Genomic DNA, 57,671 nt, shown 5'->3' with positions numbered 1-57,671 from the left:
TAGAACAAGCGGCGAACATTTGTAGCTCAATGATGGGCGAAACGGTGGAAAACGTCGCGACCAATATTGATGGTTACTCTTACATTCAACCGCTTGGTGTTTGTGCTGGTATCACACCCTTTAACTTCCCAGCGATGATTCCATTGTGGATGTTCCCAATGGCGATCGCTTGCGGCAACACCTTTATTTTGAAGCCGTCGGAACAAGTTCCGCTGACTGCAATGAAATTGGCGGAGCTGTTTGAACAGGCAGGCGCACCAAAAGGCGTGTTACAAATTGTCCACGGCACCAAAGAGCAAGTCGACCGTATTCTGACTGATCCAGTCGTTCGTGCGATCTCTTTTGTCGGCTCAGTGCCAGTTGGTGAGTACATCTACAAAACGGGTACGGACAACCTAAAGCGCGTGCAGTCATTTGCGGGTGCGAAGAACCACATGGTCATCATGCCAGATGCAAACAAGCAGCAAGTCATCAATAACCTAGTTGGCGCGTCAGTCGGTGCCGCAGGCCAACGCTGTATGGCGATTTCGGTGGCAGTATTTGTCGGCGAAACCAAAGAGTGGATTCCAGAGCTTAAAGAGGCGTTAGCTCAAGTTCAGCCAGGGGCGTGGGACGATGAAACCGCAGGTTATGGCCCACTGATTAGCCCGCAAGCGAAGCAGCGCGTGGTGAATCTGATTAATGAAGGTAAAGCGTCTGGCGCGAACTGTGTTCTGGATGGGACAGATTGCCAAGTACCTGGCTTCCCGAACGGTAACTGGGTGGGGCCAACACTGTTTACCAACGTGACCACAGACATGTCGATTTATCAGGAAGAAATTTTCGGGCCTGTACTGTTAACTATGGAAGTGGATGACCTAGATGAAGCGATTGAACTGATCAATGCAAACCGCTTTGGTAATGGTACGTCTATTTTCACGGCGAACGGCGCTGCCGCGAGAAAGTATCAACACAATATCGAAGTAGGTAACGTAGGCATCAACGTGCCGATTCCGGTGCCATTGCCGTTCTTCTCATTTACGGGGTGGAAAGGCAGCTTCTACGGCGACCTGCATGCTTACGGTAAACAAGCGGTTCGCTTCTACACCGAGACGAAAACTGTCACTGCGCGTTGGTTTGAAGATGACATTCCAAGCGGTCCAAACATGACCATTCAATTGAGCTAGTCACAGAAGTAGCGATACCTCTAGCCAAGCCTTTCAAACCTTTAGATGGCTTGGCTTCAAGTGCAACGAATTAGACCTTAGGACTTCAAGATGGATTTTGAATTAAACGAAGATCAACTCGCGTTTGCCGAAGTAGCAAAGCAGTTTGCAGACCAAATGTTAGCGCCGCACGCGGCCGAGTGGGATGAAAACCATCACTTCCCTAAAGATGTACTGCGTCAAGCAGGTGAACTTGGCTTTTTGAGCATCTATACGCCGCCAGAGCATGGTGGTTTGGGATTGTCTCGTTTGGATGCGGCGATCATTTTCGAGCAGTTGGCTATGGGTTGTACCGCGACGACGGCGTTCATGACCATTCACAACATGGCGACGTGGATGATCACCAGCTTTGCCAAAGCGGAAGTGGCGCAGCAATTTAGCGCGGATTTAATTTCGGGTGAAAAGCTCGCTTCCTACTGTTTAACCGAGCCCAATGCAGGCTCTGACGCCGCTTCACTGACGACCAGTGCAGTGCGTGACGGCGATGAGTTTGTCCTCAATGGCGCAAAAGTGTTTATCTCTGGCGCAGGTGATACAGATGTTCTCGTCGTGATGGCGCGTTCGTGCGGCGAAGGTGCGGGAGGCGTTTCTGCGTTCGTCGTTCCTGCTGATTGCGAAGGCATTAGCTACGGTAAGAAAGAAGCCAAAATGGGTTGGAACTGCCAACCAACGCGCATGATCACCTTCGAAAATGTCCGCATTCCGGCTGACTATCTGTTGGGTGAAGAGGGCGAAGGCTTTAAGTTCGCCATGCTTGGTCTGGATGGCGGCCGAATCAACATCGCTACTTGTTCAGTTGGCACTGCGCAACAAGCACTGAATGAAGCCAAACAATACATGACTGAACGCAAACAGTTCGGACGTTCACTGGCGCAATTCCAAGCGTTGCAATTCAAGTTGGCCGATATGGCGACAGAGCTGGTTGCTGCACGTCAAATGGTGCGACTCGCCGCCGCAAAACTGGACGCGAAACACGCAGAAAAAAGCGCCTACTGCGCAATGGCGAAACGCTTTGCAACGGATGTGGGTTTTAAGGTGTGTGATCAGGCGCTGCAAATCCATGGCGGCTATGGCTACATCAAAGAATATCCAGTCGAGCGTCATTTTAGAGACGTTCGTGTTCACCAAATCCTTGAAGGCACCAACGAAATCATGCGTCTGATCGTCGCAAGACGATTACTAACGGAAGGCGTTGAACTGCTTTAGTCAGCGAGACATAGCCTTACCTAAAGGAATAACAAAGGACTGAAAGATTATGACGGCACAAATCAAACTAGAGCGCGAAGCGCATATCGCCAAACTCACGATTAGTAATCCGCCAGCGAACACTTGGACGCTTGAATCCCTAAATCAGCTCAAAGAGTTGGCGATTGAACTCAGTAATGATCGCTCTATTTATGCGTTGGTACTGACGGGCGAAGGTGAGAAATTCTTTTCTGCTGGAGCGGATCTCAACAACTTTGCATCCGGCGATAAATCGCAAGCAGCAGATATGGCGTTCGCTTTTGGTGAAGCCTTTGAAGCGTTGTCTGCGTTCGATGGCGTTTCTATCGCAGCGGTTAATGGCTATGCGATGGGTGGTGGTCTGGAAGTGGCGATGGCGTGTGACATTCGCATCGCAGAAGAACAAGTACAAATGGCACTTCCTGAAGCATCGGTCGGCTTGTTGCCTTGCGCGGGCGGAACGCAAAACCTGACCGCGTTGGTAGGTGAAGGTTGGGCGAAGCGCATGATTCTGTGTGGCGAACGAGTGACGGCCGAGAGAGCGGAAAAAATTGGTTTAGTCGAAGAAGTGGTGGCGAAAGGCCAAGCACTAGAAGCGGCGATAGTACTTGCACAGCGTGTTGCTGGCCAATCGCCGAAATCCGTGTCTGCGTGCAAAACGCTCATTCAAGGTCGACGTAGCCAAACTCATGCGGTTGGATTGGTTTTGGAGCGTGAACTGTTTTTACAGCTGTTCAATACACAAGATCAGACTGAGGGTGTAAACGCCTTCTTGCAAAAGCGTAAGCCACAATGGACAAACAGCTAGCGGAGGCCAAATGACAGGTACAGTAAATGTTTCAAAACTTGAGTGCGCTGATGGTTCTGTTATTGGTGTGCTGGAACTTGATAATCCAGCTGCTCTCAACGCGTTGAGTTACGTGATGATTGAGCAGTTGTACAAACAGCTTAATGAATGGCAAACGGATGACAGCATCGTCGCGGTATTCTTGCATGCTCAAGGTGAAAAAGCGTTTTGTGCTGGTGGTGACATTCAAGCGATTTACCGTGCACTTGAAAACAAAGAGAAAGACTTTGATTCTGCGTTTTCAGCGATGGAAACCTTCTTTGACCTCGAATATCGCTGTGATCATCTTATTCACACTTATCCAAAACCGATCATCGCGTGGGGGCATGGTTATCTGATGGGCGGCGGTGTGGGCTTATTTATGGGCGCAAGTCATCGCGTAGCAGAAACCACCACACGCTTTGCGATGCCAGAGATTAAAATCGGCCTTTACCCAGACGTAGGCGCGACGTACTTCCTAAATCAGTTGCCAAAACACTTGGCACTTTTTCTGAGTTTGACGGCTTGCCAAATCAACGCGACAGACATGAAAGCGTTGGGATTAAGCCAATGGATTGCAAAGCCAGGAAGCAAACAAGCACTGTTGGATCTGCTCGCATCGGTAAGTTGGAAAGGTGAAGTGAACATCAACGAAAAAATCGCCACTACGCTACGTTCGGTACAAGTGGACGAGCCAAGCGAAGGGATGTTGATGCCATATGCGGGATTGATTGAGCAGCTTTGTTCGGGTGATTTAGATTCGATTGTTTACGCAATCAGCAGCGCTGACGTTGACGATAAGTGGTTCGTCAATGCGCAAAAGGCACTGAACTATGGCAGTCCGTTGTCGCTCAGTATCACTTATCAGCAGTTAACGCAGTATCAAAACCTCTCTTTGAAAGCGTGTTTTGATATGGAATTTAACCTAACACTACGTTGTGGCTTAGAAGGTGATTTTAGAGAAGGGGTTCGTGCGCTGATTATTGATAAAACCAATCAACCGACTTGGCAACATCGCACGGTTTCTGACGTAACGCCACAAGTTTTGGAGCGCTTCTTCTCGCCAATTGACTCAGCAGAATACCCACTGACCGCATCGTCGGTTGCTATAGCGGCACTTTAGTACAAGGAAGAAATACGATATGGACAAAATTGCATTTATTGGCCTTGGCAACATGGGCGCGCCTATGGCTAAGAACCTACTCACAGCGGGCTTGAACGTCGAAGTGTTTGATTTGAATCCAAACGCTGTGGCAGAACTTACCGCACTTGGTGCGTCGAGTGCAGATTCGGTAAAACAAGCCGTTCAAGGTGCGAGCGTGGTGGTCACCATGCTACCTGCTAGCCAACACGTTCAAAGTGTTTATCTTGGTCAAGACGGGATCTTAGATAGCGTAGATTCTGGAACGCTGCTAATCGACTCTTCCACCATCGATCCAGCGACCGCTCGTTTGGTTGGCGAAAAGGCGCTGCAGCTTGGCATCAGCTTTGTTGATGCACCGGTATCTGGTGGCGTTGCGGGCGCAGCGGCAGGTACGTTGACTTTCATTGTTGGCGGCTCACAAGAGAACTTTGTTCAAGCCAAGGTGGTGCTTAGCCGCATGGGCAAAAACATTTTCCATGCAGGTGATGCCGGAGCCGGTCAGGTGGCGAAGATCTGCAATAACATGATGTTGGGCATTTTGATGAGCGGCACTTGTGAAGCACTCAATTTAGGCATGGAAAACGGACTCGATCCCAAAGTGCTGTCTGACATCATGCTGCAAAGTTCAGGCCGTAACTGGGCGCTAGAGCTTTACAACCCGTGCCCAGGTGTGATGGAAAACACGCCTGCAAGCAATGGTTATCAGGGCGGCTTTATGAGTCAGTTAATGGCGAAAGATCTCGGTCTTGCGATGGAAGCGGCGGTTGCCAGTCAAACATCAACGCCAATGGGCAGCTTGGCTCGTAACCTGTTTAATTTTCACAACGGTCAGGGCAACGGACAAAAAGATTTTTCAAGCTTGTTTGAGTTCTACCAAAAGCAAAATCAGGCCTAAGGAGTGCTTATGGATCTAGCAAATAAGGTTATTGCGATCACGGGGGCCGGGCAGGGGCTTGGTAAACAAATGGCGCTGTCGCTAGCGGAAAGCGGTGTTCACCTTGCGCTTATCGACCTCAATTCAGACCAACTGGCTGAAACGAAAGCGGAGTGTGAATCTTTCGGCGTCACCACTCGTTTTTATGTAGCGAACGTGACGGAAGAACAAGAAGTGTGCGCTGCTTTTACGCAAATTGAAGCGGATTTCAAACAGCTCAATGGCGTGATCAATAACGCAGGCATTATGCGCGATGGCATGTTCATCAAAGTTAAAGATGGTCAGGTTAACGCGATGTCGCTGGAACAATTTCAGTCTGTTATGGATGTGAATGTGACAGGTACTTTTCTGTGTGGCCGCGAAGCGAGCAAGGTAATGCTGAACACCGATAGCAAAGGCGTTCTGATCAACATATCTAGCGTCGCGCGTGCGGGGAATATTGGTCAAACTAACTACTCTGCATCCAAAGCGGCGGTAGCCACCATGGCGACGGTGTGGGCGAAAGAGTTAGGGCGTTTCGGAATTCGCTCAGTAGCGATTGCTCCGGGTGTCATCAAGACTGCCATGACGGACCAAATAAAACCTGAAGCGATGGAGCGTTTAGTTAAAATGATTCCTGTCGGACGCTTAGGTCTTGCTGATGAAATTTCTTCGACCATCAAATACGTGTTAACCAATGAGTTCGTGACTGGAAGAGTATTCGAAGTCGATGGCGGAATGCGAATGTAGCCCCTCCTCATATTAAAAAGGGGAGCGAGCTTGATTGTCCGCTTCCTTCCTCCTTTCTTATATTGTTTCTATCGATAATTTTTAATGGATGTTTTAGCAACGGCTGCTGTACCGATTACATTTACAACTCTTTTGTATTTTTGGTATGAATAAGTGCTCTCGTGTTAATTTTTATGTAAATACATTAATTCACAATTAAGACAATTGTTTGTCTCATTGATGAGATTTTGCTTCTTGGGGTATGAAAAACACTCTTATTGATTATATTGTGACCGAAAACCATTTCGACATCTAAAGATGGTGATTTATTATTCAGCGCAAAATACATGGGAATATGAGGCTGGCTGAATAACCTTCAGCTACCTTAATAATAAAATAACCAGAATTCTCTATTACACTGAAGTAACTACCCATTAGGGAAGAGCAATAATGTCACTATTTCATTCGCTTAGGACGATGCCACTACTATTGGGGTGTCTGTGTCTTTCTATTCAGGCATCCGCAGAAAAGGTTGAACAAGAAGGTAAGTTTTTACAGTCGCTAGAAGGCATTGAAAATCAAATTTACGCATTACCTCAGAGCTCTTTGGCTTTGATTGAGGCGTTAGAAGAAGACTCTCTACTACAAAATCAACCAACAGAGCTACTGGTACGTTATTGGCTTGCAAAGTCCACGGTTCTAGAGCTACTTGGGCGCGCGGAAGAGAGCCAAAACGTCGCACAAAAAGGGTTGGAACTTGTGCGTCCACAAAGCCATGAGTATCTCTTATTTAAGTTGATTCAGATGCGAACTATGGTCGGAAAGAGCGATATCGATACCGCGCTTTCTTCGTTGGATAGTTTGTTGGAAACATCGCGTGAAAATGGCGATAAGCAGCTCGAGTCGGAGATCCTGTTGCTAAAAGGACGTTACTACGATGAGCAGGGCGAGTTTAAAAAATCCTATGCCGCAATTATGTCGTCGATGGATGCGGCTGAGTCCTCTGGCGTTCAAGGATTGGTCGAACGGGCGGCGCTAGAGCTTGGTGACGTACTGGTCAAAATTCAGGGCTATGACCGTTCAGAAGCATTGTTGGAACAAGCGTACCGTTATTTTAGGGATAGACGCATGTCGTTCAATGAGCTGCTGAGCGTCTTAACGATAGCAAAGCTTCATAAGGCACAGTTCCAATACGAAGAGGCGATTGTATCGTATCAGAGAGCGCTAAAGCTCGCGCAAATCATTGGTGACGGGCGCTTTAGGTTTCGAGTTAACCTCGAGCTTGCTGCGTTATACCGTGAGACGAACCAAGAAAATAAGATGGTTCGCCACTTAAAGTTGGCGGAGAACTTACAGTATAGAGAAACCTCTAGCGCCTACTTAGCTACATTTAAGCTGTTGCAAGCCGAATATATGCTAGAACAGAAGCAGTTTGAGACACTTCTAGCGATGATCGCGCCTATGTTGCCGGAAATTATCGAGAGCCGATATGTTAAGCAACAGCAAATGGAACTACTAAAAGTGGCTGCCATGGCCTACGCGGGAAGCAATGACTTTAAATTAGCGTATAAAACTTACGGCAACTATCACGATAAATTCATCCAATTTAGCAACCAAAGAGAAGTTGAAAATCTTGAGCGCCAGCAGACGTTATTTGAGTTGGAACGACTTGAATATGAGAACGAAGATCTCAACTGGAACAACGTGTTGCAGCGTATGGAACTGGAAAATAACCGTCGCACCTTTTATCTATTGGGTGAAGCGCTACTAGCACTCATTGGTGTTCTCTTTATGATGGCAGTGGTATTCCTTGTTGTGAATCGATCACGTTTAAGAATGCGCCGCCTAGCAAAGACAGATACGTTGACAGGGTTATTCAATCGCCGTTTTTTAGAAGATTGGTTCACTAAACCCGTTGAGACGAAACGTGAACGCAAAGAAAAGCCGACGCCTCAATCTAAGCAAGAAAAGGTGCAGCATTTTGTGTCTGAGCAAGTCGAGCAAGTTAAGTACGGCTACCTAGCTTTAAACAAATGGGTGGATAGCAAACTCGATAAACAGAAAATGGTGCCAAAGAAGCCGCAGTCGGGGCCGGTAAGTTTAGCGCTAATCGATGTAGATTATTTTAAACAGGTAAATGATACCTATGGACATGTGTTCGGTGATGCCGTACTAACAGGCGTTGCCAAAGTGCTAGAAGAGACGGTGCGTGAAAATGACATTGTTGCACGCTTTGGTGGTGAGGAGTTTGTCGTTGTGATGCCCAATACCGATCATGAAGACTCTCTCATTACCGCTGAACGATTACGTAGCGCTTTATCCTTACATGGGTTCGTCACGGAACAGAATGAAGAAGTGAGAGTGACCTGTAGTTTTGGTGTTGTGACGACTGAAGATAGTGAGATGAATTTTAAATCACTCTGTGATCAGGCGGATAAATTACTTTATCAAGCTAAAGCGGATGGACGTAACTGCGTGAAAGGGCGCAAGCTGACCTAATAAAATCAAGAATGCAGGCTCATCAAACGGTGAGCCTGAACTCATCCTTCCTACTGATTACTCCAAAATCGCTTAAGAGTATCGAATTACATACTCATAGCGTTCAGTATTTTCTACTCGTTTTATCTCCCCCATTTTCAAAGTACTAATGTCACTTGTGTATACGAAGCTATAACACACGAGTATGTCTGTTTTTTATACAAACAAAGCCGATACAGGTGAAATGATTAGTGGTCGATGTAAAATTTTTCTGGTGTGGATTTTTGTGGCACGAAAAAAAATTCTCTGAAAGGTGTATTAAAAATTGATACTTCAATAAGTCATTGGTTTATTTGTGTTTTTATTTGGATTTTTAAACACATCTTTGACTTTCACGACAAGTTATTGCATGGAAATTTTGCGTACACCATCAACTTTCCTTCCTTTGTTAATAACCTTTTTCTTAAAAAATGATTTGAGTTCGAACTAATTTTCAGGCATTTTATATTTAACTAACCGTTCAATTAAAAATAACAAGGACGCAAAATGCCAAAGGTGGGGATGCCTGAAATCAGAAAGCCGCAGCTTGTAAAAGCGACAATGTCAGTGATTGATAGAGTCGGTTTACACGCGGCGAGTATTTCGTTAATCAGCAAAGAAGCCGGAGTATCAACGGGGATTATCAACCACTATTTCGGTGGTAAGCACGGATTGCTGGAGGAAACGATGCGCGAAATCTTGCGTCAGCTTTCGTCCACCATCACGCAGAAGTTGCGTGAGCTGCCAAGCGATGCTCATCATCAGAGAATTAATGCCATCATTGACGGTAACTTTGTCGGCTATCAGGCAGAAAACCAAGTTGCGAAGACTTGGCTGGCGTTTTGGTCGTACTCAATGCATGACGAACAGCTTAAGCGTTTGCAGCGTGTCAATGAACGACGTCTATTGTCCCACCTAAGAAAAGAACTCAAAGCATTATTAAATGCAGAGCAGGCCGAGCTGGTTGCTCATGGTATTGCGTCACTTATCGATGGTATTTGGCTGCGCGGAACGCTCAACCCGCAAGGCATTGATGCAGAAAGAGCGAGAATCATCATCAACGACTATCTCGACAAACAACTTACGTTTTATTCTGAAAAAATATAAAAGTCACAGGTCTTCAAAATGGAAATGAAAGCACACTATATCAATGGTGCGATGTACAACGGGTGTTCAGATGAGCACTTCACCACTTACAATCCGGCGAATGGTGAGCCATTGGCCAACATTAAACAAGCGAACCAAGACGATCTCGAAGCGGCGATTGAGTCGGCAAAGAAAGGTTTTGCTGCATGGTCAGCAATGACTGCGGTCGAGCGTAGCCGTATTTTACACAAAGCCGTTGCCATTTTACGTGAGCGTAATGATGAGCTGGCTGCATTAGAAGTGGCAGATACTGGTAAGCCAATTCAAGAAGCTATCGCGGTTGATATAACGACAGGTGCCGATGTTCTTGAGTACTATGCGGGTCTTGCTCCAAGCTTGCAAGGTGAGCAGCAGCCACTCAGCGAAGACCAGTTTTTCTACACACGTCGCGAGCCATTGGGCATTTGCGCAGGTATTGGCGCTTGGAATTATCCAATTCAAATTGCGATGTGGAAATCGGCGCCAGCACTTGCTGCGGGCAACGCTATGATCTTCAAACCATCAGAAGAAACACCATTAACAGCGCTTAAGCTAGCAGAAATTTATTCAGAAGCGGGCATGCCAGATGGCGTATTTAATGTCGTACAAGGGGATTACCGAGTAGGGCAGATGCTAACGGCGCATCCTGACATCGCAAAAGTATCGTTCACGGGCGAATCAGGCACCGGTAAAGTCGTCATGAGTGACAGCGCCAAGACACTAAAACAAGTAACGATGGAGCTGGGTGGTAAGTCTCCACTGATTATTTTTGATGATGCAAAGTTAAACGATGCCGTTTCTGCGGCCATGGTGGCGAACTTCTATACGCAAGGTGAAGTTTGTACGCACGGTACACGCGTGTTTGTTCATGAAGGTATTTATGATGACTTTATCGCACAACTTAAAGCTCGAACTGAATTGTTAGTTGTCGGCGATCCGCTTGATGAGAACACGCAAATTGGCGCGCTGATCTCTAAAGATCATGAATCGAAAGTACTAGGAGCGATTGAAGCCGCGAAAGCGAGTGGCGCGACGTTACTGACTGGTGGCTACAAAGTAACAGAGAATGGCTTAGCCAATGGTAACTTTGTTGCTCCAACCGTATTTGTCGATTGCGATGATGACATGAGCCACGTTCAGCAAGAAATCTTTGGTCCGGTAATGTCAGTGCTGAAATTCCGTGATGAGTCGGAAGTGATTGCGCGTGCAAATGGCACCGATTATGGCTTGGCTGCAGGCGTATTTACTCAAAACCTATCTCGTGCCCACCGCGTGATTCATCAAATTCAAGCTGGTATTTGTTGGGTGAATACATGGGGCGACTCACCTGCGGAAATGCCAGTTGGTGGCTACAAACAATCAGGTGTTGGCCGTGAAAACGGTGTCGAAACCCTTAAACATTACACGCAAACGAAGAGTGTTCTGGTTCAGCTAAGCGACTTCGAAAGCCCTTACAAATGATACCAATCGTAGTAGATAACTGACCACTTTAGCTTGTTAAAATGCTCGATAACTGCGTTGTCAATTTTGATTGTAGGCTAACTACTTATCGAAAATTTCCGCCTTGTTCTCAAGCATTTTTCCTACGCTAATTTCGTTCACTTATCTACTGTGATTGGTATTAACTCCTAGGAGAATCAAAATGCAACAACACTACGATTATATCATCGTCGGTGCGGGTTCGGCCGGCTGTGTGTTAGCGGATCGCTTAAGTGAAAGTGGTCAATATTCGGTCCTATTACTCGAAGCGGGTGGGTCGGATAAAAGTATTTTTATCCAAATGCCAACGGCGCTTTCTTACCCTATGAACACTGAAAAATACGCGTGGCAGTTTGAGACAGTTGAAGAGCAAGGGTTGGATGGCCGTCAACTTCATTGTCCTCGCGGGAAAGTTCTTGGCGGTAGTTCGTCTATCAACGGCATGGTTTACGTTCGTGGACACGCTTGTGACTTTGACCAGTGGGAAGAGGAAGGCGCGAAAGGCTGGAATTATCAATCGTGTTTGCCTTATTTCCGTAAGGCAGAGTCTTGGATTGGTGGTGCTGATGAATACCGAGGCGATAACGGTCCAGTCGGCACATGTAACGGCAACGATATGAAGCTCAACCCGCTGTATCAAGCTTTTATTGATGCAGGCAAAGAAGCGGGCTACCCAGAAACAAAAGATTACAACGGTTATCAGCAAGAGGGCTTTGGCCCGATGCATATGACCGTTGACAAAGGCGTACGCGCTTCAACCTCTAACGCATACTTAAGCCGTGCCAAAAAACGCAAAAACTTCACCCTAATGAAGCGAGTGACAGTTCATCGCGTATTACTAGAAGAAACAGGCGCAGAAGGCAAGAAAGCGGTTGGTGTTGAATTTGAAAAATCAGGTTCAGTTCAGCAATGTTTTGCGAATCATGAAGTGATTTCGAGTGCTGGTTCGGTTGGCTCAGTTCAGCTGTTGCAGCTTTCAGGCATTGGCCCTAAAGAAGTATTAGAAAAAGCTGGCATTGAGGTGAAACATCCGTTGGAAGGGGTAGGTAAAAACCTGCAAGATCACTTAGAAGTGTACTTCCAATATCACTGTAAGCAACCTATCACGCTCAACAGCAAATTAGGTTTGGTGAGCAAGGGCTTGATTGGCACTGAGTGGATATTAACTCGCAAAGGCCTTGGGGCTACTAACCACTTTGAATCATGTGCGTTTATTCGTTCTCGTGAGGGACTAAAGTGGCCAAATATTCAATATCACTTTTTGCCAGCGGCAATGCGTTATGACGGACAAGCTGCTTTTGACGGTCATGGTTTCCAAGTGCACGTTGGACCTAACAAGCCCGAAAGTCGCGGCTCGGTAGAAGTTGTATCTGCGAATCCGAATGATAAGCCGAAGATTGAGTTTAACTACATTTCCACTGAACAAGATAAGCAGGATTGGCGTGATTGTATTCGCCTTACTCGCGAGATCCTCAATCAGCCAGCCATGGATGAGTTTCGTGGTGATGAGATCCAGCCGGGTCTGAATATCACAACGGATGAACAAATTGATGAATGGGTGAAGCAGAATGTCGAGAGTGCTTACCATCCATCTTGTACCTGCAAAATGGGCGCAGACAATGACCCATTAGCGGTTTTGAATGAGCGATGCCAAGTACGCGGTATTCAAGGCTTGCGTGTGGTGGACTCTTCTATTTTCCCAACCATTCCGAACGGTAATTTAAATGCGCCAACTATTATGGTGGCAGAACGTGCCGCGGACATGATTTTGGATAACGCCCTGGAAACGTCGAACAACGCACCAGTTTGGATTGCACCGAACTGGCAAGAGATGCAACGAATGCATCCGCCAAAAAGAGATCTCGATTCGATCTCATAAAAACGAAAAAAGTCAGTAATCATTACAAGGAATTCAATATGTCTAAGATGACAAAAATCTTCTCAACAATCGCACTAAGTACTTTAGCAACAGGCGCTTATGCCAACCAATGTGAAACGGTACGTTTTGCAGATGTAGGTTGGACCGACATTACGGCGACCACCGCCGTGACATCTGAGCTGCTAAAAGGGTTGGGGTACAAAACGAAGACCGATCTACTATCGGTACCTGTTACTTACTCTTCTATGGCCAATGGCGATATCGACATTTTCCTAGGTAACTGGATGCCAACGATGGAAGGTGACATCGCGAAATACCGTGATGCAGGTACCGTTGAAACCGTACGCGCGAACCTCGTCGGCGCAAAATACACACTCGCGGTTCCAAAGTACGTTTATGACGCAGGCGTGACCAACTTCGCTGATCTAGTAAAACATGCCGACAAATTTAAAGACCGCATTTACGGCATTGAACCAGGTAACGATGGTAACCGCTTAATTCAGTCAATGATTGATAGCAACGCATTCGGCCTAAAAGACTTCAGCCTAGTCGAATCCAGTGAAGCTGGCATGGTGTCTCAAGTATCACGTGCTGCGCGCCGCAACCAATGGATTGTGTACCTAGGTTGGGCCCCGCACCCAATGAACAGCAACGTTGAAATGGAATACCTAGCGGGTGGTGACGACTTCTTCGGCCCTAACTACGGCGGCGCGAATGTCTACACAAACGTACGTAAAAACTACCTTGCTGAGTGTCCAAATGTAGGTCAGCTAGTGAAAAACCTAGAATTCAACCTAGAAATGGAAAACGAATTGATGGAAGCGATTCTCAACCAGAAGCAGAAACCGTCGAAAGCAGCGCAAGCATGGTTGAACGCAAACCAAGAACAAATTGAAGCGTGGCTAGAAGGCGTTAAGACGGTGGATGGTCAAGACGCAGTAACAGCAATTACAAACTATTTAAAAACTAACGCTTAATTAAGCAGTTTTTAAGCGCGTTTTTTTGAAAAAGAAAGTGGGCAGTCATGCCCGCTTCATTAACACAAAGGTTTTATTTTGAATTTTATTACGGACAACAAACTACCGTTGGGCCAATGGATGGAAACTGGCGTCGATTGGTTAACCATCAATGCATCGGGTTTCTTCGATGCAATCTCTATTACACTTGAAACGATCATTCTTTTCGTGGTGGACATTTTTAAATGGATGCCACCTGTAGCGCCAATCATTATGACGGCGGCAATTGCTTGGTTCTTACACCGCAGCATTCCGCTTGTTGTATTCATCGTGTTGGCCTTGCTCGCAATTCTCAACCTTGGTTACTGGCAAGAAATGCTGGAAACCTTTGTCCTTGTGTTTGCAGCGACAACGATTTCCGTATTAATTGGCGTGCCGTTGGGCATTATGGCGGCACACCGTCCTTGGTTATACACCTTGTTGCGACCAATCCTCGATTTGATGCAGACCGTACCGACATTCGTTTACCTAATTCCAACCTTGGTTCTGTTTGGCTTAGGTATTGTCCCTGGCCTAATCTCGACCATCATTTTCGCTATCGCTGCGCCAATTCGATTGACGTACCTCGGTATTATTAAAGTGCCGGAGGAGTTACTTGAAGCGGGCAAAGCATTTGGTGCAAGCCGCATGAAGTTATTGTTTAAGGTGGAATTACCTGCGGCATTACCAAGTATTATGGCCGGTGTTACGCAATGTATTATGTTGTCTCTCTCTATGGTGGTCATTGCGGCACTTGTTGGTGCTGATGGACTTGGTAAGCCAGTCGTACGTGCACTGAATACCGTAAACATCTCGCAAGGTTTTGAAGCGGGTTTAGCGATTGTACTCGTCGCCATCATTCTTGACCGCTTGTGTAAAGCACCAAACCAGAAGGAGGCTTAATCATGGACGCTATTACTATTCAAAATCTTGATGTGGTTTTTGGTCAGCAGCAGTCACAAGCGTTAGCACTACTAGACCAAGGCAAGTCTCGACAAGAAATCATCGACGAAACTGGCCAAGTGGTTGGGGTTGATAATGTTTCGCTGAACGTGAAACAGGGTGAGATCTGTGTTTTGATGGGGCTTTCAGGCTCGGGTAAATCAAGTTTGCTGCGAACAGTTAACGGGTTGAACGAAATTTCTCGTGGCTCTCTGAAAATTAAAGACGGCGACGACATGGTTGAGCTCTCTAACTGTGACGAACAGAAGTTGCGCCACCTTCGTACTCACCGCGTATCCATGGTGTTTCAGAAGTTTGCATTGATGCCATGGTTAACGGTATTAGATAACGTTGCGTTTGGTCTAGAAATGCAAGGCATTGGCAAAGCAGAGCGCCGTAAAAAAGCGCGTGAACAGCTCGAAATGGTCGGTTTGTCTGAGTGGGAAACGAAATTCCCGCACGAGCTCTCTGGTGGTATGCAGCAGCGTGTTGGCCTAGCGCGAGCGTTCGCGATGGACACAGATATCTTGTTAATGGATGAGCCGTTTTCAGCGCTTGACCCATTGATTCGTGCTCAGCTTCAAGATGAATTGATTCTGCTTCAAGAAAAGCTAAACAAAACCATTCTTTTTGTGAGCCACGACTTGGATGAAGCGCTTAAAATCGGTAACAACATCGCCATTATGGAATCAGGAAAGTTGATTCAACACGGCAAGCCAGAACAGATCATTCTTGCTCCAGAAAACGATTATGTGGCTGACTTTGTTGCCCACACTAATCCATTGAACGTACTTAAGGGACGCTCTTTGATGCGTGACGACTTAGTTCGTGAAGATGAGCGTGTTCTGATTTGCCCTGACAAAGATATTTGGGTGACCCAAGAGAGCAAAGGCTTAAGCTTAGCGGATACAGATAAGTCGTTGGTTCAATGGAAGAGCGATTCTTCGAACCTTGATGAGGTAAACGAAAATTCTCTGGTTCAGGTTAGCCCGGAAATCAGTATGCGAGAAGCGATTGAGCTTAAGCAGCGCAGCAATCAGCCTCTGCTTATGGTGGAGGACAACCAGTTAGTTGGTGTGTTAAGCGACAACGAGCTTTACGATGCATTGCTTGGTAACTTTAAGTCTGAGCAAGTGGCATAAAGTTAGAGTAGAGTTGAAGCCAAGCTAAAAAAGAGCCGCATATTAGTGCGGCTCTTTTTGTTTTAAACAATGATATAAATAGTTAAGCTAAGGAAACGGTCGATTATAGCGTAGTAATTACATCATCCATCGCAAGGCGAGCTTTTGGTAGACCATGATTATAATCTTCCCCGTCTTTGTGGTAGCCAATCGCCAGTGCAACTTCACAGACATGGCCTTCTAATTCTTCTTTGAATACTTCTCCAATCAGTGTTGGATCTACGCCTTCCATCGGCGTTGAGTCAATACCCAGACGAGCCAAGGTGTGTAGTAGATTGCCTAGCGCTAAATAGACTTGTGCTTTTGTCCAGTTCCCGTTAAAGCCATTTTCATCCGTATTTGCATCGGCAAAAGCGTAGGCGCCCATAAAGTTGTTGTACATTTCCGCCGGTAGGTGGCCAGACGTTACTTCGGCATCCACACGTTTCGCGAACTTCTCTTTGGTGAAGTTTGGATCGTACGCAAAAAGAATCGTATGTGACGCGGCTTTAGCGTGTGGCTGGTTAAACTGGTGCATATTTGCAAACGTATCGTGGAAACGTTGCTTGGCTTCATCACTTTCAATCACGATGAATTTCCACGGTTGCGAGTTAATCGAAGACGCTGAAAGACGGAGTGCTTCTTTGATGATTGCCATATCTTCTTGAGAAACGCGTTTGGTTTCGTCGTATTTTTTAGCAGTGTAGCGGCTGTTTAGATCAGTAATGATTTGATGAGACACGTTTGTATCCTTTTTATTTTTGTGACAAATGAGGATGCGCTTAGCATCGACAACCATGCGTACCTCGAATATGGATTCATAATACGGGATATTTTTTCATTGATAAGAGGGCGTTTATTTGAATCACTTTTTACTTTTTATTGAAAATTGGCGTGCTTCATAGGGTTAGGCATCATCATTTAGATGCTTTTGATGATTATTAAATTACACTCATATTAAGAGAGTAATGGAGAGCAACATGAACGTGATTCAAGTTTTCAACGATAGTTATGAACGTTGTATCGCGAACCAAGGCTTTTTCGACTTGTTTTACAAGAATTTATGGTCAAAAAGTACAAGCTTTAGACAAAAGTTTGATGGTATCGACATGCACCAACAGGTGCGAATGCTTAGAGGATCTATCGTGTTTTTTATGATGGCCGATACCTCTAACGAGGCGCACAAGATGGTGGAGAAATATGGTAAGAAGCATGCGAGTTCCGATATTGGCATTGAACCACAGGATATTGATGTTTGGTTTGAAAGCCTTATCGAAACGGTTCAAGAGTGTGATTTTGAATACGACGATGATGTCGAAACAGCGTGGAGAGCTTGTTTTAACACAGGTTTGTCGGTAATGAAGCGGGAGTGCTCCAAACACTAAAAGAGAAACTAAATGCTCTTCGAAAACAAGCAAGTTAAAGCAAGGAAGTAACGTGTAAACAGCTTACTTCCTTGAGTATGGCTTTTATTTGTCTTGTGTCTCTTTATTCTTTTTTACCGCTTCGGCGATATCACTGACGGCTTCGACAAGGTTGATCGGCATAGGGAAGATAATAGTCGATGTTTTGTCTGTCGTGATTTCCGTGAGTGTCTGCATGTAACGCAATTGCAGCGCATTCGGCGCTTCGTTGAGCATTTGAGCTGCCTCTTTTAATTTATTAGAAGCTTCTAACTCACCGGTAGCATGAATTATTTTCGCACGACGGTTACGTTCTGCCTCAGCCTGACGCGCTAGCGCTCTGACCATGCTGTCATTTAAATCAACATGTTTGACTTCAACCGTGGCAATCTTGATGCCCCAGTCATCAGTCTGTTGATCGAGGATGGATTGTAAATCCTTATTGAGACGCTCGCGCTCTGATAGTAATTCATCCAGTTCATGTTGACCTAATACTGATCGCAGCGTGGTTTGCGCTAACTGGCTGGTGGCATCGCTGTAACTTTCGATGTTGTTAATTGCCATTTGAGGATCGACTACGCGAAAATAAACAACCGCATTGACGCGCACAGACACGTTATCTTTGGTTATCAAGTCTTGTGTCGGCACATCCAAAACGACAGTACGTAAATCCACCCGTACCATTTGTTGGATAAATGGGATAAGAATGATTAAGCCAGGGCCTTTTACTTCTTGAAAGCGACCAAGAAAGAATACAACCCCACGTTCATACTCTCTCAAAACCTTAAACATTTGGGTCGCAAGTGCGAACAACAGCACCACGATCACCGCAACAGTATAGAGCATCATAAAGCGCCTCCTATTTATTTTGGCGGTCATCAGGCATCACGGTTAAGGTCAGCCCTTTCACATTCACAATGGTGACATGATCACCTTGTTTGAGTTGTTGATGGTCTTTGGTTTTGGCTCGCCATAGCGCACCGTCAAGCTGAACGCGCCCTTCGCCATCGATAAAGTCATCGCTCACGACAGCGATTTTCCCAGGGTAAGTTTCTAAACCTGTTGTCACACGTCGTCGGCGTATTTTGAGCAGCAGGCCGACCGTCAACACGATCAGCGCGACAGAAAAGATGGAGATACCGACAATTAAAGGAAGGGCGATCTGAAATCCTGGTAACTCACTGTCCATGAGGAAGATGGAACCGAGCACAAAGGCGACAACGCCACCTAAGCCCAAAATGCCAAAGCTCGGACTGAATGCTTCTGCGATCATCAGTGCAATTCCGAGTAACAGCAGACCAAGCCCAGCGTAGTTCACAGGCATCATTTGTAATGCATACATGGCGAGGAGCAAACAAATACCACCCAACACGCCGGGTAAGCCAATGCCTGGGTTGTAAAACTCAAGAAGCAAACCGTAGATACCAATGAGCATCAGGATGTAGGCGACGTTTGGGTTTGTGATAACGGCTAGCATTTCTGCTCGCCAATCGGGTGTTCTTTCAATCCATACGGGATTTTTCAGTGACAATGTCACATCACGATTGTTAACTTTAACAGTTTGTCCATCAATGGCTTTGACTAAATCCTCTGGTGAGTTGGCTATATAATCAATAACGTTTAATTCCAATGCCTCTGTGGCGTCCAAACTCGCTGCTTCGCTCACTGCTTTCTCTGCCCACTCTGCATTTCGGCCATGAAGCTTTGCTAAGCCTTTAATATAGGCTCTAGCATCATTAATCACCTTTTTCTCCATTGCGGTTTTCGCGGGAACTTTCTCTGAACCTTCGTTGGTTCCTTCTGACGTTTCTTCCGCGTTTTGATCTTTGCCATCATCCGATGAAGGGGGCTGAGGGGCACCACCTAACGCGACGGGCGTTGCCGCGCCAAGGTTGGTGGCTTCAGCCATGGCAGCAACGTGGCTGGCGAGTAAAATGTATGTCCCTGCGCTAGCCGCTCTAGATCCTGACGGGCCAACCCAAGTCGCAATTGGAGTGGAGGAGGTGGTAATCGCGTGAATAATATCTCTCATTGCGCTGTCTAAGCCGCCAGGAGTGTCCATCTCTAAGATCACTAAACTGACACCGTTGAGTTGCGCTTCTTCTATCTCACGAGACAAATAGTCGCTGGTAGCAGGACCTATAGCGCCTTTGACGGGAACAATCCAGACAGTATTGGCCAGTGCTTGACTAGCAAACAATAGTAAAGGTAAGACCCATATCCATAGTCGTTTCATGCAGTCCTCCTTGTGCGGTCACAGGGACTTTTTGAAAACCTAATTCAAGTATATACGCAGTAATACTAGTGCAAATAAGTAATTGATCACTCGAATTAGTCATATCAGCATTTATCATGGCACATCTGAGACTACGGGCCTTAATATGAATATCGGTAGTCACTAATCGTGGGGCGTCTGGTGTGAAAAGGTTCAACAAAAAGGCAAAGTGACGGTAATCACTTTGCCTTCCTAATGTGTCTTAGAGGAGAGTGACTAACTGTTTACGTAGCGAGAAAATTGAACGAGTGCTTGCTCGGCAGGCATCGGTTTGTGGAAGTAAAACCCTTGCAACTCATCAATATTCCAAACTTTAAGCTTGCGTACTTGGCTCGCGGTTTCAACACCTTCGGCGACAATAGTTAACCCTAGTTCTTGAGACATGTTAGCAATGTTTCTTACCAGTGTTTTTGCTCTGTCATTGGTTTCAATCTCGTCGATATAAGATTTATCCAGCTTCACAATATCCAATGGAAAATTACATACGCTACTGAATGATGCGTATCCAGTACCAAAATCATCCAAAGCGAGTCCAACACCAAGTCGCTTGATGTCTTGAATGCTTTGGATAGATTCTACTTCTCCGCCCATCAACATACTTTCGGTAATTTCAAGCACAAGCTGGCCCGCAGAGAGGTTGTATTGAGCCATCACTTTTTTTAGGTAGGGCATCAGTCCGGAATGATAAAAGTGCTGTGCGCTTAAGTTCACATGCACGCTTAACATCGACAGACCTTGCGCATGACGAACTCCGTTGAGCCGACTGATAAATTCGCACGATTGTTTGAGAATGGACTCTCCCAATTCGACGATAAGTTTTCCTTGTTCTGCCATCGGAATAAAAACTTCTGGTGAAATCATACCTAATGTTGGATGTTGCCAACGAGCAAGTGCTTCGAAGCTAATGACTTCAGTGGTTTTAGCATCCACGATAGGCTGGAAAAACGGTTTAATCGCATCTTGTCTAATGGCATTTTCTAAATCGCGATTGATCACCATAGACGTTTCCGCTTGCTCTGATAGTTCTTCATCAATGACTAATACTTCGTGAGAGTGACGACCCTTAGCGGATTGTGATGAGAAACGTGCTGCAAGCAGTAAATGCTCGACAGACTGGTGAGTAATGTTTAGATCCATCATCACCGCTTTACTGTCTAATGACATCATGATCCCAGAGAGCTGGACCTTATGTGACAAATGATTCAGTAATCGATTGGTAGCATCTATCGCTTTTTGGTGGTGCTCGATATCTGGAATCAAAACGATAAATTCATGCTCACTAATTCGGCCTATTTGGAATGCCCCTAATTGCTCGCGTATTGCGGATGCGATGTATTGAATCACTTCATCAAAAATGAGGTGACCGTATACCCCTGCAATTTGCTTGAGAGTTTTACTGTTAATGTACACAAACGAAAAATGGTTTGGCCGTGTCTCTACGAGCTCGTGCAGTGCATTGAGAATGACAGGACGATTACAGAAACCGGATACCGGATCAAAGTCGGTGAGTTTTTGGATCATTTCTGCTTGCTGTTTTGTCTCTCTCATATCCTGAAGCAACAACATCAGCGCACTTTGACCATGATGTTGAATGAGCGTGGCTTCTATCAAACAGTCGATTTCTTCTGTATTGCTATCGAGCACTTGCGCTTCGAATTGTGTTTTACCGTTTTTCAGCTCTCTGAACATGGCGTCAACTCGACATTCATCGTCCTCCGATGGGCATAAGGTGTCTAGAGGACGATCTATCAATTGCGATTTGCTGTAGCTCAACAGATCTAACGCTCGTTGGTTTACATCGACAATTTTACGATCAATAACAATTAGCATGCCTAGTGAGGAGCTATGGTACAGAGCACCAAACTTTTCCATCGAGTCTTTCAATTGCAGTTGGGTTAACGATGTATTTTCAGAGAGCTTTTGTACCAGTTTTGTCGCTAACTCTAATTCGTCTACTTTTACAGAGTGCAACCCTTCAAGTTGGTATTGAGAGGCGATTTCGCTTATTCCTTCAGCAAAATGATTAAAGCGAGTGGCGACCTTATTTTTAAACGTGATGTAGGTGCCGGCAGCGATGATTGATGCTACAACGCCAACTGTTGCAAACAGATACATGAATAGCGTATTACCTTTCGCATAATGCTCTCGCTGTGTTTTCGTTTTTAGCCATGCGATTGGTTCACCAGATAAATCAGAGAGTGAGGCCCATTTTGTTATTGACCGCGAGGTCTTCTCTATATCCCGCATCTCACTACTGTCTGATCCACTTACCATCTGCGTCTCTAATGAGTTTTCCGCAGTTAAAATGGATTTAAAGTCTCCAGGAAAGCGCAAAGATAGGTTTCTTCCCCAAAGCATCCATCCGTTAGAAGGGCGGTCGCCTTCACTATTTCTAACTGGGCTGAGGCTAAGACCCCAAATAGTATCGTTGATTTTAAACAACCCTGAGATGCTCTCTCTATGGATATCAAGCTTGTGATTCATGGACTTGATGTAATCTTGAAGAGTAGGTTGATTCGCCATTTTAGCGGTGAGTTCTGAAGAAGTGTCGGGGTTATCCTCACGAGTTAAGGAGAGCAGAGTTTGCCCATTAGTCGTGATAAACGCCATCATATCGAGGTTTAACGCATCAATGCTCTCTGTGTAAAGGTTTCGCTCGGTATATTTCGCAATATCACGATCAACAAACAGATCGTACGTTTCGTCCCAGTACGCCCAGTCGTATGAGGCGCTTTCTTGCTGGCTCACCATCATGTCGATGACAGCGAGTGCTTGCTGATTCGCATGGTTAATTTCCATGTCTTCGAGCTCATCTAAGCTATACAGGAAAAAATAACGGCTAATAAAAAGGAAGCTGATGACCATGCCCAGCAGTCCTAATGAAAAGTATAAGGCGGTTTTATAGCGAAGATTCAAGTTAAACAAGCGAAGTGTTTTCATTAAAAAATAGTTATAGATGTTAATTCACTGAAAGTGTACGACATGTTCTAACAGAAATTGTTGATATAGATTCAAATTATAGAGATAAAATGAAGGATTTGCTGAGCTGATATGGTAAGTGAAACGTTTGCTCTAATTACTAGATTTTCGTGTTTGCAATTAAAATGCTCAATAACGTACCGCGCATTCAAATTACGGTTTAATCGTGCAGCTAGTAAAGGTATAAATCTTTTTATAAAACAGTCTATTAGTGTAACTAGTGCTTTTCTTCTGTATCTAAACTTCTTTTGTAATAGTAAACTGCGAAAAAATGATGGGTAATTATGATGTTTATTGTTCAACGCTTGGTCAAACTGGCCATTATCTGTGCCATTTTCTTTACTATCTTCGATCTCATCTCCTATGGTGAGATTACTTGGGTTCAAAGGTTGCTGGCTTCTATAAGCTAAATCTAGAATTCAATATGCACACATAACTCCACGAAGCGAGTCAATTCTTCGTTACTCGCCTTCGTCATTTGCTCCTTATCTGAGCTTTAAATAAAAGTACCTCCACGTGCAGCTCTGGTAACCGTTTTCCATTAATGGAAAAAACCTAAAAATGCAACTAACTTCATACTAATGGCAAGTGTAAGGTATGCAGTTGATGAGGCAATTCAGCATAATCACATTAGTTGTTGTGACACTCATTTTGAGCCAAGCAACAATCGCAAGAAATGCTAAGGTGCTAGGTGATATTTCGTTAGTTCAGCCGATAGAAGGTGACCCTGTCGTAGATATTAAGCTAGCGAGAATTGGCTGGCATCTCTTTCGTGATCCTCAGCTATCTTCAAACGGAAGCATCAGTTGTGCGACGTGCCACAACTTGCAAACCAATGGCGCTGAAAATACCCCCGTCTCTACAGGAGTGAAAGGTGATGGAACTCGAAATTCCATCACAGTGTTTAATGCAGCGTTAAATTATCGTTTTTTATGGGATGGTACCGAAAACACCTTGATGGCTCAGATTGATGGGCCAATCCACAATCCAATAGAAATGGACTCAAACTGGCAAACAATAGAGCAGTACGTGAAAGGAAGCGAACGTTATCAAGCGCTATTTAGTCGTGATGGTGAGCTACCGATTAATATTAACAATATTAAGTCCGCCATTGTGGAGTTTGTCGAAGGGCTCCAAACTCCAGGTGCACCATTCGATGCCTACTTACTGGGTTACACCCATGTCCTCAGTGAGCAGCAAATTAGGGGGTGGAAAACATTTCAGTCTTCAGGTTGCGTACAGTGTCATCAGGGCAAAAATATTGGCGGAGCGATGATACAAAGGTTCGCCTATTTCAAAGATAAGCCAGTAGTAGAGGATTCGGGACGGCACCTGATTACGACGGAAAGTGAAGAACAATTCTATTTTAGAGTCGCCAGTTTACGTAATGTCGCCCTAACAAGCCCTTATTTTCATAACGGACGAGTTGACCAGTTATCTGAGGCGATACAGATTATGGCGAAAACGCAGCTCGGAATTACGATGAGCGATGAAAGTGTCGCTGATATTGAAGCGTTCTTACAGTCCTTGACAGCACCCAGACCCGTGATTTTAGAGGTGTTGGAAAATGAGTAAATTCAAACTGGTTAATCTCTGCTTTTTTATTGCCATGCTGACGTGTTGTGTATTGGCGTATATGTCACATGTGAATTCAAAAAGTGCACAAGAATTCCACGCGGAGTTGACGGATATTGGGCACAAGTTGATTGAAGAGCGCGATGTTATCGTGAATCGATATGCGGTTGAAGATAGGAAGAATTATGAACTGACGACATCTTTAGTAGATATAGAAGTCGCAGCTGAGAACTTGCTAAATTCATCAAGGGAGTCAGTTTGGTTCCCTGTGACGCCCAATCATAAAAAAGTTGAGGATACGCTCAATCTATTCAAAAACCGTGTGCTTGATACAACGCTGAAGCTCGATATGTTGATTGGCGTTCAGGTAGAGAATCAATACGCGTTATTAATGCTATTCAACTTATATCAGCAAGATATTTCTACCGATACCGGAAAGACGTTGAGTGGGCATCACTATTTTGAGTTTCTCAACCAACTGCTTTTGACACAAAACGTAGTTGAGAGTGAAAGTGAAGCCAATTTCTTAGATCGGCTTCAAGCGAGCGATAAAAGGATAGAACTACTCACGAATGAACTGCTTGATCATGGATACTTTGTTTTTATTGAGGATGCTGAGCATCGGCTGCTCAATATTGCCCAAAGTGAAGCGCGTTTTACTTGGTTGTTTGTTTTTATTGCCGTGATGTTGTTAGTCAGTGCATTCTTGTATCAGTCGCAATATCGAATGTACAACTTGAAACAATTAAACCTCGAAATCGAGGAGGCGCGAAATAAAGCCGAGCGAGCAGCAAAAGCCAAATCAAGTTTTCTCGCCGCAATGAGTCACGAATTAAGAACGCCGATGAATGGTGTATTGGGCCTTTCTCAAATGATTGCAGAGGAAACCAAAGAGCCGACGACTAAAGAGTACGTGAAAGTCATTCTTGATTCTGGCCAACACTTGATGACGATTCTCAACGATATTTTGGATTTCTCAAAAGTTGAAGAAAACAAACTGGAATTTGAGCAGGCTAAGTTCAATTTAGATCAAGTCATTTCTCCTGTGTGTAGCGCAATAAAACCGCTCATCGATGAAAAAAATATCGAATTGATCGTGGAAAATGAAGTGCCTGAATACGTTGAATTTACCGGAGACTGCGCACGTTTACGACAGATCTTGTTTAATCTTGCTGGCAACGCGGTGAAGTTTACCAGTGAAGGGCATGTGTTAATCAGAACGGAACTTGATAAGGTAAATCAGTGCTTGGTGATGATTGTGAGTGATACTGGTATTGGTATTGCGCTAGACAAGCAAGAACATGTTTTCAATTCGTTTGAGCAAGCCGATTCTTCAACTACCCGAAAATTTGGAGGCACAGGGCTTGGTTTGGCAATAGTTAAAAAATTAACTGGCTTGATGGATGGCAAGATTACATTGAAAAGTGTGGAGGGTGTCGGAAGTCAATTCATCGTCGAGCTGCCCATTCCTTGGGTTGAATGCGAACTTCCAAAGGCACAAGAACCACCAAAAACGCGCAAGAAAACACACAATTTGCAGATATTGCTTGCTGAAGATAACCGAGTGAACGCCATTGTGGCGAAAGGGTTTTGCGAAAAGTTGGGACATGAAGTGGATGTCGCTGAAAACGGATTGGTGGCGGTTAAAAAGGCGAGAGATAACGAATATGACCTGATTCTGATGGACAATCACATGCCTGAGATGAACGGTGTTGAAGCGACGCGTGTGATTCGACAAGAGTTAGGTATCAAAACATTACTCTTTGCGTATACGGCAGATGTATTTCGTGAGGCGCATGATAGCTTTATTGAAGCCGGAGCGGATCATGTGCTTACAAAACCGCTACAGCAAGAGAGCTTTTCGGACGCTCTTAAACAGTTTGCTGCGAGGCTCGAACCAAAAGAGAATTTACCATTAACGAATGACAACAACGTTCTCCAGTTGCAGCGCAAGCCAATAGAGAAGCTACGGCTGACAGAAGAAGAGTTATCCAGTTCAGAGATGCTCATTTCTTTGCAAGAAGCGCCGGAAGCGATAGATGAGCTACTAAAAAGTATTATTGTCGATTTTGAATCATCGGTTGATGAACTTATTGATTATTTTATGGCTGAAGATTTCGCGTCTCTAGAAGACACGTTGCATAAAACAAAAGGTATGGCATTGAACCTTGGTTTACCGATTTTAGCTGGACAAACAGAGGCGCTAGAAAACACGCTCAAAGCAAAGCAAACTCCTGAAATTGAGCGGTTACAGATGCTAATCAACCGATTACAAGTTAACATCCATCAGGCTAATCGACTTCTGGATGACATACAGAAAAAAAACGTCGATCCTCAACAAATTTTGTAACCTCTCTGAGTTCATACGTTTCTTACCTTGTTTCGTTATGGTTTACTATGATGTGAATGGATGTGTTGATTCGTCAATGAGAAAATCAGGGAGTTAGAATGAGTAAGCATTCCGCTTTAATCGAATGGCATCGCGAAGCTGACGAAGTGTTCAGTGATAACCAGTATAGTCGGGCGCACATTTGGAAGTTTGATGGCGGGTTGCAAGTCCCTGCGTCACCATCTCCACACGTAGTGCCGTTGCCACTATCTGTAGAAGAAAACGTTGATCCGGAAGAAGCATTTGTTGCGGCACTTTCCAGTTGTCACATGCTTGTTTTTCTCTCTATTGCGGCAAAACGACGTTACGTTGTGGATCGCTACCTAGATGAAGCAGTAGGAGAGCTGACAAAAGGTGAAAATGGAAAAGAATGGGTGTCTAAGGTAACACTAAACCCTAAGATAATATTTGCTGGTGATGATAAACCTACACGATCTCAATTAGAAAAAATGCACCACATGGCTCATGAGAATTGTTTTATCGCCAATTCGGTTAAAACTGAAGTGACGACGCTTATTGCGGATTAAATGAAACTCTGTGTCAAAGCGCAGTGTATCACCGAATAGTGTTAAGCCAGCAGTCCGGCTGCTGGCTATTGTGAACTAAACGATGCCTTGCTCGATCATCGCATCAGCGACTCTTCTAAAGCCGGCAATGTTTGCGCCTAAAACTAAATTACCAGGCTGACCAAACTCTCGACTGGTTTCGTTTGCGTTAATAAAGATGTTTTTCATGATGGCCTGCAACTGGCTATCGACTTGCTCAAAGGTCCAGTTTTGCATGCTGGCATTTTGTGCCATTTCAAGCTGACTGGTTGCAACGCCGCCTGCATTGGCTGCTTTCGCTGGCCCATAAGCCATTTCGGAATCCACGATGATATTGGCCGCATCACGAGTGGTTGGCATGTTTGCGCCTTCACTAATCAAAACACACCCATTATCGATAAGAGCAAGAGCATCGTTTGACGTCAGTTCATTTTGGGTCGCGCAAGGAAATGCGGCGTCAGCTTGATATCGCCATACAGCATGCCCTTCATTAGGATAGTCACCCAACGGCGTATACTCTGCTTCAGGGTAAGTATCTAAATACTCTTCTAAACTTGCCCTTTTCACTTCTTTAAGTTGCTTGAGGAGCTGCAGATCAATACCGTGATCATGATAAATCGTGCCTCTAGAATCGCTGCATGTTACTGGGGTTGCTCCCATGTGGTATAGCTTTTCAATTGCATAGATAGCGACGTTACCTGCGCCTGAAACGAGGCAAGTTTTGCCTTTGAGTGAATCATTACGGTCATTGAGCATGCATTCCGCAAAATATACGGTTCCGTATCCCGTTGCTTCTTTTCTAACAAGTGAGCCCCCCCAAAGAAGGCTCTTGCCTGTAAGTACTCCTTCGTAGCGTCCCGTCAATCGCTTATATTGACCAAACATATAACCAATTTCACGCGCACCGACGCCGATATCGCCAGCAGGAACATCGGTAGCAGGGCCAATGTGGCGGTATAACTCGTTCATAAATGATTGGCAAAATCGCATGATTTCACCGTCAGATTTTCCTTTAGGATCGAAATTTGAACCGCCTTTTCCGCCACCAATTGGAAGGCCAGTAAGCGCGTTTTTAAAAATCTGTTCAAAGCCGAGGAACTTTATGATGCTCGCGTTCACTGAATGATGGAACCTCAGTCCGCCTTTGTATGGACCTAACGCGGAGTTAAACTCGACGCGGTAACCTTTGTTTACTTGCACATTCCCAGCGTCATCGACCCAAGGAACTCGAAACATGATTTGACGTTCTGGTTCTACGATTCTTTGGATAATCGCTTGTTCTTTATATTTATTATTGCTTTCTATGACTGGAGCGAGAGAAGTTAATACTTCTTCTACGGCTTGGTAAAACTCTTTTTGAGCCGGGCTACTGTGTTGCAACGCAACAATAGTATCGTGTATGTGTGACATAGATCTCTTCCTTGATATGAATAAGCAATCAGTTTATATGAATTTATTCCCATTAAATAGTGATTTTGACCAATTCTCAATGGCTATAATGGTCTTTCCTGCGGATGAGAACGCTCAATTTCCAACTTCTGGTCGTATTGATGAGGAAGATTAAGTGAGTGACATGATTGGATGGTTGAGTGATCGGTTTCACATATAGCGAGCAGAAGCCAAATTAGTCGATATTGTTGTGCTGTCACGCAAACTGCTTTTGTTAACTCGGTGTTAACATTTGAGCGTGTTGACTCGAAAAAGATAAAAATATGCATGAGCTTAAGACTCTGGACTCGTTTATTCAGCAAGACGGTCTACCAGTGTTTGGCCATCTTGATGGGATTCCCACATCTTTACAGTTAGATAAGTTTACCTACCTTGATGAGATGGATAAGCCAGCGTCTAAGTGGCGCCGTTACTGTGATTATAAGCAGTTTCAGTTCGTTAATTTGGTCACACCTAACTACGTGATTGGGGTTGCGATTGCGGATATTAGGTATTTAGCATCTGGTTTTTGCTATCTGTTTGACATTCAAAATAATGAGTTAGTGGAGCAGCAGTGGTTAAAGCCTTTTAATATTGATTATCAAACTCAGCCTTCCAGTTGGTCTAGTCATGCCCATCTTGCTGACAAAAGTATTCAGTTTTCTATTCAGAATGGTATTTGGCACGTCCACTTTGTGACAAAGTCTGTCAATGCTGATCTCTACTTACGTCCAGAAAGTATGAGTTTGCCATTAATGTTATGTACGCCAACCGGTTATGCGGGTTGGACTTATACGCAGAAGCACAATGCGTTAACGGTAGATGGCAATTTATTCATATTAGGAAAGGAACAAGATCTCTCAGATGTGGCTGCTGGTTACGACTTTTCCGCTGGGTACATGCGACGGGAGACAAGCTGGCGGTGGGCGAGTATTAATTGCTTTGAAAGCGGCAGACGATTGGGGCTGAACTTAGCTGCAGGCGTCAATGAAACGGGCTACTGTGAAAATGTATTCTGGATTAATGGTGAACGGCATTTTTTACAGTCTGTTCAGTTTCAATTTTCACGAAATGATGAAGGACAAAGATGGCATATCACGTCGGAAGATAAACGGATTGACCTAGTGTTCACGCCTTTAAACCGACGTTCAGAAAAGAAGAACTTTTGGTTTCTCAAAAGCAATTTTCGTCAATATATCGGCTATTTCTCTGGCTACATCGTTGATGGGAATGGTATCAAACATCAGTTAGAAGAAGTCATAGGTCTTACTGAAGATCACTATGCAAAATGGTAGAAACACAATGGATTGGACACAGTTGATGGAACGGCCTGAATTACTTCTGATGATTTTGGCGCCTGTTTTCTTTTTATGTATGGTTGCAGAGTACTGGTTTGGACAACGAAGGGGACATTTGCCTGAAAGCGCGACGTATTATATTCCGGAAGTTGTATGTAATTTTGTGCTTGCGGGCTTACACCAAGCGACAGACATACTCACGGGTTTACTGATTGCTCAGTTATATTTGTGGTGGTTTGATTGGCGATTGTTTGATATCGAAATGAGCGTTTCAGCGTTTTTGTTACTTGTCGTTCTGCAAGACTTTTTCTATTACTGGTTTCATCGGGCTAGCCACCGTATTCGTTGGATGTGGGCTGCGCACGTGGTCCATCACAGCTCGGAGAGAATGAATTTCAGCACCGCGTTTCGTCAAAGCTTGATGTATCCGTTAGCGGGAATGTGGATTTTCTGGTTGCCTTTGGTGATTATTGGCTTTGATCCCAAGTGGGTCGTCTTCGTTGTGCTGTTTAATCTGGGCTTACAGTTTTTTGTTCATACTCAATCAATTCGCTCGCTTGGACCGCTAGAGTGGGTATTTAACACGCCATCTCATCATCGTGTTCATCATGGTATAAACCGTCAGTACATCGACAAAAATTACGCGGGAGTGTTGATTATCTGGGATCGGATGTTTGGAACGTTTGAACCAGAAGTGGAAACCGTTAGGTATGGAATTTCTAAACCTGTAAACAGCTTTAATCCCATTCGTGTGACGTTTGCAGAATGGAAAGATATGTTTTATGACGTAACACGACCAAATTTAACGTGGAAACAACGTTGGCGCTGTCTATTTGCTCCGCCATCGGATTCTTTTGAGTAGATTGAGATAAAAGAGATTGGAGCGGGCAGCGGGAATCGAACCCGCATCATCAGCTTGGAAGGCTGAGGTAATAGCCATTATACGATGCCCGCGCATCGATAGGACTCAGTTAATATGCCACACTGAACGAAAAAGAAAAGTCTTTTCTCATCAATTGCTTGTCAGATGCCTAAAAAAGTAGCGTCTTGGTGTTAAAGTGTTCATTGTCTCTGTTTTTCAGGAGGGTCAGCGATTCCGCTTCTAAAATCGATGGCTGCTAATTAGGGGCAAACACACTGTCTACTAGCGTTTAGGCATTGATGATATTCAAGATTGTCAGTGTAAAGGTTAATCGCGTTTATTGAACAGTCACGTTTCATGGTCAAGACTAGATATTGAAATGATTACTTTTTACTGCTGAAGCGTATGTATAGCACTAGCGTAATTCCGCTGAAACAGTCAGCTTAACCAAAGGAGATTTAACATGTGGAAAGGTTTGATATTAGGGACGGTGATGATGCTCGTGTCTGCTTGTACAACCGTAACGACGGATGTTGATAAGCAAGCCGATTTTTCAGCTTACAGAACGTTTGATTTCGGTGCCCAAGCAGAAGCCCCTACGAGTATTGATGGTCGACGTATTGAACAAGGATTGGCTGAACAGCTTGAAGACAAGGGCTTAATTAAAGTGAATAGTGGTGGGGACCTTTACGTTCATCATGATATCGTCGAAGAGTCCGAGCTTGTCTCTTCTGGGTCTTCGGTGAGTTTCGGTTATGGTTGGAATAGCTTTGGCGTGATCACTTCAAGCCCGGAAAGATACAAAGAACGTAAGTATGGCAAACTGGTGGTAGAGCTTGTTGATGCAAAGGCTAATCAGGTTGTGTGGAAAGGTGTTTCAAGCAGGAAACTATCTGAGTCTATGAGCTCTGAGAAAAGAGAGTCTCTGATTGAAGAAGAAATTGCGAAAATGTTTGAAAACTACCCTTACGGTGAAAAATAATTAGTATTCTTAACGATTAAGAATACTAATTGCCAATCGTTACGCACAGGGTTAAAAGAACTTATTATTTTGGTTTTGGTTACCTTTGTGCGTACGACTCTGATTGCTTTACTCGGACTACTTTTCTGCTTGTTGGCTCCGAGCATGAGTATGGCGCACTCATACCCAAATTTTCTTTCCTTTCATAACCAGAATATTGCTGTTGACGCTAAGTCGAAGCACTTTTCAGAACACCCTGCCTCTCCAATACAACAAGACTATCCGAGTTTAAACAGCCGGAATATATTGAGGGTTAGCCATTCTAAGGAAACGAGCTCGAACGACGATGTAGAACTCGAATGGTTTGAAACGCTTGCTGTAGTTTGGTGGACACATCGTTCGGCATTTCACTCGATGGGGCTGCTAAAACGCATCGGCAATGAGGCTTTAGGTCGTTGTGTTGAAAGTATTTTTACTCATTCTAAATACAGAATCGGTGCGAGGAAAGAATCGAATCTCATATACCGCTTTATACATGCTCGCTAACACATTCCATGTTTTTACAATTTTTGGTTAGTTATGCTTAGGAGCGGTTTATGTTTGATTCGATAATTCAGGTCTTGAGTGCCTTTTGGCATCAAGATTTTACGGCGTTAATGGCGCCAGGCGGTGCAGGATTGGTTTATTTTGTTGTTGCTGCGCTTATCTTTTTGGAAAGTGGTTTTATTCCTGCTGCGCCATTCCCATGCGACAGTGTCGTCGTATTATCCGGTACGCTGGCGGCGGTTGGTGTCCTTGATCCAATAATGATCATGTTGGTGATAGCTGTTAGTGCGGGATTGGGAAGTTGGGCGGCTTACTTACAAGGCAAGTGGCTAAATCGCTTACCTAAGGTCCAAGGCTGGGTGAGCGCGGTTCCTCAAAAGCGTTTGGAACAGGTCGACGTATTACTCAGTAAACATGGATTGATTGCGCTTTTTTGTGCGCGGTTTATTCCGGTTGTTCGTTCCCTATTGCCATTAATGATGGGGTTGCGAGTGAAACGTATTAGTAAATTCCATTACTTTGCGTGGTTGAGTGCGATTTTATGGACGCTGATATTATGCGGTTTTGGTTTATTGCTTCCTTTGCTACCAGAGAATATGAGCAAAGCGATCACAATGCTATTAATGGCGGCCCCAATAATTACTCTTGTGATTGGGGTGCTTAGTTTCTTGTTTGTTAAAGCACGTCGAGCGTTCTGTAAATCCAAGGATGTGTCAGAGTTTTCTCAGTAAGTTTACTTTGATTTGCACTTTTAAGCTTGTATACAGATTAGACATCTAATCGGCTGGTTTTTTATCAGTAAAAAGAAAGGCGCAATGTATGCGCCTTTCTTTATGAGTGTCGTTAGGGTTTCGAGTTTAATAGCCAATGCTATATAGATACTCGCCAACCTCTTTACACTGAGACTTGTAGATAGTTTCTACTTCGGATTCATTCTTATCTGCTGCTTTAAATTCAAGCTCAGCAGAAGATAACTGGCTGAAACTATAGTTTCTTTCAGACATTAGGTAGTGTCTGAACATCGCTCTGTGTTCAGGAACCGCAATACGTGCATTAGAAACATTGGCACACTCTAGCAGAGTCTCATTGCTCATTTCTTCTGGCTTTGCTTCTGTGTTAGCGAAGGCAGAGCCCGTTGCAAATAGCAGTGCTAGTGCGATAGTCGTAGCGAATTTTGTCATTATATGGACCTCAAATTGGTTCTAGTAACAATGAGCGTATTGGTTCTCATCGTTACATTTCCGTGTTCTCTGTATGTCATAAAAAGTTAAACAACAGGGAAGGCGTTGCGACCATGAGTAAAGACGTACATCAAATTGGCTTCTTTTCTTCCTGAGAGTCGATAGAGAGAGCGTTTACTCATCAGCCCGCCATAACCATCAAGAGGTAAGCGAGATGCTTGTTTCGCCAATTCCAATAGTGGTGGGGAAGAGAAAGCAACAAGTAAAAAATAATCAGGAGTAAAATCAGATGATAAAACACCATCAGTGGCGGATGTTCGACGGCAGGAAACCAGCGCTAACAACTCGCGCTTTATGTGCAGATAATAACCTTCTGAGCCCCAAGAACTTGGAGAGGCAAATGTATGGAATTCGCTGTGTGCTAGTTCAAAATCGTCTTGTTGCGCAAGTTTAAGCAAGCGTTCAGAGGTGTAATGTTTAGTGTGGTGATACGTATGCGCATATGAGGCAACGATGAACCCTGAAAATAGGGACAATGAAAGCATCAATAATATACGGTGTAGATAACGCAAGAAGTAACCCTAAACATATAACGTCATAGACTATCACTATGACTACGGAATCTTAGTGACACTATGATAACAATGAAAATCGGTGTCTGACCAACTCAGCGTATACTAACGAGATGGAAGAGGGATGAACAGAGTTTTCTGATGTTATTTAGGTATAAGCTAATACCTAAATAATTTTAGCGTTGAAGCAAGCGAAAACTGGAGAAACAGGTAAAGAAAGAGAGTCATGAGGCCTGGAAGCTTGAGTCAATCCGATTATTTGTTGGGGAAGAAATAGAGCATTCTTCCCCACATGAGTTGCACCCGTGTTATGCGCTTGCATAAATAACACTGCCGCCTTTTATGGTGTCAATGATCTCACGAGACAACTTCTTTGGCAGTGCAGGGCAACCCCAACTGCGCCCAAGGTAACCATTCTTCTTGATAAAAGAAGGGTTAGCATAGTCGGCACCGTGCACAACGATATAACGCTCGCGAGCTTTATCGTTCAACCCTGAGCTTAGACCATCTAGTCGAAGTGAATAGCCATTTGAGCCGTAGTAGGTGGTGTCAGTCAAAAACGTACCCAGTGATGTTTTACGCGAGTTCACCACATTTGAAAACTGCGTCGCTGTTTTCTTTCCACTGTTCACACCGTGAGAAACATAAGTATTGTAGATAAGCTTCTTTTTATCTAAATCAACCACATAAAAGCGTTTTTCAGTCGATGGTTTACTATAGTCGATGATGGTTAGTACTGATTTCTTTCTATCGGGTGTTTTTTTGTACGCGATGTAAGCGTCACGAAACAATTTAAAGTCTACTACGCCATCTAACTTTGCTTGTTTGAACACTTGTTCAATTTGATTCTGTGGTATGTGACTTTTGACTTCGTTATCTGCTTGTTTTGCAAAGGCAAAAGGAGAGGCAGACAGAAATGTCCATATAAATAATAAAATTAACTTTTTCATCTTGGCTAAATAAAACTCTATGGTGTTACAAATTTACCGATTGCTTCATGCATTCGTTAAAACAACATGCACATCAATATAATTCTATTCCCAATGTTTCTTATTGTACGCTTAGGTACTTAATATTGGGTTAACGATAAGTTTTCAAGTTAAAAACTAACTGTTTGAAACTCAAATAAATTATGAAGTTAATCGATTGTTTCGATAAACTTCGGCATAAATAATATCTGATATGCGTAATTAATAAAACTGTGTTTAAGGATATTTGTGAGATGGCGAATTTATAAAAACGATGTTTTATTTTTTCTAGATTAGAAACTCTTTGTATTTCAATGTGTTTGTCTTTTGTACGTCTATTCAGCCTGCGTTTAGATTTGTGATTTGACTCGTAACAAATCGTAACGTCAACTCGTTATGTGTGTTAGTGCATTTTAAGTGAGTGGGTAAACAACAAGATGGATAAGAAAGGTAGAGAAATACCGAGAAGAAGGGCATTTCCTGTTCACAAGTGATAAAGCTAAGTCTAAGTGGAGCCGACAAATGAGCTTCTACACGAATCATTTAAGTCGGTGATCAGCAGTACAAAAGTAAAGTTTGTCAGCTTTTACTTATTTCCTTATGTCTTCAATTAAAGAAGTAAAAACAGAACTAAACTTACCAAAAAGTAATTCTATCGTTTTGATTAAATATTTAAATAACTGAGAGATTTCATCGAAAAATAATAATACCAAAAATTAACGTACGAACTTATGTGGTTGCTTATATTATTGAAACTAAGGGTAAAGTCTTGTTTCTATATTATATAAGTACAGAAGCCACATACATGGCTTCTGTACTTAATCTTTAATAAGATGTCCCTTGAACAGTAATTGAACCTACTATGGAACCATCGAAGCGGCTATCGTCATTTGCGGATTGCCACCACAAATTCAGTTGTTCCTTACTCATTGGCTTACCAAATAAATAGCCTTGCATATAGTCACAGCGGTAGGACGATAACCATTCATGCATCACATTGTGCTCAATACCTTCTGCGGTGACCGTTTTATTTTGAGCGTGGCATAGATCGATGATGGGTTTGATCACATGACCGTTGTTGGTTTTCATCAATGTAACGAGGAACTCTCGGTCAAATTTGATCTTTTGAACTGGATATTGAACAAGTTGAGTCAGCGATGTATAGCCAGAGCCAAAGTCATCAATGGCGAGACGATAGCCACGCTTCGACAGCTCATCAAGTAATGCTGTACCTTGTTGTTCTGCGGCAAAGGTTTCTGTTATTTCTAATTCAATACATTCTGGTTTCACACCGTTTTTGCTTGCTTGGTCATGAATATAATTCGCCATTTCGATGGAGTTAAGCTCTGCTGAAGAGAGGTTGATCGAAAGGACAATGTCTTTGCCAAAAATATTTCTTAATTGGTGATATTCCGCTGTAGCGTTGGCGAAAACCCAGCGATCAATTTTATCAAATAAGCCCGCCTGTTCCGCGATTGGGATAAACTCTTTCGGAGGCACGGGACCAATGCCTTCCGCTTCCCAGCGCAATAATACCTCTAGTCCTTCAATCTCGTTGTCCCGATTATTCATATAGGGTTGAAAAACGAGATGGAACTCTTCTTCCACGTTGCTTTTTCTGAGCGCTCGCTCAAGCTGACTGCGTCTTTGAGACTCAACATTGAGAGCAGCTGAGTAATAAGCGTACTGGTTTTTCCCGGCTCGTTTGGCTTGATACATTGCCGCATCGGCACTGGAGAGTAATTTCGCGACGTCTGTACCGTCTTGAGGGTACTGAGCGATACCTACGCTCGCAGTCACGGGGAATGAATTACTCCAAGATGGACTGAGATTGCTAATCGGCTTTAGCAACTCTGAGGCCAGCAAGTCAGGTAGGCGTTGTGCATCCTGATTTGAGCTCAATAAAATAGCAAATTCGTCACCAGACAATCTTGCTGCAAAACAGGGACTATCGTAGTCGTGCGAGAATTTTTGACAGACATTTTTGATGTGTGATGAAAACACCTTTAATAAGTTGTCTCCCAGTTCATGCCCGTATTTGTCATTAACGTACTTAAAGTTATCGAGATCGACATAAATGACCCACAAATGCTGCGAAGGGGAGATGAGTTCACGAGTTGCAAGTTCATGGAAACGATGGCGATTAGCGAGTTGCGTTAGGTGATCCGTTTCAGCCAGGCGTTTTGTCTTCTTATATATGACGTTGAGCTCTTCATACATATCAAAAAAGCGTGAGGATAAGCGTCCTATTTCATCGTTTGTTTCTAGCTTTTCAATGTTGCCGCGTTGATTTGTTTCCAGCTCTTGTAGCTGTTTATCGAGGCGAGAAACGGGGTGTAATACATAACGATACAAAACCAAAACAATTAAGGTGATGGTACAAAACGCCGCCACACCAAAGGAAAGGGCCAGTTCTAGCCACACTTTATCGACTTTATTCCACATCAAATATTCAGCGGGGGAGAGTACCGCATAAAAGTGTGGCAATAGTTCAATCGTCTGAGCGAGAGGAATATCGAGATAAATAGGCTTGTCGGCAAAAGTTATCACGCTATGCGTGTCGAACTCGATTTCGTGCTTGATCTCATTGAAGGCTTCGAGCGATACCGATACCACCACGAAAAAGACATTTTGCGGATCAAAACTTAGAGGTTGTGTCCCTGTTCGTTTGTCGATGAGTTCGTATTGCAGAAGAATACTTTGCCCGCTGGAATTGTAAATAAAGCCAGTATGGTTAAACGCTTCTCTCGTACTAAAGCTTCGCGAGATGTAATCCAATACCTTAGGGTCGACTACACCTGATGATTCGTAGTATTTATTTTCTGTGTAATAAAGAAGGTTTTGTTTCCCGTCGAGAATCGCCATGCTTGCATCGCCTGTATAGCCATGGCTTAACACATCTGCGGTTTCATCGAGTCGGTTAAATAACACGCGCTCACGATACGGATTGTTATGATTCACCAAGTAGTCTTGCAATACATCACTTTTGCTTAATGTGTATGCATAACTATTGAGGAATATGTTGGCTTGTCGGAACTGCCCTGCGAGCTTTTCCATTTGCAATTGGATATAGCTGTCTTCTCGCTTGATGAGCGTTACTTTTTGAATGCTGTAAATAATATAACTTGATACCAGCGCGCTTAATAAGATCACTGGCGCGACAAGCAAGATGACTCGATTGCTTAACTTCATTATGGCTTTTAGTTTCCGTTTGTGTCCCTACAAACGTCGCATACCATATAAGGTACTGAACGGATGATGTGTTTTGCAAATTGTAACCAGATTGTAAGGTGAGCGTTCTCCAAAATCAGACAACCATCCAAGAACTGTGATGATGTGTAAGGTTTCCATCTCATTAACTAGAGTGTTTCTCAGTAATGGGACGTATCTCTTTTTCAACTGTCTTTAAAAACCTCACTTCAAGTGTAGATTAAGCCAGTCATCGAAACGTTTCGATGATAAAGTGTGACTCATGTACCTTTTTACTATTCGATGACCCGTTAATTACGGATCATTCTCACACCTTATCGATCTCACTCTGGTCAAATTACCACAACGAATTATTATTTCATCGAAACGTTTCGATGAGTTTTCTGTTAATAACGAAAACACTTTAAAACAGGCGCTCATGGTTGTATGAACGTGTAACCGAAAGGTCGATGAGATGAAAAAAAGTACCCTAATTAACTCAGATATTTCTTACTTGGTGGCGACGCTAGGCCACACCGATGAGATCACGATATGTGACGCTGGCCTGCCAATCCCTGAGCATGTACAGCGAATTGATTTGGCGCTAACGCATGGCGTACCAAGTTTTCTTGATACTGTTCGCGTGATTCTATCTGAGTCGCAAATCGAAGGGGTCATTATTGCGGAAGAGTTTTCTGATGTAAGCCCAGTTTTGCATCAAGCATTGCTTAACGAACTGAGCAAAGAGAGCGAAGAAACGGGTAAATCTATCGAGATCAGCTACGTGTCACATGAAGCATTTAAAGCACGCACGGCACAAAGCCGCGCTGTCGTTCGAACTGGCGAATGCTCGCCATACGCGAACGTTATCTTTCAAGCGGGCGTGGTTTTTTAAGCCAGAGATATTGAGGACAGATTATGACTCAAGCCATTCTACAACTGAGCGACATTGAGAAAGCGTTCCCGGGCGTGAAAGCACTGGACAAAGCGAGCCTGAATGTTTACCCAGGCCGTGTCATGGCGCTCATGGGAGAAAATGGAGCAGGCAAGTCAACATTGATGAAGGTGCTGACTGGCATCTATCACATGGATGCGGGTAGCATCCAATATCAAGGCCAACCTGCCGCGTTTAAAGGGCCGCGTGACTCTCAGGAAGCGGGCATCAGCATCATTCACCAAGAATTGAACTTGATCCCTGAACTAACGATTGCTGAAAACATCTATCTAGGTCGTGAATTTACCGGCACGATGGGGCGTATTCAGTGGAGCAAGATGTATGAAGAAGCAGACAAGTTGCTTCAACGCCTTAACGTAAAGCACTCATCGAAAACGTTGCTTGGTGATTTGAGCCTAGGTGAACAGCAAATGGTGGAGATCGCGAAAGCGCTTTCGTTTGAATCGAAAGTCATCATTATGGATGAGCCAACTGACGCGCTGACTGATACCGAGACGGAGTCACTATTTAAAGTGATCAACGAGCTTCGAGAGCAGGGCTGCGGCATTGTTTATATCTCACACCGTCTTAAAGAAATCTTTGAAATCTGTGACGATATTACGGTGCTTCGTGACGGTAAATTTATCGGTGAGTGCAAGGTGCCCGACACTGATGAAGACGGCCTGATCGAAATGATGGTTGGTCGTAAGTTAGAAGAGCAATACCCACGTATTGATGTACAACATGGCGAAACTTGCCTTGAAGTGATTGGCCTGACCGGATCTGGCGTTCACGATGTGAGCTTCACGCTGAAACGCGGTGAGATTTTGGGTATTTCTGGTTTGATGGGGGCAGGCCGCACCGAACTGATGAAAGTAATTTATGGCGCGTTGCCAAGTGAGTATGGTGTTATCAACCTTGATAACAAAACCATTAACCCGGTTAGCCCACAAGATGGCTTAGCAAATGGCATCGCTTATATCTCTGAAGATCGCAAAGGCGATGGCTTGGTGTTAGGTCTCTCGGTTAAGGAGAATATGTCACTTTGTTCTCTCAATCATTTGACTAAAGGCTTCCAAATCCAACATAGCGACGAAGTGATTGCCGTGGAAGATTTTATCAAGCTATTTAATATCAAAACCCCTACGCGCAACCAAATCATTGGTAACTTATCCGGCGGTAACCAGCAAAAAGTGGCGATCGCGAAAGGGTTAATGACCAAACCTAAAGTTCTGATTCTCGATGAGCCAACACGTGGCGTCGATGTCGGTGCGAAAAAAGAAATTTATCAACTCATCAACAAGTTCAAAGCCGAAGGCATGAGCATCATCTTGGTGTCTTCCGAGATGCCAGAAGTGCTCGGTATGAGTGACCGCATTCTGGTTATGCATGAAGGTCGTATTACTGGCGAATTCGATGCGAAAGACGCCGATCAAGAAAAATTACTCGCCTGTGCCGTAGGCAAAAAGATCAATGAGGAAGCAGCATGAGTACTAATACCATGAGCAAACCAACCGAAGCTAGCAACAAGAAGTTGTTCACAAAAGAGTGGTTGATTGAGCAAAAATCACTGATAGCACTGATTTTTTTGATTGTTGTTGTGTCATTTTTGAACCCGAACTTCTTTACGGTCGACAACATTCTCAACATTCTTCGTCAAACCTCAGTGAATGCCATTATCGCGGTAGGTATGACACTGGTTATTTTAACCGCAGGCATCGACTTGAGTGTTGGTTCCGTACTGGCGTTATGTGGTGCCTTTGCGGCAAGCATGATTGCGCTTGAAGTCCCGGTGCTGGTGGCGGTTCCGACCGCTTTAGTCGCAGGTGCAGCGTTAGGTGCAATTAGCGGCATCATCATTGCGAAGGGCAAAGTACAGGCCTTTATCGCTACGCTGGTTACCATGACGTTACTACGCGGTGTGACTATGGTGTACACCGAAGGTCGTCCAATCTCGACAGGTTTTACTGACACCGCAGATGCGTTTGCATGGTTTGGTACCGGCTACGCGCTAGGTATTCCAGTACCTGTTTGGTTGATGGTGGTTGTGTTCGCAGCGGCTTGGTACCTACTTAATCACACTCGTTTTGGTCGCTACGTTTACGCACTAGGTGGCAACGAATCAGCGACTCGTCTATCTGGTATCAATGTTGACCGAGTGAAGATTGGTGTGTACGCCATCTGCGGTATGCTGGCAGCGCTTGCAGGCATCATCGTGACTTCTCGTCTATCTTCCGCTCAGCCAACGGCGGGTATGGGCTACGAGCTAGACGCTATCGCAGCGGTTGTTCTTGGCGGTACCAGCTTGATGGGCGGTAAAGGCCGTATCATGGGTACGCTAATTGGTGCGCTGATTATCGGTTTCTTAAACAACGCTCTTAACCTACTAGACGTTTCCTCATACTACCAAATGATTGCCAAAGCAGTGGTTATCTTGCTCGCAGTACTGGTAGACAACAAAAACAAATAATCCATAACCATTAAATCCTGAATACAAACCGAGCCAGTGGGCGTGTGCTGGCTCACCCTACACAAAGGACTAGAACGATGAAAAAACTTGCAACTCTTATCTCTGCTGCACTTCTTTCTTCCACTGTATCAGTAGCGGCACAAGCCCAAGATACGATGGCGATTGTGGTTTCGACGCTAAACAACCCGTTCTTCGTAACGATGAAAGACGGTGCGGAAGCTAAAGCGAAAGAATTGGGGTACGACTTAATTGTACTGGACTCGCAAAATGACCCGAGCAAAGAGCTGTCGAACATCGAGGATTTAAGTATTCGCGGTGTAAAAGCAATTCTTATCAACCCAACGGATTCTGATGCTGTGTCTAATGCGATTCGTATGGCGAACCGTTCTAAGATCCCTGTATTGACACTAGACCGTGGCGCAAGCCGTGGTGAAGTCGTGAGCCACATCGCGTCCGACAACGTGATCGGTGGTGAAATGGCAGGCCACTACATCATGGAAAAAGTTGGCGAAAAAGCAAAAGTAATTCAGCTTGAAGGTATTGCGGGCACATCGGCGGCGCGCGAGCGTGGTGAAGGTTTCATGAATGCCGTGAAGGGCAGCGATATGGATCTTCTTGCGAGCCAGCCAGCAGACTTTGACCGTACTAAAGGCCTAAACGTGATGGAAAACCTACTCGCGGCTAACCCTGATGTACAAGCGGTGTTCGCACAGAATGATGAAATGGCGCTAGGTGCACTTCGCGCCGTTCAAGCTTCTGGCAAAGACGTCGTTATCGTTGGTTTTGATGGCACGGAAGACGGCATTGCGGCAGTTAACCGTGGCAAACTAGCAGCAACCATCGCGCAGCAGCCAGATCTTATTGGCGCGTTAGGTGTCGAAACGGCTGACAAAGTCTTGAAAGGTGAAAAAGTAGAAGCATACATTCCGGTACCACTAAAAGTAGTGACTAAATAAGTTTGACGTTCAATAAAGCGTCCTAATTTTTGCTCTCTCCTCCGTTTATATCTGTCGTTTAGGAGGAGAGGGCAAACATACCCAAGTGACTTAAAAATGCAGGGTATAGATGCCTTTGGCTTTTTATCGTGACTCCTTCGCTAAGGAGAGAAGTTAAAGTCATCTAACGTATTTTCCAAATAGTTTTTCAAAAAAAGGGTTCATTCAGAACCGAGGATAACCGTATGAATAAGTTAGTGGTGTTAGGTAGTGTAAACGCTGACCATGTTCTTCAAGTGCCTTCTTTCCCTCGCCCTGGCGAAACGCTACATGGTCGCAACTATCAAGTTATCCCAGGTGGCAAAGGTGCCAACCAAGCTGTTGCTGCAGCTCGACTCAAGGCTGATATTAGCTTTATTGCTTGTGTAGGCGATGACTCGTTCGGCATCAATATTCGTGAAAACTTCAATATGGACGGCATCGACATCACTGGTGTGAAGATGCAACCAAACTGCCCAACTGGCATTGCGATGATTCAAGTGTCGGATAGTGGTGAAAACAGCATTTGTATTTCAGCAGAAGCGAATGCCAAATTGACAGCAGAAGCGATTGAGCCAGATTTAGAACGCATTCGCCAAGCGGATTACCTGCTGATGCAATTGGAAACGCCGATGTGCGGCATTGAGAAAGCCGCGCGAGTGGCGAAAGATGCAAAAACTAACGTCATTTTAAACCCAGCCCCTGCTCGTGAACTGTCAGACGAACTGCTTGCTTGTATTGATGTCATTACACCAAATGAAACCGAAGCTGAAGTGTTGACGGGGGTAACGGTAACGGATAATGACAGCGCGCAAGAAGCGGCGAATGTGCTTCATAGCAAAGGTATCGAAATTGTCATGATCACTCTCGGTGCGAAGGGGGTTTGGTTAAGTCAAAATGGTAGAGGTGAGCTCATCCCGGGGTTCCGTGTTGACGCGACCGATACCACCGCAGCAGGGGATACGTTTAATGGGGCATTCGTCACTGGCCTGTTAGAGGGTTTACCTTTAGAATCAGCAATTAAGTTTGCACATGCGGCGGCTGCAATTTCTGTGACCCGCTTTGGCGCGCAGACGTCGATCCCAACTCGCGAAGAGGTGGACGCGTTTCTCGCTGCACAATAGGGCTTAAACGCCTCATCAATTAGGAGTAATAACATGGCGACGATGAAAGACATCGCAAAACTGGCAGGGGTTTCCACTTCAACAGTGAGCCATGTTATTAACAAGACGCGTTTTGTGAGTGAAGAGATCTCCGAACGCGTCAATAATGCCGCAAAAGAACTCAACTACTATGCGCCATCAGCTTTGGCGCGTAGCCTCAAAGTCAACCGTACCAAAACCATTGGTATGCTAGTGACAACTTCAACCAACCCATTCTTTGGCGAAGTCGTAAAAGGCGTCGAACGCAGTTGCTATCACAAAGGCTATAGTCTCATTCTATGTAACACAGAAGGTGATAATGAACGCATGCGCCAATCCATTAATACGCTTTTGCAAAAGCGTGTCGATGGTTTGATCTTGATGTGCTCCTCGCTAGAAGGGGAGCGTATCGATGTATTTGAGCGTTATCCTGATATCCCTGTCGTGGTGATGGATTGGGGGCCGATGCTGTTTACGAGCGACAAAATTCAAGATAACTCGCTTCGTGGCGGTTACCTAGCGGCGAAATACTTGATTGATTGCGGCCACACAGAAATAGGATGTATCACTGGCCCTTTGATTAAACACCAAGCGCAAATGCGATACGAAGGTTACAAACGTGCGATGAACGAAGCAGGCTTGGAATTTAATGCCAACTGGATAATTGAATCGGACTTCGAATGTGAAGGCGGATACCAAGCATTTATGAAAATGGCGCAGCGAGGCATCTTACCCAGCTCGATTTTCGTTTCCAATGATATGATGGCGATGGGTGTGATTAACGCCGCAAATGAGCTCAATATTAAAGTCCCGGAACAGATTTCAATCATCGGTTACGATGACATACATATCGCGAAGTTCATGTCGCCATCACTCACCACAATTCACCAGCCTAAATACCGTCTTGGGCAAGCTGCCGTGGAAACGCTTGTCCGAAAATTGGATGATAAATCAACAGAAGCGCAAGTCGTGCAATTAGAACCTACCTTAGTTGAACGAAAAAGTGTCAAGATATTAAAGTCAAGCAGCACTAGATGACCTGTGATGTTGAGCTAAAAAATCAAAAAAGTCGTTTCTCTTTATACTATAAAGCCTTACTATCACCATTGATTATAAATAAAAATATTAATTGTTGTCTGGCGGATTAGTTAAATGTTATCAAAAGGTTACGCTAAGTTCTCCGTAAAGCATCCTTGGTTTCACCGAGTTAATGTTATTGCGGTCATACTGATTTTTTTTGTGAGCTGTTATCAGCTCTTGGTGAATGAAGCATTCGAGTACGCCATTGGGTTTGTTATTACACTTTTGGCGTCAGCTTTATTTGCATCAGCTTCCGCATTCAAAAAGCGCTATTTAGGTTTGGATTCTTAGGCGTGTTAATTTCCTAGCGGTTCAATTGAGTCATTTATTGCTTTCAAGCAAGTATTGAACTGAATTATGATCGAGTGCATCAAGAGGGGGACAAATGTCCTCCTTTTTGTTAGGTGTCACGCCCTAATATAGGCATATTCCCAAACAAAATAATAAAGGACATCGACATGGACCTACTTGCCTTACTCGATATAAACAACACCCTGGTTAACATTCCAATTGGCGGCGGTTACGCAATGAGTTGGATCGAAGCTTTCGGTACGGTTTTTGGATTGCTTTGCATTTGGTTTGCTAGCCAAGAAAAAACCATCAACTACTTATTCGGTTTGCTGAATGTCACTCTTTTTGCCGTTATCTTTTTCCAAATTCAGTTATACGGATTATTACTTCTTCAACTGTTTTTCTTCTGTGCGAACATTTACGGTTGGTATGCGTGGACTCGTCCAAACGCGGAAGGTGAAACGCTGGAAGTACGCTGGTTAAACAAACAGAAACTCATCGCCACTGCTTCTATTAGCGTTGTGTCTATCGCGTTGTTAACCATCTACATCGACCCCTTTTTCTTTGCATTAGCAAACATTGCTGTTGATAGCTTGAATCTATTTGGTGCAGGTTTGGCTGATCCGGTACTTGAACCTGATGCGTTCCCGTTTTGGGATGCAACCATGACAGTACTTTCCGTTGTTGCACAAATTCTGATGACACGTAAATATGTGGAAAACTGGATTCTTTGGGTTGTGATTAACATCATCAGTGTTGGTATCTACGCGACACAGGGTGTTTATGCGATGTCCGTTCAGTATGCGATTTTGATGTTCATTGCTGCCAATGGTACGCGTGAATGGGCCCGTAGCGCCAAGCGCAATGGCGATAAAACCTTAGCTCAAGCTGCAGCATAAGGAGCGAAAAATGGCTAAACAACCTCATATCGGTGTTGATGAAACACAAGTCGCTTCTCTCGTCATTGTATGTGGTGAGCCAGACCGAGCTAATCGTATTGCCGCATTATTGGATGATGCAGAAATGATCTCGGAAAATCGCGAGTACCGTGTTTTTACTGGCAAATACAAAGACCAGCCTGTTTCAGTATGCAGCACAGGTATCGGCGCCCCATCGATGATCATCGCAGTTGAAGAGCTAAAACAGTGCGGCGTAACTCATGTAGTACGTGTTGGATCGGCAGGTGCGATGCAATCAGGCATTCAGCTTGGCGAGCTAATCATTGCCGAAGGTGCGGTAAGAGATGAAGGCGGATCCAAAGCGTATGTGGATTCGGCTTATCCGGCGTACGCAAGTTTTTCCTTATTAAAGGAAGTTGAGCGTTACCTGTCGGTGCAAGAGGCGCGTTATCATTTCGGTGTGGTACGTTCTCACGACAGTTTCTATACCGATGACGAAGATGCGATATGCCAATACTGGAACAAGAAGGGCGTCTTAGGTGCCGATATGGAAACCTCAGCTTTGTTTGCCGTTGGCCGATTACGTGGTCTTCATGTGGCTTCGATCTTAAATAACGTCGTTCTGTACCAACAAGATGTGAAAGAAGGGGTTGGCCAGTACGTTGATGAAGCGAAAGTAATGATGCAAGGTGAGAAGCTTGCTGCAATGACGGCGTTAGAAGCGCTGATCGCTCAGAGGTAGTCCGTACTAACCTCAGTAACTCTTATAAATCAATGAATGTAAAGCGACAGGCCACTGTCGCTTTTTTATTTGGTGTTACGGGGTACAATCCACCTGAGATAGTTATCAGTAACTTGTCTGAGAGAGCAGAGAATGAAAATCAGCCCGTATCCAACTGGCCGCTTCAAAACATACCTTGAAAAAAAGAGCGTTGCCTTTCGTGAGATGATCTATCAGTGTCAAATTAGTACGCGTTACTTTGATGCTGGGGAAGAAATTCTCCGCCAAGGTGAGCAACTTCAGTACTTATATGTTGTGCCGGTAGGTCGAGTGTCAATGAGTATATTGGCCGCGAATGGGCGACGCTTTCAATTAGGAGAGGCAAACTGCGACTACCATATCTATGGTGAAATGGAGTACTTCACTCAGACTCCTTGCCAATGGAATGTGATTGCAGATGAGCACATGCAGGTTGATGTCATCTGCATCCAAAAACTAACTGAAGCGCTACAAAAGCATCCAGAAATGATGGTGTTCTTTGCTTCAGCGTTGGCCGAAGATTATCAAGATTCTATGGATATCTATACCAATCGGTTATTGCATCCCATTACTTATAATATTGCGTATGATCTTTTCGTCCGTAATCAAACCAACACATTGCTCGGTGGCTTTGACAAAGTAAATCAAGAAGCTGAGCGATTTGGTACTTCTGGTCGTGTTTATCGACGTGCAGTTAAAGATTTGATTGAAAAGGGATTGATTGCAAAAACGGAAAACGGGTTGGAGATTATTGATGAGCTTGCACTTAAAGCATTTATCGAAGCGCATGAATGATACACCTAGATATTGCAATGAATGGTTTTTATAAGTCTTTGATATAGTTGAAGCTCGAATAAGCGTAACTAATGTAAAGTACCTTAAATTTTGTTGAATGCAGTAAAGAGTAACGTTATATTGCGAACGCGCATGATAATAGATCTCATTAAGGCTTAACAAAATGAAAAAATTCGTCGGTGCGGCTATGTTGTCGCTATTTACTGTTTCTCCTTCTTTCGCTGCTAAGGTTGTGATTGACCATTACATGGGTCAAACCGAGCTAGAACAATCACCAGAGCGCGTGGTTGTGATTGGCTTTGGTCCGCTAGATGCGCTGGACAACTTTGGTATCGATCCTGTTGCAGTCTCTAACTCTTCTAATCTGCCTAGCTACCTTTCAAAATACAGCAAAGATAACTACACCTCTGCGGGTAGTTTGTTTGAACCTGACTTTGAAACCATTTACATGCAAAAACCAGATTTGATATTGGTTGGTCCGCGAGCGTCTGCGAAATATGAAGAGCTGAGTGAAATTGCTCCTACGGTCGTTTTTGCTGCGAAAGAGAATCAAGGTTACTGGGAAGGTACGCAAGCACAGTGGCGCAATATTGGTAAAATCTTCAATATCGAAGAAAAAGTAGAGCAGAAAATTGAAGCGCTAGATGCTCAATTCAAAGCAATTCGTGACTACAACCAATCAAATAACAATGATGCGTTAACGATTTTAAGCATGGGTGACAACATCAGTGCGTTTGGATCTCAATCGCGATTTGGTGTGATTTATAACGATTTCGGTTTCTTGGAAACGGTTGAACACGTGAAAACGGGCACTCACGGAGATGTTATTTCTTATGAATTTATTCGTGAAGCTAACCCGAAAAATATACTCGTAGTTGACCGCAATTCGTTAAAAGGCACGCCAGATAACGATATTCGTAAGTCCATGGATAACGACTTAGTCAAAGCAACCGCCGCATATAAGAATCACAAAATCACTTATTTAGATGTGGACGCGTGGTACTTGTCGATGTCTGGTGTGACTGCAACAGAAAAAATGGTCAGTGAGATCAAGCAAACCGTTGAACTGTAATCCAAGATAGCAGAGGTTAACTTTGAAAAAGTTATTGCTAACCCTTGTGGTTTTAAGCACGGTTTCGTTGTTTGTTGGGGTGGCAAACATGACGCCCCAACAGTTATTTTCGGGTGATGAGAAAGCGTTAGAGCTTTTCTTTACCAGCCGTATACCACGTTTATTCGCCATACTGCTTGCTGGTGCAGGCTTAAGTATTGCAGGCCTTATTATGCAGCAAATCAGCCAGAACCGATTTGCTGCACCTTCTACAACCGGTACGATCGAATGCGCCATGCTGGGCTATGTACTGAGCGTGGTTTTCTTTGGCAACGACAATCACCTTTGGCTCGTATTCGGCATCTCGGTATTTGGGACGCTGGCGTTTATTTTCTTTATTCAGCGCATTCAATTTAAGAGTGTGGTTTTTGTGCCTCTTGTCGGGATTATTTTCGGCAATGTCATCCAATCCATGACCACGTTTATCGCTTACAAATACGATGCACTTCAAAGTCTGAATGCTTGGACAGTCGCAAACTTCGCCAACATCTTGCGTGGTGATTTTGAACTGCTGTACATCGCGGTACCAATGGCTATTCTCAGCTATCTTTTTGCCGCACGGATTTCAGCCGTGGGTATCGGAAAAGATTTCGCGGTTAACTTGGGGTTAAATTATCAGCAGGTTGTCACGATTGGCGTTCTATTGGTGTCAATCATGTCAGCAAGTGTCGTGATGATTGTGGGGCAGCTGCCATTCCTTGGTCTGATTGTGCCGAACCTCGTTAGTCACTTTTATGGTGATAACCTCAAAAAGAACATTCCGCTTACGGCCATGTATGGTGCGACTTTAGTGCTGTGTTGCGACTTGGTGAGTCGTTTGATTATCTTCCCTCATGAAATGCCAATCTCTATCGTGATCAGCATATTGGGTGGTGTGGTATTCATCGCGATGTTGTTGCGAGGTAAGCAACATGCGTGATTCAACGAAAATCCTACTGCTAGGTGGCATTGCGGTACTTTTTGCATGTTTGTTTATTGGTATTGGGCTAACGGCTGACAACTACCAGTATTTTTTATCTCGTAGAGTTCCTAAAGTATTGGCGATAGTGCTAGCGGGTGTGGCTATTGCTCAGTCTTCACTTGTATTTCAAACCATTACGCACAACCGAATTTTAACGCCAAGTATCATGGGGTTTGATGCGTTGTATGTGTTGACGCAAATTTTGATCGTGCTGATTTTTGGTGGTTTGAGTACTTTAGTTCTTAACTTGTACGTCAATTTCACGATTGCCGTAATTGTAATGGTGTCGTTTTCATTATTGTTGTTTGGTTTTTACTTTTCTAAAGGAAGCAAGAACTTGATTACGTTGCTATTGGTCGGCTTGATCTTTGGTCAGCTATTTTCCAATGCGGCGTCATTTTTCTCTTTGCTGATGGACCCAAATACGTTTGCAATCGTTCAATCGAAACTTTACGCCAGCTTTAATAATGTCAAAGTGAATTTGGTTTACTTTAGTGCGCCAGCTTTGATGTTTGCATGTTGGTTGCTATTTAGTATGCATCGCACTTTAGATGTGTTTTGGCTCGACCAAGACAATGCGAAAAGTTTGGGCGTCGATGTACCTAAGGTGACGCGAAATGTATTCATTATCTCGGCGGTTCTGATTGCTATTTCTACGGCTCTAGTGGGACCAATTATGTTCTTTGGTTTGCTGGTAACCAACTTAAGCCGAGAAATGTTCAGAAGTTACCAACACAAAACGCTACTGGTTGGTTGTTCGTTTCTCTCCATCAGCTCGTTACTGGCTGGGCAATGGATTATCGAGAACGTATTCAGTTTTGAGACGACGTTGAGTGTCGTTATTAACTTTATTGGTGGTGCGTATTTCTTATACCTACTACTGAAAAACAAAGTTGTATAAATATGATAGTGATAGACAAATTAACGAAGGCCTTCGGTTCAAATAAAGTGGTTGATGAGGCCAATACTCAGTTTGAAAAGGGCAAGGTAACATCGATTATTGGCCCGAATGGCGCGGGAAAGAGTACGCTGTTATCTATGGCTTCGCGCTTAACGGAGCGGGATGGTGGTAGTGTTATCATTGATTGCAAGGAAATTGCGGAATGGGACACTAAAGAGTTAGCGAAAAAGCTGGCGGTACTTCGTCAAGCCAACTCTATTACCATGCGATTTACCGTGAAGGAGTTGGTCTCTTTTGGCCGTTTCCCATACTCCAAAGGAAATCTGACCAAAGAAGATCATGCGGTGATTGAACAAGCGATCGACTATCTAGATTTACAAGGTATACAAGACAAATATTTGGATGAATTAAGTGGTGGTCAGCGACAGCTTGCGTTTATTGCCATGGTGATTGCACAAGATACAGACTACGTTTTTCTTGATGAACCACTTAACAATCTAGATATCAAACACTCTCTTCAGATCATGAAAGTCGTGCAGCGGTTAGCTCATGACATGAACAAAGCCATGGTGGTGGTAATTCATGATATTAATTTCGCAGCGTGCTACTCGGATGTCATATTGGCGCTTAAGCAAGGCAAAGTTGTGGCAAGTGGTGCGGTGGAGGAGGTGATTCAGGCGTCTACGCTAGAGGATATCTACGAAACGCCGTTTAATATTATCGAATTAAACGGCAAGCGCATGTGTACTTACCATTAATCCAACCTCAGGGCTTAATGAAAGCGATTCCTCAATGAGGATAGATAGGCGAGTTTACTTGGTGAGCTCGTCTATGATTGGGCATCGGCTTTCAGCGTCTCCCGGACAAGAAGAAACCCAACCTTCAAGTTGCGTTTTGATCTCTATAAGGTGCGCGATTTTTTCTTCAACCTCTCTCAGCTTATCCATGGTTCTTGCTTTTACTTCGCTGCTTTTTCGGTTGGGATTATGGGCAAGTTGCACAAACTCTTTGCATTCTTGCAATGAAAAGCCTGCGTTTTTTGCGCGTGATACTAAGTTAAGCTCTTGAATATGATTATCTGAATATTCGCGATAGCCAGAGTCGCTGCGCGCTGGTGGAGATATGATCCCTTTGTCTTCATACAATCGAATCGACTTAGATGAAAGCCCAGTAAGCTTTGCGACAGCACCAATATTCATGTTTAACCTCCATAACGTTTAAGGCGAGTATATACCGATGTTGCGGATAAGACACTCCTAAATAACAGTCAGTTACCTGGGGCCTCTTTACTCTTTTATCACTTCATGCGGTGGTACACCAAATACCTTTTTGAAAGCGCAGGTGAAGTTGGAAGGGTGGTGGTATCCGGCTTCATAAGCAGCTTCTGTGATCGTCACTAGGCCACGCTCCAAGTGTTGCCTCGCAATCTCAAGGCGCCGAAAGCGAATATAACCATTTACGGTCATATTCAGTGATTGTTTAAATCGGCGCTGCAGGTTTGAAACGCTCATTGAAAACACGCTTGCCAACTTTTCTAAGCCTAGTTCTTGCTCAAGGTGAGTTTCTATATAGCTAACAATATCCTCTATTCGACCATCTGTGTGCCGTTCATGGTTATTTTTATTAGCACTGAAGTTCTTGGGGATTTGCTCAGTCGCTTTATGCAAAATTTGATAGATCAAGCTTTCAACTTCCAACTTATCTTGGAATTCTTGTGGTGTTTCTCGGCTTGTCAGCGTTTCAGCTAGTTCGCATAACGCCTGGTTAAGCTCTAGAGGATGAAACGCCTGATGAGAGTTAAAAAAGGACCGATGACGACAGGTTTGGTCAAGGCGAGCCTCTAGCCACTGGGGCTTAACCAATATGTTGATCTTATTAATGAGGTTATCTTTGAGCAGTGAGCGACGAAAGTTTGCAGGTTTGAGTAGGTTCACCACAACACCTTTAGGGCCGTCGCTTGCGTCTAAATCAAATTGCAAATCGTCGTAGCCAAACGAGAGCTTACCTTCTAAAAGAATAGTGACCAACAGTGAGGCGTGTGCAGTAGAAACAATATGTGAATCAACGAGCTCTAGGCAACGTCCACCATGAACAAAGATTTGATCATTGTACTGATATGATAGGAATTTGCCTTCTGCCAGTTGAGTTTGACAAGGTTGACCTTGCGTGACGATCCACTGCTTTTCTGTGGCTTCCAGTTTTTGGGTTAAAGCGATCTTGGCAATTCTAGTTCGTTTTGGTGTGACTTCCTGCATTTGACACTTCCTCATAACACTTGTGCGATTTCGCATAATCAAATCGCCTTTGTATTTATAAAACTCATGCTTATTATACCTGAGAATTATTATCATTAATATTTAGGAATGAAGTTATGGAAAGCCCTGCTTGTTCATCTATCAAGCTTTCAAGCCTTTGCCTTGCAGTGGGAGTGGCGCTATCAAACCCTGTTTTAGCTCAAGATACCGAGTCACATTTTGAAGAAGTCGTTGTATGGGGAACAAAAGTTTCTAGCAATACCGAGTCGATGTTTGCAGACGATATGTCACTGAAGCAAGCGGATCATATGTCTGATTTACTGCGCGATATTCCCGGTGTGGATGTTGGTGGAACACACTCTGTGAATCAACGTATTACCATTCGTGGTTTGGGCGAAACCGATTTGGACATTCGTCTTGATGGTGCTTCTCAGCATGCAAGCATGTTCCATCACATTGGTAACTTGACGCTAAACCCTGACATTCTCAAATCTGCCGATATCCAGGTAGGTAATAACTCTGTGACTCAAAATGGCTTAGGCGGCTCGGTTTATTTTGAAACGAAAGACGCTCGTGACTTACTTCGTTACGATGAAACGTTTGGCGCTCGTGTTTATGGCGGTTATGCATCCAACGACAACCAACAAGGCTCGTTGACACTGTACGGGCTTTTGTCCGAAAACATTGATGCGATGGTTTATGGCCATTACGTTACGCGCGATGACTTTGAAGATGGTGACGGCAACAAAACCTATGGCGCTGCGGGTGATGTTTACAACATTCTGGCTAAGTTGGGGTATGAACTAAACGACATCCATCGTTTTGAGCTCTCTTATGACATGTACCGAGACAGTGGTGATTACAGTCCGCGTCCTGATATGTCGGGGAGTGCGAACAATGGCTTATCGAGCACGTTACTTATTCCTACGGATTATGACCGAGATACCGTTACCTTGAGTTACGAGCTGCGAGGCGAACAACATCAAGGTAACGTCACACTTTATAATACCGAGACGGAAATTAAACGGGATGAGAGCGTTATGGCTCCTCGCTGGCCTTCGAACCGTTTATCGAAGAACACCGCTAAAAACCAAAACTTTGGTTTGAATGGTAAGTTCCAGTCGGATGTTATGTTAGGTGAGTTTGATAATCGAATCACCTATGGTTTCGACTACATGGATAAGACATCTTCAAGTTACTACGGTAGCCGTAAGTTCATGGATGAATCGGCCATTTCAACCGCACTGTTTGTAGAAGACCAGTTCTTCTTTTCTGATGCTTTCTTTGTTACCGCAGGTATGCGTTTTGATGATTACAAACGTGAAGCTGAAACGGGGACGAGTAACTATGATGATGTGACCTGGGCCCTAGCGGCAGAATGGGCAGTCACTCAGGATTGGACGCTGTTTGCGAGCGCACGCTCTCTATTCAAAGGCCCTGAGCTGATGGAAACCTTTATTGCTTACCAAGACGTTGCATTTTTAGAGGATGGACTAAAGCCAGAAACGGGGTTGAACACACAGGGTGGTGTCCGTTTTGATAAAACCTTTGATAAGCATTTCTTTGGAGCGAATATTACGGCATTCCAAACGGAAATTGATGATTACATTGCAGACCAGTACCAAAACGCGACTCAAACTTACCTGATTTACAACTTAGGTGATGTTGAGATTAAAGGCTTTGAGGCAAGTGCTTCTTATGGCTACGACAAGTTTAACAGCAAACTTTCTTACTCTAAGTCGGACACCAAAAACAAGAATACCGGTGGCCCTGTTGCTGGGGGTAATGGGCGTAGCATTGATATGGGTGATAGTATTGCTCTAACTTTGGATTACCAGTCAGACGCTTTAGAAACGATCTTCGGGTGGAACTCAATGTTTGTTCTAGAGGAAGACAACGTCTTTGATGGTCAGCCAAAGAAAGCAAGTTATGATGTACATAATCTATATGCTCAATGGGTGCCGTCTAATATTGATGGACTGTCGGTGACCTTTGGTATTGATAATGTATTTGACGAGTTATACAGCTCTCATGCGTCTCGTTCGGGTACGGCACGTGGCTTCACGCTTGATGACTACGAGCCGGGTCGCAACTTCAAACTTTCTGCTGCTTATCAATTCTAATAGGGCTCCCGAGAGGGGGCGCTTCAAAACACGAGTAAATTCATGATTAAAGAAAGCACCCGAATAGATAGCGAACACGCTGACAAATACTTAGTGACACTTTGTCGGCATTTTGGACGAAAGGTTCCTGCTACTTGGAATGAAAACAGCGGTTTGGTGACATTCCCGACGGGAAAAGCGGAGTTTGCTCTTTGCGAGTCTAGCTTGACCATTATTTGTGAGGCAGATTCAGAAGAGAGATTGAGCACAGTGAAGGCGATAATCTCATCGCATGTAGACATGTTCTCTCGTAGAGAAACATTAGCACTTAACTGGGTTCGCTAGAGCTATTGATGAATGTGCAGAAAATGAGAGCGCATTAAAAGCAAAAAGCCCGCGATCTTATCATTCGCGGGCTTTTATTGTTCGAATGCTATTGCTTTTTAGGCTCTAGATTCTAGGCTTTTTTTTTCCTGTTGCATTTTTGCTAGGAAGTAGATATTAACGCAAGCAATAAAGCCGTTAGTTAATACTACAGGCCAAGAATCAATCATTAGTCCGTAAGCAGTAAATAGCGCACAACCAATAAAGTTAAGGATACGAAGCTTAACAATATCTTTCATAGTTAGCGAAATTGCGACCATGATTGAAGCTGCATAACCTAAAATCTCAACCATATTCATGTCCATTTTTTGACCCTCTTAAAATCTGCCGAATTTTGTCGGTACCAATTCTTCTCATCTTGAGATTAATGAGGAAGCTCCATGCCTCGAATGGTCTTTTTTTGTTGTATGGACGCACTATATCAATGGAAAAACCGTGATAAAAGCCTCAAATCAAGGTTAAGAGAAGGTTAGCGATTACGCAAACGTTTAGGACGGGAATTACTGATAATTTTACTTATTGTGTTGATTGATAATAACGATGGTATTAATAGCTCTCACATCATTGAAAGTGGGGGAATATTTACATATGATTGAAAATGATAATTATTTTCAAGTGTGATGTTTATGTATTTTCTTATTAGCTTGCTCGTATTTTTTTTACTGTATATCAGGACAAAGCCGAATTCGTGGTGCTCGGGAATTCATATTGTGAGCCACATTTTCATGGTTATATTTTGTCCAACGATTTATGTCATTCAATATTTAATCGTCACGTTTTTCTCGTCACCAATATTGATTAAGTTGTCATCACGTTCAGGTGTATACAACATTCTTATTGCTTTTCTTCCATTATTGATTGCAACCGGTAGTTTGGCGTTTAGCTGAGCGTTTTCATCTATCTTCTTTTTTAAAACGACTACACTTATACGGAATAAGGTATCAATTTCATATGATTAATCGATATTGCGGCGTTAGGACATGTGTCACATTTCTGTGACTACTAGTAAGTTTTACTTACTTTGCTCATTAGTGCGCCATTTATCGATTGCTTAATGAGTTGATACTTAGTCTAATCGTCTAAAGGTGTGCAGTATGCCGCACTAAATCATTTCAAAACTATCTAAAAAGGTTAATGGGAAACGTAGGCCATTAGCGGAGGTCAGATGAGTACGCAAACCGTGCCGCAGAACGCGATTGTAAATGCCGTCAAAGGTGAAGTCTTGGTTTTAGGTCTGGATGGAAAAGCCAGGTCTATAAAAGCGGGGGATGAGTTAATATCTGGCGAAGTGATCATTACTGAAAATAACGCTTCTCTTGATGTACAGATACATAATGAGCTGTATCTGGTTGATGCTAATTGTGTCGCGTGCTTTCCAGAACCTTCTTTTGAACAACCAGAAACCTTGCTGCAATCTCCAGTTAATGGCCAGGTTACTTTCGATCCAACAGCTATCGAAGGTGCTAACTTTGACGCTAATGATGTCGCGGCTATCCAACAGGCCATTTTAGATGGTGCTGACCCGACTGCTATTTTGGAAGCAACGGCTGCTGGTGCTGGCGCTGAAGGCTCAGCCAATGCTGGCTATGTGACCGTTGAATATAATAATCCGGAAGTACTTGCCTCCACCTTTTTTGAGACGTCAGCGACTCGTAGCGGTGTAGAAGAACGCGATGAAGCTGATGATTTAGATGTCACTATTTTTGCCGATGGCGGACAATCACTGCAATCTAGCGTAACAGAAGGCTCAATTTCTCTATCAAGCTACCCGCAAACCATTTCTTCTAGTGTGCTGATTGAAGCAGGGGATCTCGCACTTGATACCGCTTCATTTGTACCTGAAACGTCCTCATTAGAGTCTCTGTTAACCGAGCTAAATAGTGATATTACCTCTGCTGGTCAGCCAGTGGCGTTCGTTTATGACGAAGCGCAAAATGCCATTATCGGCACTCAAGAAGGTAACGAAGTGCTTCGTATAGAGATCGAAGCGACATCTTTAGGCCGTGATTTAGAGTTAGAGGTCGTTACCACGATTAGCCAGGGCATTGACCATGTCGCGTCTGTTGCTGATGGTCAAGTTTCCATCTCCGGTGATCAAATCAATATCGCTTTTGACATTACAGGCGCAGATATTGGTGGTAACAGCATTCAAGCGCCTATCGATTTCACAACAACCGTAATTGATGGCGATGATCCTGCGCCGCAAAACGTTACTTTTGAAAACGTTGAATCTTCTTCTACTCCGATTACTGGCACCTATGTGGATATTGGTAGTGATCAATTGGCAACGGTCACGTTTAATC

Annotated in this window: 49 protein-coding genes and 1 tRNA gene (2 of these 50 running past the window's edge); 37 read left to right on the top strand and 13 right to left on the bottom strand. The window is 44.1% G+C overall.

All coding sequences use genetic code 11. From position 1 onward, the window contains the following. From MTR11_RS14745 to choV, 13 genes are all read left to right on the top strand, one after another. Nucleotides 1–1,166, top strand: partial view of a CoA-acylating methylmalonate-semialdehyde dehydrogenase gene (locus tag MTR11_RS14745; RefSeq protein WP_029798081.1) — the 3' portion only. The gene continues 328 nt to the left of window position 1, outside the view; 1,166 of the gene's 1,494 nt are visible here — the last part of the coding sequence; its start codon lies beyond the left edge, outside the window; it ends in the stop codon at nucleotides 1,164–1,166. A 90-nt stretch (nucleotides 1,167–1,256) separates the two neighbouring features. Continuing rightward, nucleotides 1,257–2,411 carry an acyl-CoA dehydrogenase family protein gene (locus MTR11_RS14740; protein ID WP_074190554.1) on the top strand — a complete coding sequence of 385 codons (1,155 nt, stop codon included), beginning with the start codon at nucleotides 1,257–1,259 and terminating at the stop codon, nucleotides 2,409–2,411. 49 nt (nucleotides 2,412–2,460) lie between these two features. Further along, entirely contained in the window at nucleotides 2,461–3,237 is a 777-nt protein-coding gene (locus MTR11_RS14735) for an enoyl-CoA hydratase (protein WP_243327934.1), read from the top strand. A gap of 10 nt (nucleotides 3,238–3,247) precedes the next feature. Continuing rightward, entirely contained in the window at nucleotides 3,248–4,378 is a 1,131-nt protein-coding gene (locus tag MTR11_RS14730; RefSeq protein WP_243327933.1) for an enoyl-CoA hydratase/isomerase family protein, read from the top strand. A gap of 19 nt (nucleotides 4,379–4,397) precedes the next feature. Further along, complete coding sequence (gene mmsB / locus MTR11_RS14725) at nucleotides 4,398–5,294, top strand: 3-hydroxyisobutyrate dehydrogenase (RefSeq protein ID WP_237309456.1); 897 nt, start codon at nucleotides 4,398–4,400, stop codon at nucleotides 5,292–5,294. Nucleotides 5,295–5,303: 9 nt separating this feature from the next. Further along, nucleotides 5,304–6,062: an SDR family oxidoreductase gene (locus MTR11_RS14720; protein ID WP_005392559.1), complete on the top strand. Its 759-nt coding sequence runs from the start codon at nucleotides 5,304–5,306 to the stop codon at nucleotides 6,060–6,062. Nucleotides 6,063–6,518: 456 nt separating this feature from the next. Continuing rightward, on the top strand, nucleotides 6,519–8,540 hold the full coding sequence (locus MTR11_RS14715) for a diguanylate cyclase (protein WP_395201027.1): 2,022 nt from the start codon (nucleotides 6,519–6,521) through the stop codon (nucleotides 8,538–8,540). 525 nt (nucleotides 8,541–9,065) lie between these two features. Beyond that, complete coding sequence (gene betI / locus MTR11_RS14710) at nucleotides 9,066–9,665, top strand: transcriptional regulator BetI (protein WP_005392557.1); 600 nt, start codon at nucleotides 9,066–9,068, stop codon at nucleotides 9,663–9,665. 18 nt (nucleotides 9,666–9,683) lie between these two features. Continuing rightward, complete coding sequence (gene betB, locus MTR11_RS14705) at nucleotides 9,684–11,144, top strand: betaine-aldehyde dehydrogenase (RefSeq protein ID WP_243327931.1); 1,461 nt, start codon at nucleotides 9,684–9,686, stop codon at nucleotides 11,142–11,144. A gap of 181 nt (nucleotides 11,145–11,325) precedes the next feature. Beyond that, nucleotides 11,326–13,041, top strand: a complete 1,716-nt coding sequence (gene betA, locus MTR11_RS14700; protein WP_048624935.1) for a choline dehydrogenase — start codon at nucleotides 11,326–11,328, stop codon at nucleotides 13,039–13,041. A 38-nt stretch (nucleotides 13,042–13,079) separates the two neighbouring features. Then, nucleotides 13,080–14,018, top strand: coding sequence for a choline ABC transporter substrate-binding protein (locus MTR11_RS14695; RefSeq protein ID WP_005392553.1), 939 nt, complete (start codon nucleotides 13,080–13,082; stop codon nucleotides 14,016–14,018). Nucleotides 14,019–14,096: 78 nt separating this feature from the next. Further along, entirely contained in the window at nucleotides 14,097–14,939 is an 843-nt protein-coding gene (gene choW / locus MTR11_RS14690; RefSeq protein WP_243327930.1) for a choline ABC transporter permease subunit, read from the top strand. Between the two features lie 2 nt (nucleotides 14,940–14,941). Continuing rightward, nucleotides 14,942–16,120 (top strand): choline ABC transporter ATP-binding protein, encoded by a 1,179-nt coding sequence (gene choV, locus MTR11_RS14685; RefSeq protein WP_006741028.1) that lies wholly within the window; start codon nucleotides 14,942–14,944, stop codon nucleotides 16,118–16,120. Between the two features lie 103 nt (nucleotides 16,121–16,223). Here choV and MTR11_RS14680 read toward each other — a convergent pair whose 3' ends face one another. Beyond that, a complete protein-coding gene (locus tag MTR11_RS14680; RefSeq protein ID WP_031780265.1) occupies nucleotides 16,224–16,880 on the bottom strand; it encodes an NAD(P)H-dependent oxidoreductase in 657 nt (218 codons plus the stop codon). A gap of 238 nt (nucleotides 16,881–17,118) precedes the next feature. Between MTR11_RS14680 and MTR11_RS14675 the strand changes: the two genes are divergently transcribed. Beyond that, nucleotides 17,119–17,523, top strand: coding sequence for a globin (locus tag MTR11_RS14675; RefSeq protein WP_243327929.1), 405 nt, complete (start codon nucleotides 17,119–17,121; stop codon nucleotides 17,521–17,523). An 84-nt stretch (nucleotides 17,524–17,607) separates the two neighbouring features. Here MTR11_RS14675 and MTR11_RS14670 read toward each other — a convergent pair whose 3' ends face one another. From MTR11_RS14670 to MTR11_RS14660, 3 genes are all read right to left on the bottom strand, one after another. Beyond that, nucleotides 17,608–18,390 carry a slipin family protein gene (locus MTR11_RS14670; protein ID WP_005373196.1) on the bottom strand — a complete coding sequence of 261 codons (783 nt, stop codon included), beginning with the start codon at nucleotides 18,388–18,390 and terminating at the stop codon, nucleotides 17,608–17,610. Between the two features lie 10 nt (nucleotides 18,391–18,400). Next, the gene (locus MTR11_RS14665; RefSeq protein ID WP_243327928.1) at nucleotides 18,401–19,777 is read right to left on the bottom strand and encodes an NfeD family protein; all 1,377 of its coding nucleotides are present in this window, start codon (nucleotides 19,775–19,777) and stop codon (nucleotides 18,401–18,403) included. A gap of 255 nt (nucleotides 19,778–20,032) precedes the next feature. Then, a complete protein-coding gene (locus MTR11_RS14660; RefSeq protein ID WP_413777594.1) occupies nucleotides 20,033–22,756 on the bottom strand; it encodes an EAL domain-containing protein in 2,724 nt (907 codons plus the stop codon). Nucleotides 22,757–23,401: 645 nt separating this feature from the next. Between MTR11_RS14660 and MTR11_RS14655 the strand changes: the two genes are divergently transcribed. The 3 genes from MTR11_RS14655 (at nucleotide 23,402) to MTR11_RS14645 (ending at nucleotide 27,286) form a co-directional block, all read left to right on the top strand. Next, nucleotides 23,402–24,370: a cytochrome-c peroxidase gene (locus MTR11_RS14655; RefSeq protein ID WP_172605996.1), complete on the top strand. Its 969-nt coding sequence runs from the start codon at nucleotides 23,402–23,404 to the stop codon at nucleotides 24,368–24,370. Beyond that, nucleotides 24,363–26,720 (top strand): ATP-binding protein, encoded by a 2,358-nt coding sequence (locus MTR11_RS14650; protein WP_243327926.1) that lies wholly within the window; start codon nucleotides 24,363–24,365, stop codon nucleotides 26,718–26,720. The genes MTR11_RS14655 and MTR11_RS14650 overlap by 8 nt, the downstream gene beginning before the upstream one ends. A gap of 98 nt (nucleotides 26,721–26,818) precedes the next feature. Then, nucleotides 26,819–27,286 (top strand): OsmC family protein, encoded by a 468-nt coding sequence (locus MTR11_RS14645; RefSeq protein WP_243327925.1) that lies wholly within the window; start codon nucleotides 26,819–26,821, stop codon nucleotides 27,284–27,286. 75 nt (nucleotides 27,287–27,361) lie between these two features. Here MTR11_RS14645 and gdhA read toward each other — a convergent pair whose 3' ends face one another. Further along, nucleotides 27,362–28,714: an NADP-specific glutamate dehydrogenase gene (gdhA, locus tag MTR11_RS14640; protein ID WP_243327924.1), complete on the bottom strand. Its 1,353-nt coding sequence runs from the start codon at nucleotides 28,712–28,714 to the stop codon at nucleotides 27,362–27,364. Between the two features lie 302 nt (nucleotides 28,715–29,016). Here gdhA and MTR11_RS14635 point away from each other — a divergent pair, with 302 nt between their 5' ends. Together MTR11_RS14635 and MTR11_RS14630 are read left to right on the top strand one after the other, a co-directional pair. Beyond that, nucleotides 29,017–30,027 carry a DUF2804 domain-containing protein gene (locus MTR11_RS14635; protein WP_243327923.1) on the top strand — a complete coding sequence of 337 codons (1,011 nt, stop codon included), beginning with the start codon at nucleotides 29,017–29,019 and terminating at the stop codon, nucleotides 30,025–30,027. A gap of 7 nt (nucleotides 30,028–30,034) precedes the next feature. Further along, nucleotides 30,035–30,892 (top strand): sterol desaturase family protein, encoded by an 858-nt coding sequence (locus tag MTR11_RS14630; RefSeq protein WP_243327922.1) that lies wholly within the window; start codon nucleotides 30,035–30,037, stop codon nucleotides 30,890–30,892. Nucleotides 30,893–30,909: 17 nt separating this feature from the next. Here the strand turns inward: MTR11_RS14630 and MTR11_RS14625 are convergent. Further along, a tRNA-Gly gene (locus MTR11_RS14625) sits at nucleotides 30,910–30,984 on the bottom strand. Nucleotides 30,985–31,355: 371 nt separating this feature from the next. On the opposite strand from MTR11_RS14625, the gene MTR11_RS14620 reads away from it, so the two are divergent. Together MTR11_RS14620 and MTR11_RS14615 are read left to right on the top strand one after the other, a co-directional pair. Continuing rightward, nucleotides 31,356–31,874, top strand: a complete 519-nt coding sequence (locus MTR11_RS14620) for a DUF4136 domain-containing protein (RefSeq protein WP_053807830.1) — start codon at nucleotides 31,356–31,358, stop codon at nucleotides 31,872–31,874. 575 nt (nucleotides 31,875–32,449) lie between these two features. Further along, the gene (locus tag MTR11_RS14615; protein ID WP_164665540.1) at nucleotides 32,450–33,130 is read left to right on the top strand and encodes a DedA family protein; all 681 of its coding nucleotides are present in this window, start codon (nucleotides 32,450–32,452) and stop codon (nucleotides 33,128–33,130) included. 126 nt (nucleotides 33,131–33,256) lie between these two features. Here MTR11_RS14615 and MTR11_RS14610 read toward each other — a convergent pair whose 3' ends face one another. The 4 genes from MTR11_RS14610 to MTR11_RS14595 form a co-directional block, all read right to left on the bottom strand. Further along, nucleotides 33,257–33,580, bottom strand: a complete 324-nt coding sequence (locus tag MTR11_RS14610; protein WP_046875977.1) for a hypothetical protein — start codon at nucleotides 33,578–33,580, stop codon at nucleotides 33,257–33,259. An 86-nt stretch (nucleotides 33,581–33,666) separates the two neighbouring features. Next, complete coding sequence (locus MTR11_RS14605) at nucleotides 33,667–34,125, bottom strand: hypothetical protein (RefSeq protein ID WP_006741015.1); 459 nt, start codon at nucleotides 34,123–34,125, stop codon at nucleotides 33,667–33,669. Between the two features lie 335 nt (nucleotides 34,126–34,460). Beyond that, nucleotides 34,461–35,102 (bottom strand): murein L,D-transpeptidase catalytic domain family protein, encoded by a 642-nt coding sequence (locus MTR11_RS14600; protein ID WP_005397144.1) that lies wholly within the window; start codon nucleotides 35,100–35,102, stop codon nucleotides 34,461–34,463. Nucleotides 35,103–35,945: 843 nt separating this feature from the next. Then, entirely contained in the window at nucleotides 35,946–38,312 is a 2,367-nt protein-coding gene (locus MTR11_RS14595) for an EAL domain-containing protein (RefSeq protein ID WP_243327921.1), read from the bottom strand. A gap of 472 nt (nucleotides 38,313–38,784) precedes the next feature. On the opposite strand from MTR11_RS14595, the gene rbsD reads away from it, so the two are divergent. From rbsD to vctC, 13 genes are all read left to right on the top strand, one after another. Beyond that, on the top strand, nucleotides 38,785–39,204 hold the full coding sequence (gene rbsD, locus MTR11_RS14590; protein WP_005397153.1) for a D-ribose pyranase: 420 nt from the start codon (nucleotides 38,785–38,787) through the stop codon (nucleotides 39,202–39,204). Nucleotides 39,205–39,227: 23 nt separating this feature from the next. Next, nucleotides 39,228–40,733 (top strand): ribose ABC transporter ATP-binding protein RbsA, encoded by a 1,506-nt coding sequence (rbsA, locus tag MTR11_RS14585; protein WP_243327920.1) that lies wholly within the window; start codon nucleotides 39,228–39,230, stop codon nucleotides 40,731–40,733. Further along, entirely contained in the window at nucleotides 40,730–41,713 is a 984-nt protein-coding gene (rbsC, locus tag MTR11_RS14580; protein WP_006741011.1) for a ribose ABC transporter permease, read from the top strand. The genes rbsA and rbsC overlap by 4 nt, the downstream gene beginning before the upstream one ends. 77 nt (nucleotides 41,714–41,790) lie before the next feature. Further along, a complete protein-coding gene (rbsB, locus tag MTR11_RS14575) occupies nucleotides 41,791–42,669 on the top strand; it encodes a ribose ABC transporter substrate-binding protein RbsB (RefSeq protein WP_006741010.1) in 879 nt (292 codons plus the stop codon). Nucleotides 42,670–42,893: 224 nt separating this feature from the next. Continuing rightward, nucleotides 42,894–43,811, top strand: coding sequence for a ribokinase (rbsK, locus tag MTR11_RS14570; protein WP_243327919.1), 918 nt, complete (start codon nucleotides 42,894–42,896; stop codon nucleotides 43,809–43,811). Nucleotides 43,812–43,844: 33 nt separating this feature from the next. Continuing rightward, on the top strand, nucleotides 43,845–44,867 hold the full coding sequence (locus MTR11_RS14565) for a substrate-binding domain-containing protein (RefSeq protein WP_161442513.1): 1,023 nt from the start codon (nucleotides 43,845–43,847) through the stop codon (nucleotides 44,865–44,867). 500 nt (nucleotides 44,868–45,367) lie between these two features. Then, nucleotides 45,368–46,099, top strand: coding sequence for a nicotinamide riboside transporter PnuC (gene pnuC, locus MTR11_RS14560; protein ID WP_005397168.1), 732 nt, complete (start codon nucleotides 45,368–45,370; stop codon nucleotides 46,097–46,099). Between the two features lie 10 nt (nucleotides 46,100–46,109). Further along, nucleotides 46,110–46,841, top strand: a complete 732-nt coding sequence (locus tag MTR11_RS14555) for a nucleoside phosphorylase (RefSeq protein ID WP_243327918.1) — start codon at nucleotides 46,110–46,112, stop codon at nucleotides 46,839–46,841. A gap of 132 nt (nucleotides 46,842–46,973) precedes the next feature. Beyond that, nucleotides 46,974–47,654 carry a Crp/Fnr family transcriptional regulator gene (locus MTR11_RS14550; RefSeq protein ID WP_006741007.1) on the top strand — a complete coding sequence of 227 codons (681 nt, stop codon included), beginning with the start codon at nucleotides 46,974–46,976 and terminating at the stop codon, nucleotides 47,652–47,654. Nucleotides 47,655–47,817: 163 nt separating this feature from the next. Further along, nucleotides 47,818–48,726 carry a siderophore ABC transporter substrate-binding protein gene (locus MTR11_RS14545; RefSeq protein ID WP_048624947.1) on the top strand — a complete coding sequence of 303 codons (909 nt, stop codon included), beginning with the start codon at nucleotides 47,818–47,820 and terminating at the stop codon, nucleotides 48,724–48,726. A gap of 22 nt (nucleotides 48,727–48,748) precedes the next feature. Further along, entirely contained in the window at nucleotides 48,749–49,684 is a 936-nt protein-coding gene (gene vctD / locus MTR11_RS14540; RefSeq protein ID WP_041853077.1) for an iron chelate uptake ABC transporter permease subunit VctD, read from the top strand. Further along, complete coding sequence (gene vctG / locus MTR11_RS14535) at nucleotides 49,677–50,627, top strand: iron chelate uptake ABC transporter permease subunit VctG (RefSeq protein WP_012842333.1); 951 nt, start codon at nucleotides 49,677–49,679, stop codon at nucleotides 50,625–50,627. The genes vctD and vctG overlap by 8 nt, the downstream gene beginning before the upstream one ends. 2 nt (nucleotides 50,628–50,629) lie before the next feature. Beyond that, the gene (vctC, locus tag MTR11_RS14530; RefSeq protein ID WP_005397181.1) at nucleotides 50,630–51,385 is read left to right on the top strand and encodes an iron chelate ABC transporter ATP-binding protein VctC; all 756 of its coding nucleotides are present in this window, start codon (nucleotides 50,630–50,632) and stop codon (nucleotides 51,383–51,385) included. A gap of 54 nt (nucleotides 51,386–51,439) precedes the next feature. Here vctC and cueR read toward each other — a convergent pair whose 3' ends face one another. Further along, nucleotides 51,440–51,826, bottom strand: a complete 387-nt coding sequence (gene cueR, locus MTR11_RS14525; protein ID WP_243327917.1) for a Cu(I)-responsive transcriptional regulator — start codon at nucleotides 51,824–51,826, stop codon at nucleotides 51,440–51,442. Between the two features lie 87 nt (nucleotides 51,827–51,913). After that, nucleotides 51,914–52,882, bottom strand: coding sequence for a helix-turn-helix domain-containing protein (locus MTR11_RS14520; protein ID WP_243327916.1), 969 nt, complete (start codon nucleotides 52,880–52,882; stop codon nucleotides 51,914–51,916). A 116-nt stretch (nucleotides 52,883–52,998) separates the two neighbouring features. Between MTR11_RS14520 and MTR11_RS14515 the strand changes: the two genes are divergently transcribed. Continuing rightward, nucleotides 52,999–55,005: a TonB-dependent siderophore receptor gene (locus tag MTR11_RS14515; protein WP_243327915.1), complete on the top strand. Its 2,007-nt coding sequence runs from the start codon at nucleotides 52,999–53,001 to the stop codon at nucleotides 55,003–55,005. Between the two features lie 42 nt (nucleotides 55,006–55,047). Further along, entirely contained in the window at nucleotides 55,048–55,329 is a 282-nt protein-coding gene (locus tag MTR11_RS14510; RefSeq protein WP_006742780.1) for a DUF2218 domain-containing protein, read from the top strand. 98 nt (nucleotides 55,330–55,427) lie between these two features. Here MTR11_RS14510 and MTR11_RS14505 read toward each other — a convergent pair whose 3' ends face one another. Next, on the bottom strand, nucleotides 55,428–55,673 hold the full coding sequence (locus tag MTR11_RS14505; RefSeq protein WP_005397186.1) for a YgjV family protein: 246 nt from the start codon (nucleotides 55,671–55,673) through the stop codon (nucleotides 55,428–55,430). Between the two features lie 860 nt (nucleotides 55,674–56,533). On the opposite strand from MTR11_RS14505, the gene MTR11_RS14500 reads away from it, so the two are divergent. After that, a protein-coding gene (locus MTR11_RS14500) for a retention module-containing protein (protein WP_243327914.1) crosses the window boundary here: on the top strand, nucleotides 56,534–57,671 show its 5' end (the start). Its footprint extends 14,234 nt past the window's final position; 1,138 of the gene's 15,372 nt are visible here — the first part of the coding sequence; it begins with the start codon at nucleotides 56,534–56,536; its stop codon lies beyond the right edge, outside the window.

This window comes from Vibrio sp. CCB-PB317 (assembly GCF_022808245.1).
In the GTDB taxonomy this organism is placed as follows: domain Bacteria; phylum Pseudomonadota; class Gammaproteobacteria; order Enterobacterales; family Vibrionaceae; genus Vibrio; species Vibrio diabolicus.
This window is presented reverse-complemented; position numbering and strand designations above follow the sequence as displayed.

Coding starts and splice junctions, on each gene's coding strand:
- MTR11_RS14740 (WP_074190554.1), top strand. CDS start 1,257: ATGGATTTTGAATTAAACGAAGATCAACTCGCGTTTGCCGAAGTAGCA.
- MTR11_RS14735 (WP_243327934.1), top strand. CDS start 2,461: ATGACGGCACAAATCAAACTAGAGCGCGAAGCGCATATCGCCAAACTC.
- MTR11_RS14730 (WP_243327933.1), top strand. CDS start 3,248: ATGACAGGTACAGTAAATGTTTCAAAACTTGAGTGCGCTGATGGTTCT.
- mmsB (WP_237309456.1), top strand. CDS start 4,398: ATGGACAAAATTGCATTTATTGGCCTTGGCAACATGGGCGCGCCTATG.
- MTR11_RS14720 (WP_005392559.1), top strand. CDS start 5,304: ATGGATCTAGCAAATAAGGTTATTGCGATCACGGGGGCCGGGCAGGGG.
- MTR11_RS14715 (WP_395201027.1), top strand. CDS start 6,519: ATGCCACTACTATTGGGGTGTCTGTGTCTTTCTATTCAGGCATCCGCA.
- betI (WP_005392557.1), top strand. CDS start 9,066: ATGCCAAAGGTGGGGATGCCTGAAATCAGAAAGCCGCAGCTTGTAAAA.
- betB (WP_243327931.1), top strand. CDS start 9,684: ATGGAAATGAAAGCACACTATATCAATGGTGCGATGTACAACGGGTGT.
- betA (WP_048624935.1), top strand. CDS start 11,326: ATGCAACAACACTACGATTATATCATCGTCGGTGCGGGTTCGGCCGGC.
- MTR11_RS14695 (WP_005392553.1), top strand. CDS start 13,080: ATGTCTAAGATGACAAAAATCTTCTCAACAATCGCACTAAGTACTTTA.
- choV (WP_006741028.1), top strand. CDS start 14,942: ATGGACGCTATTACTATTCAAAATCTTGATGTGGTTTTTGGTCAGCAG.
- MTR11_RS14675 (WP_243327929.1), top strand. CDS start 17,119: ATGAACGTGATTCAAGTTTTCAACGATAGTTATGAACGTTGTATCGCG.
- MTR11_RS14670 (WP_005373196.1), bottom strand. CDS start 18,390: ATGATGCTCTATACTGTTGCGGTGATCGTGGTGCTGTTGTTCGCACTT.
- MTR11_RS14665 (WP_243327928.1), bottom strand. CDS start 19,777: ATGAAACGACTATGGATATGGGTCTTACCTTTACTATTGTTTGCTAGT.
- MTR11_RS14660 (WP_413777594.1), bottom strand. CDS start 22,756: ATGAAAACACTTCGCTTGTTTAACTTGAATCTTCGCTATAAAACCGCC.
- MTR11_RS14655 (WP_172605996.1), top strand. CDS start 23,402: ATGAGGCAATTCAGCATAATCACATTAGTTGTTGTGACACTCATTTTG.
- MTR11_RS14650 (WP_243327926.1), top strand. CDS start 24,363: ATGAGTAAATTCAAACTGGTTAATCTCTGCTTTTTTATTGCCATGCTG.
- MTR11_RS14645 (WP_243327925.1), top strand. CDS start 26,819: ATGAGTAAGCATTCCGCTTTAATCGAATGGCATCGCGAAGCTGACGAA.
- gdhA (WP_243327924.1), bottom strand. CDS start 28,714: ATGTCACACATACACGATACTATTGTTGCGTTGCAACACAGTAGCCCG.
- MTR11_RS14635 (WP_243327923.1), top strand. CDS start 29,017: ATGCATGAGCTTAAGACTCTGGACTCGTTTATTCAGCAAGACGGTCTA.
- MTR11_RS14630 (WP_243327922.1), top strand. CDS start 30,035: ATGGATTGGACACAGTTGATGGAACGGCCTGAATTACTTCTGATGATT.
- MTR11_RS14620 (WP_053807830.1), top strand. CDS start 31,356: ATGTGGAAAGGTTTGATATTAGGGACGGTGATGATGCTCGTGTCTGCT.
- MTR11_RS14615 (WP_164665540.1), top strand. CDS start 32,450: ATGTTTGATTCGATAATTCAGGTCTTGAGTGCCTTTTGGCATCAAGAT.
- MTR11_RS14610 (WP_046875977.1), bottom strand. CDS start 33,580: ATGACAAAATTCGCTACGACTATCGCACTAGCACTGCTATTTGCAACG.
- MTR11_RS14605 (WP_006741015.1), bottom strand. CDS start 34,125: ATGCTTTCATTGTCCCTATTTTCAGGGTTCATCGTTGCCTCATATGCG.
- MTR11_RS14600 (WP_005397144.1), bottom strand. CDS start 35,102: ATGAAAAAGTTAATTTTATTATTTATATGGACATTTCTGTCTGCCTCT.
- MTR11_RS14595 (WP_243327921.1), bottom strand. CDS start 38,312: ATGAAGTTAAGCAATCGAGTCATCTTGCTTGTCGCGCCAGTGATCTTA.
- rbsD (WP_005397153.1), top strand. CDS start 38,785: ATGAAAAAAAGTACCCTAATTAACTCAGATATTTCTTACTTGGTGGCG.
- rbsA (WP_243327920.1), top strand. CDS start 39,228: ATGACTCAAGCCATTCTACAACTGAGCGACATTGAGAAAGCGTTCCCG.
- rbsC (WP_006741011.1), top strand. CDS start 40,730: ATGAGTACTAATACCATGAGCAAACCAACCGAAGCTAGCAACAAGAAG.
- rbsB (WP_006741010.1), top strand. CDS start 41,791: ATGAAAAAACTTGCAACTCTTATCTCTGCTGCACTTCTTTCTTCCACT.
- rbsK (WP_243327919.1), top strand. CDS start 42,894: ATGAATAAGTTAGTGGTGTTAGGTAGTGTAAACGCTGACCATGTTCTT.
- MTR11_RS14565 (WP_161442513.1), top strand. CDS start 43,845: ATGGCGACGATGAAAGACATCGCAAAACTGGCAGGGGTTTCCACTTCA.
- pnuC (WP_005397168.1), top strand. CDS start 45,368: ATGGACCTACTTGCCTTACTCGATATAAACAACACCCTGGTTAACATT.
- MTR11_RS14555 (WP_243327918.1), top strand. CDS start 46,110: ATGGCTAAACAACCTCATATCGGTGTTGATGAAACACAAGTCGCTTCT.
- MTR11_RS14550 (WP_006741007.1), top strand. CDS start 46,974: ATGAAAATCAGCCCGTATCCAACTGGCCGCTTCAAAACATACCTTGAA.
- MTR11_RS14545 (WP_048624947.1), top strand. CDS start 47,818: ATGAAAAAATTCGTCGGTGCGGCTATGTTGTCGCTATTTACTGTTTCT.
- vctG (WP_012842333.1), top strand. CDS start 49,677: ATGCGTGATTCAACGAAAATCCTACTGCTAGGTGGCATTGCGGTACTT.
- vctC (WP_005397181.1), top strand. CDS start 50,630: ATGATAGTGATAGACAAATTAACGAAGGCCTTCGGTTCAAATAAAGTG.
- cueR (WP_243327917.1), bottom strand. CDS start 51,826: ATGAATATTGGTGCTGTCGCAAAGCTTACTGGGCTTTCATCTAAGTCG.
- MTR11_RS14520 (WP_243327916.1), bottom strand. CDS start 52,882: ATGCAGGAAGTCACACCAAAACGAACTAGAATTGCCAAGATCGCTTTA.
- MTR11_RS14515 (WP_243327915.1), top strand. CDS start 52,999: ATGGAAAGCCCTGCTTGTTCATCTATCAAGCTTTCAAGCCTTTGCCTT.
- MTR11_RS14510 (WP_006742780.1), top strand. CDS start 55,048: ATGATTAAAGAAAGCACCCGAATAGATAGCGAACACGCTGACAAATAC.
- MTR11_RS14505 (WP_005397186.1), bottom strand. CDS start 55,673: ATGGACATGAATATGGTTGAGATTTTAGGTTATGCAGCTTCAATCATG.